This is a genomic window from Fimbriimonas sp. LA-C6 (genome assembly GCF_055398105.1).
Genome location: NZ_AP038796.1, coordinates 4,246,567 through 4,304,237, shown reverse-complemented (window position 1 = coordinate 4,304,237; position 57,671 = coordinate 4,246,567). Strand labels below are relative to the sequence as shown.

At 53.2% G+C, this 57,671-nt stretch carries 47 protein-coding genes, 1 tRNA gene, 2 rRNA genes and 1 pseudogene (2 of these 51 only partly in view); 27 read left to right on the top strand and 24 right to left on the bottom strand.

Annotation, left to right across the window (positions count from 1 at the left end; genetic code table 11):
* Both ACZ51B_RS19830 and ACZ51B_RS19825 read right to left on the bottom strand, forming a co-directional pair.
* Positions 1 to 818, bottom strand: partial view of a hypothetical protein gene (locus ACZ51B_RS19830; RefSeq protein WP_464295077.1) — the 5' portion only. Its footprint begins 184 nt before the window's first position; the window shows 818 of its 1,002 coding nt (coding positions 1-818); its start codon is at positions 816 to 818; its stop codon lies off the left edge, out of view.
* A 47-nt stretch (positions 819 to 865) separates the two neighbouring features.
* Positions 866 to 1,984, bottom strand: a complete 1,119-nt coding sequence (locus tag ACZ51B_RS19825; RefSeq protein ID WP_464295076.1) for an acyl-CoA dehydrogenase family protein — start codon at positions 1,982 to 1,984, stop codon at positions 866 to 868.
* A gap of 138 nt (positions 1,985 to 2,122) precedes the next feature.
* Between ACZ51B_RS19825 and ACZ51B_RS19820 the strand changes: the two genes are divergently transcribed.
* Positions 2,123 to 3,034, top strand: a complete 912-nt coding sequence (locus ACZ51B_RS19820; protein ID WP_464295075.1) for a metalloregulator ArsR/SmtB family transcription factor — start codon at positions 2,123 to 2,125, stop codon at positions 3,032 to 3,034.
* Between the two features lie 57 nt (positions 3,035 to 3,091).
* Here the strand turns inward: ACZ51B_RS19820 and rplT are convergent, their stop codons facing one another.
* The 3 genes and pseudogenes from rplT to infC form a co-directional block, all read right to left on the bottom strand.
* Positions 3,092 to 3,445, bottom strand: coding sequence for a 50S ribosomal protein L20 (rplT, locus tag ACZ51B_RS19815; protein ID WP_464295074.1), 354 nt, complete (start codon positions 3,443 to 3,445; stop codon positions 3,092 to 3,094).
* A 127-nt stretch (positions 3,446 to 3,572) separates the two neighbouring features.
* Entirely contained in the window at positions 3,573 to 3,767 is a 195-nt protein-coding gene (rpmI, locus tag ACZ51B_RS19810) for a 50S ribosomal protein L35 (protein WP_464295073.1), read from the bottom strand.
* Positions 3,768 to 3,801: 34 nt separating this feature from the next.
* Positions 3,802 to 4,272: pseudogene (infC, locus tag ACZ51B_RS19805) on the bottom strand (translation initiation factor IF-3); the annotation flags it as partial.
* Positions 4,273 to 4,458: 186 nt separating this feature from the next.
* Between infC and ACZ51B_RS19800 the strand changes: the two are divergent.
* The 11 genes from ACZ51B_RS19800 to ACZ51B_RS19750 all read left to right on the top strand — a co-directional run bounded on the left by ACZ51B_RS19800 (position 4,459) and on the right by ACZ51B_RS19750 (position 16,054).
* Positions 4,459 to 6,630, top strand: coding sequence for a 3-hydroxyacyl-CoA dehydrogenase/enoyl-CoA hydratase family protein (locus tag ACZ51B_RS19800; RefSeq protein WP_464295072.1), 2,172 nt, complete (start codon positions 4,459 to 4,461; stop codon positions 6,628 to 6,630).
* Between the two features lie 71 nt (positions 6,631 to 6,701).
* The gene (locus ACZ51B_RS19795; protein WP_464295071.1) at positions 6,702 to 7,439 is read left to right on the top strand and encodes an electron transfer flavoprotein subunit beta/FixA family protein; all 738 of its coding nucleotides are present in this window, start codon (positions 6,702 to 6,704) and stop codon (positions 7,437 to 7,439) included.
* On the top strand, positions 7,439 to 8,329 hold the full coding sequence (locus tag ACZ51B_RS19790; protein ID WP_464295070.1) for an electron transfer flavoprotein subunit alpha/FixB family protein: 891 nt from the start codon (positions 7,439 to 7,441) through the stop codon (positions 8,327 to 8,329). The genes ACZ51B_RS19795 and ACZ51B_RS19790 overlap by 1 nt, the downstream gene beginning before the upstream one ends.
* A 44-nt stretch (positions 8,330 to 8,373) precedes the next feature.
* Entirely contained in the window at positions 8,374 to 9,348 is a 975-nt protein-coding gene (locus ACZ51B_RS19785) for a peptidyl-prolyl cis-trans isomerase (protein WP_464295069.1), read from the top strand.
* A 3-nt stretch (positions 9,349 to 9,351) separates the two neighbouring features.
* Entirely contained in the window at positions 9,352 to 10,311 is a 960-nt protein-coding gene (gene mazG, locus ACZ51B_RS19780) for a nucleoside triphosphate pyrophosphohydrolase (RefSeq protein ID WP_464295068.1), read from the top strand.
* Positions 10,312 to 10,340: 29 nt separating this feature from the next.
* Positions 10,341 to 11,207 carry a S1/P1 nuclease gene (locus tag ACZ51B_RS19775; RefSeq protein WP_464295067.1) on the top strand — a complete coding sequence of 289 codons (867 nt, stop codon included), beginning with the start codon at positions 10,341 to 10,343 and terminating at the stop codon, positions 11,205 to 11,207.
* Positions 11,208 to 11,327: 120 nt separating this feature from the next.
* Positions 11,328 to 12,809 (top strand): flagellin N-terminal helical domain-containing protein, encoded by a 1,482-nt coding sequence (locus ACZ51B_RS19770; protein ID WP_464295066.1) that lies wholly within the window; start codon positions 11,328 to 11,330, stop codon positions 12,807 to 12,809.
* Positions 12,810 to 12,916: 107 nt separating this feature from the next.
* The gene (locus ACZ51B_RS19765; RefSeq protein WP_464295065.1) at positions 12,917 to 13,702 is read left to right on the top strand and encodes a ParA family protein; all 786 of its coding nucleotides are present in this window, start codon (positions 12,917 to 12,919) and stop codon (positions 13,700 to 13,702) included.
* Complete coding sequence (locus ACZ51B_RS19760) at positions 13,687 to 14,526, top strand: ParB/RepB/Spo0J family partition protein (RefSeq protein WP_464295064.1); 840 nt, start codon at positions 13,687 to 13,689, stop codon at positions 14,524 to 14,526. Before ACZ51B_RS19765 ends, ACZ51B_RS19760 begins: the two co-directional genes overlap by 16 nt.
* Before the next feature lie 14 nt (positions 14,527 to 14,540).
* On the top strand, positions 14,541 to 15,137 hold the full coding sequence (locus tag ACZ51B_RS19755) for a GNAT family N-acetyltransferase (RefSeq protein ID WP_464295063.1): 597 nt from the start codon (positions 14,541 to 14,543) through the stop codon (positions 15,135 to 15,137).
* A complete protein-coding gene (locus ACZ51B_RS19750; protein WP_464295062.1) occupies positions 15,134 to 16,054 on the top strand; it encodes a nitrilase-related carbon-nitrogen hydrolase in 921 nt (306 codons plus the stop codon). The genes ACZ51B_RS19755 and ACZ51B_RS19750 overlap by 4 nt, the downstream gene beginning before the upstream one ends.
* Positions 16,055 to 16,061: 7 nt before the next feature.
* Here ACZ51B_RS19750 and secD read toward each other — a convergent pair whose 3' ends face one another.
* The 3 genes from secD to ACZ51B_RS19735 form a co-directional block, all read right to left on the bottom strand.
* A complete protein-coding gene (gene secD / locus ACZ51B_RS19745) occupies positions 16,062 to 18,554 on the bottom strand; it encodes a protein translocase subunit SecD (protein WP_464295061.1) in 2,493 nt (830 codons plus the stop codon).
* A 177-nt stretch (positions 18,555 to 18,731) separates the two neighbouring features.
* Positions 18,732 to 19,721 (bottom strand): sugar phosphate isomerase/epimerase family protein, encoded by a 990-nt coding sequence (locus tag ACZ51B_RS19740; protein ID WP_464295060.1) that lies wholly within the window; start codon positions 19,719 to 19,721, stop codon positions 18,732 to 18,734.
* A 104-nt stretch (positions 19,722 to 19,825) separates the two neighbouring features.
* On the bottom strand, positions 19,826 to 20,296 hold the full coding sequence (locus tag ACZ51B_RS19735) for a redoxin domain-containing protein (protein ID WP_464295059.1): 471 nt from the start codon (positions 20,294 to 20,296) through the stop codon (positions 19,826 to 19,828).
* A gap of 18 nt (positions 20,297 to 20,314) precedes the next feature.
* Between ACZ51B_RS19735 and ACZ51B_RS19730 the strand changes: the two genes are divergently transcribed.
* Both ACZ51B_RS19730 and ACZ51B_RS19725 read left to right on the top strand, forming a co-directional pair.
* Entirely contained in the window at positions 20,315 to 20,788 is a 474-nt protein-coding gene (locus tag ACZ51B_RS19730) for an SRPBCC family protein (protein ID WP_464295058.1), read from the top strand.
* A gap of 9 nt (positions 20,789 to 20,797) precedes the next feature.
* Positions 20,798 to 21,682, top strand: coding sequence for an ROK family protein (locus ACZ51B_RS19725; RefSeq protein WP_464295057.1), 885 nt, complete (start codon positions 20,798 to 20,800; stop codon positions 21,680 to 21,682).
* Between the two features lie 101 nt (positions 21,683 to 21,783).
* Here the strand turns inward: ACZ51B_RS19725 and rrf are convergent.
* The 4 genes from rrf to ACZ51B_RS19705 form a co-directional block, all read right to left on the bottom strand.
* Positions 21,784 to 21,900: ribosomal RNA gene (gene rrf / locus ACZ51B_RS19720) — 5S ribosomal RNA — on the bottom strand.
* Positions 21,901 to 21,979: 79 nt separating this feature from the next.
* Positions 21,980 to 24,924, bottom strand: a 23S ribosomal RNA gene (locus ACZ51B_RS19715).
* Positions 24,925 to 25,259: 335 nt separating this feature from the next.
* Entirely contained in the window at positions 25,260 to 25,736 is a 477-nt protein-coding gene (locus tag ACZ51B_RS19710; protein ID WP_464295056.1) for a DinB family protein, read from the bottom strand.
* A 4-nt stretch (positions 25,737 to 25,740) separates the two neighbouring features.
* Positions 25,741 to 26,670: a hypothetical protein gene (locus tag ACZ51B_RS19705; protein ID WP_464295055.1), complete on the bottom strand. Its 930-nt coding sequence runs from the start codon at positions 26,668 to 26,670 to the stop codon at positions 25,741 to 25,743.
* A 100-nt stretch (positions 26,671 to 26,770) separates the two neighbouring features.
* Between ACZ51B_RS19705 and mnmE the strand changes: the two genes are divergently transcribed.
* From mnmE to ACZ51B_RS19675, 6 genes are all read left to right on the top strand, one after another.
* The gene (mnmE, locus tag ACZ51B_RS19700) at positions 26,771 to 28,075 is read left to right on the top strand and encodes a tRNA uridine-5-carboxymethylaminomethyl(34) synthesis GTPase MnmE (RefSeq protein ID WP_464295054.1); all 1,305 of its coding nucleotides are present in this window, start codon (positions 26,771 to 26,773) and stop codon (positions 28,073 to 28,075) included.
* An 88-nt stretch (positions 28,076 to 28,163) separates the two neighbouring features.
* Positions 28,164 to 30,764, top strand: coding sequence for an ATP-dependent chaperone ClpB (gene clpB / locus ACZ51B_RS19695; RefSeq protein ID WP_464295053.1), 2,601 nt, complete (start codon positions 28,164 to 28,166; stop codon positions 30,762 to 30,764).
* Positions 30,765 to 31,045: 281 nt separating this feature from the next.
* Complete coding sequence (locus tag ACZ51B_RS19690) at positions 31,046 to 33,751, top strand: zinc-dependent metalloprotease (protein ID WP_464295052.1); 2,706 nt, start codon at positions 31,046 to 31,048, stop codon at positions 33,749 to 33,751.
* A 39-nt stretch (positions 33,752 to 33,790) separates the two neighbouring features.
* A complete protein-coding gene (locus ACZ51B_RS19685) occupies positions 33,791 to 34,789 on the top strand; it encodes a hypothetical protein (RefSeq protein ID WP_464295051.1) in 999 nt (332 codons plus the stop codon).
* 9 nt (positions 34,790 to 34,798) lie between these two features.
* Positions 34,799 to 36,091 carry a D-alanyl-D-alanine carboxypeptidase/D-alanyl-D-alanine endopeptidase gene (gene dacB / locus ACZ51B_RS19680; RefSeq protein WP_464295050.1) on the top strand — a complete coding sequence of 431 codons (1,293 nt, stop codon included), beginning with the start codon at positions 34,799 to 34,801 and terminating at the stop codon, positions 36,089 to 36,091.
* 56 nt (positions 36,092 to 36,147) lie between these two features.
* On the top strand, positions 36,148 to 36,426 hold the full coding sequence (locus ACZ51B_RS19675) for a DUF5658 family protein (protein WP_464295049.1): 279 nt from the start codon (positions 36,148 to 36,150) through the stop codon (positions 36,424 to 36,426).
* 20 nt (positions 36,427 to 36,446) lie between these two features.
* Here the strand turns inward: ACZ51B_RS19675 and ACZ51B_RS19670 are convergent, their stop codons facing one another.
* Positions 36,447 to 37,487, bottom strand: a complete 1,041-nt coding sequence (locus ACZ51B_RS19670; protein ID WP_464295048.1) for a DUF1385 domain-containing protein — start codon at positions 37,485 to 37,487, stop codon at positions 36,447 to 36,449.
* Between the two features lie 371 nt (positions 37,488 to 37,858).
* On the opposite strand from ACZ51B_RS19670, the gene ACZ51B_RS19665 reads away from it, so the two are divergent.
* Entirely contained in the window at positions 37,859 to 38,890 is a 1,032-nt protein-coding gene (locus tag ACZ51B_RS19665) for a Nif3-like dinuclear metal center hexameric protein (RefSeq protein WP_464295047.1), read from the top strand.
* 3 nt (positions 38,891 to 38,893) lie between these two features.
* Here the strand turns inward: ACZ51B_RS19665 and ACZ51B_RS19660 are convergent, their stop codons facing one another.
* From ACZ51B_RS19660 to ACZ51B_RS19650, 3 genes are all read right to left on the bottom strand, one after another.
* Positions 38,894 to 39,277 (bottom strand): hypothetical protein, encoded by a 384-nt coding sequence (locus ACZ51B_RS19660; RefSeq protein ID WP_464295046.1) that lies wholly within the window; start codon positions 39,275 to 39,277, stop codon positions 38,894 to 38,896.
* Positions 39,278 to 39,338: 61 nt separating this feature from the next.
* Positions 39,339 to 39,414 (bottom strand) — tRNA-Glu (locus tag ACZ51B_RS19655).
* Between the two features lie 75 nt (positions 39,415 to 39,489).
* Positions 39,490 to 40,809, bottom strand: coding sequence for an NlpC/P60 family protein (locus ACZ51B_RS19650; RefSeq protein WP_464295045.1), 1,320 nt, complete (start codon positions 40,807 to 40,809; stop codon positions 39,490 to 39,492).
* Positions 40,810 to 41,047: 238 nt separating this feature from the next.
* Between ACZ51B_RS19650 and ACZ51B_RS19645 the strand changes: the two genes are divergently transcribed.
* From ACZ51B_RS19645 to ACZ51B_RS19635, 3 genes are read left to right on the top strand one after another with little or no spacing between them, the layout of a single operon-like run.
* Positions 41,048 to 41,905, top strand: coding sequence for a glycosyltransferase family 2 protein (locus ACZ51B_RS19645; RefSeq protein ID WP_464295044.1), 858 nt, complete (start codon positions 41,048 to 41,050; stop codon positions 41,903 to 41,905).
* Entirely contained in the window at positions 41,886 to 42,785 is a 900-nt protein-coding gene (locus tag ACZ51B_RS19640; protein WP_464295043.1) for a glycosyltransferase family 2 protein, read from the top strand. Before ACZ51B_RS19645 ends, ACZ51B_RS19640 begins: the two co-directional genes overlap by 20 nt.
* The gene (locus ACZ51B_RS19635) at positions 42,782 to 45,064 is read left to right on the top strand and encodes an O-antigen ligase family protein (protein WP_464295042.1); all 2,283 of its coding nucleotides are present in this window, start codon (positions 42,782 to 42,784) and stop codon (positions 45,062 to 45,064) included. The genes ACZ51B_RS19640 and ACZ51B_RS19635 overlap by 4 nt, the downstream gene beginning before the upstream one ends.
* On the opposite strand, the gene mrdA is transcribed toward ACZ51B_RS19635, so the two are convergent.
* The 7 genes from mrdA to ACZ51B_RS19600 form a co-directional block, all read right to left on the bottom strand.
* The gene (gene mrdA, locus ACZ51B_RS19630) at positions 45,061 to 46,917 is read right to left on the bottom strand and encodes a penicillin-binding protein 2 (protein WP_464295041.1); all 1,857 of its coding nucleotides are present in this window, start codon (positions 46,915 to 46,917) and stop codon (positions 45,061 to 45,063) included. The two genes, ACZ51B_RS19635 and mrdA, sit on opposite strands and share 4 nt — an antisense overlap.
* Positions 46,918 to 46,920: 3 nt before the next feature.
* Positions 46,921 to 49,203 (bottom strand): transglycosylase domain-containing protein, encoded by a 2,283-nt coding sequence (locus ACZ51B_RS19625; RefSeq protein ID WP_464295040.1) that lies wholly within the window; start codon positions 49,201 to 49,203, stop codon positions 46,921 to 46,923.
* Between the two features lie 24 nt (positions 49,204 to 49,227).
* The gene (locus ACZ51B_RS19620; protein ID WP_464295039.1) at positions 49,228 to 50,205 is read right to left on the bottom strand and encodes an anti-sigma factor; all 978 of its coding nucleotides are present in this window, start codon (positions 50,203 to 50,205) and stop codon (positions 49,228 to 49,230) included.
* Entirely contained in the window at positions 50,202 to 50,633 is a 432-nt protein-coding gene (locus tag ACZ51B_RS19615; protein WP_464295038.1) for a hypothetical protein, read from the bottom strand. The genes ACZ51B_RS19620 and ACZ51B_RS19615 overlap by 4 nt, the downstream gene beginning before the upstream one ends.
* The gene (locus ACZ51B_RS19610; RefSeq protein WP_464295037.1) at positions 50,630 to 51,256 is read right to left on the bottom strand and encodes a sigma-70 family RNA polymerase sigma factor; all 627 of its coding nucleotides are present in this window, start codon (positions 51,254 to 51,256) and stop codon (positions 50,630 to 50,632) included. The genes ACZ51B_RS19615 and ACZ51B_RS19610 overlap by 4 nt, the downstream gene beginning before the upstream one ends.
* A 92-nt stretch (positions 51,257 to 51,348) precedes the next feature.
* Positions 51,349 to 51,861: a hypothetical protein gene (locus ACZ51B_RS19605; protein WP_464295036.1), complete on the bottom strand. Its 513-nt coding sequence runs from the start codon at positions 51,859 to 51,861 to the stop codon at positions 51,349 to 51,351.
* A 48-nt stretch (positions 51,862 to 51,909) separates the two neighbouring features.
* Positions 51,910 to 53,046, bottom strand: a complete 1,137-nt coding sequence (locus ACZ51B_RS19600) for a M20/M25/M40 family metallo-hydrolase (protein WP_464295035.1) — start codon at positions 53,044 to 53,046, stop codon at positions 51,910 to 51,912.
* Between the two features lie 48 nt (positions 53,047 to 53,094).
* Between ACZ51B_RS19600 and ACZ51B_RS19595 the strand changes: the two genes are divergently transcribed.
* The 3 genes from ACZ51B_RS19595 to ACZ51B_RS19585 all read left to right on the top strand — a co-directional run bounded on the left by ACZ51B_RS19595 (position 53,095) and on the right by ACZ51B_RS19585 (position 57,205).
* A complete protein-coding gene (locus ACZ51B_RS19595) occupies positions 53,095 to 53,910 on the top strand; it encodes a sugar phosphate isomerase/epimerase family protein (RefSeq protein WP_464295034.1) in 816 nt (271 codons plus the stop codon).
* 126 nt (positions 53,911 to 54,036) lie between these two features.
* A complete protein-coding gene (locus ACZ51B_RS19590; protein WP_464295033.1) occupies positions 54,037 to 56,118 on the top strand; it encodes an alpha-galactosidase in 2,082 nt (693 codons plus the stop codon).
* A 52-nt stretch (positions 56,119 to 56,170) separates the two neighbouring features.
* Positions 56,171 to 57,205 carry a hypothetical protein gene (locus ACZ51B_RS19585; protein WP_464295032.1) on the top strand — a complete coding sequence of 345 codons (1,035 nt, stop codon included), beginning with the start codon at positions 56,171 to 56,173 and terminating at the stop codon, positions 57,203 to 57,205.
* Here the strand turns inward: ACZ51B_RS19585 and ACZ51B_RS19580 are convergent.
* A protein-coding gene (locus ACZ51B_RS19580; protein WP_464295031.1) for a WD40/YVTN/BNR-like repeat-containing protein crosses the window boundary here: on the bottom strand, positions 57,202 to 57,671 show its final stretch. Its footprint extends 2,191 nt past the window's final position; the window shows 470 of its 2,661 coding nt (coding positions 2,192-2,661); its start codon lies off the right edge, out of view; the stop codon is at positions 57,202 to 57,204. The two genes, ACZ51B_RS19585 and ACZ51B_RS19580, sit on opposite strands and share 4 nt — an antisense overlap.

Here is a 57,671-nt window from a genome sequence, read left to right as displayed (position 1 = left end):
GGGAATTTCTTCAGCCCAGTCTCAATATCTTCGCCAGCGTCCTTAATCAGCTGTTTCAAGAAGTCGCCGAGGTCGGTCTTGAAATCAAGCTTCGCCTCAACTCGGTACACCTTCTTACCGTTAGACTCTTTGATCCCAACGTAAGTGTAGGTGTAGTCCAATCGCTGAACCGCAGTCTTACCGTCTTTCCCTTTCAGCTTTTGAGGCTGATAGCCCACAGTGGTCTTCCAGGTGTCTCCAACCTTCACATCATCAAGAGAAAGCTTCGGCGAGAAATCCAGCGCACTGTCAGGGCCACCCACACACAACGCCAACCGGTGGACTTCCTGAATGAACTGCCCAAAGAGAGCACCCTGCGCACCCTTCACACCAAATACTCGTAACACGTCGTCCGATGTCGACTTGGGCTTCGGCTTCGTGCCAGCCTTCTTAGGTTTCGCACTCTTCGCTTCCAAAATCTGGTTGATCGGGGAAACGGTCAAAAACTCGTCCAAATCCACCTTGTCAATTTTGGTTTTGGACGGAGCATTAAAGGTCTCACCCTCAATCTCGGTCATCGTCGGTCGTTGATACCGCACAACCGCGATGCCATCCGCCTTCATCTCCTTCACCTGCGTGGTGAAGTTATAGTTGAGGTCGAAATCCTCCGGGATCCAGGTGAGAAGACCCTTCTGGCGATTTTCCGCCGTGATATGAGCCTTCACCTGAAACGCGAGCTTCTCGCCCATCGTGAACTTTCGACCAAGAGAAATCGGCGTGTCTGCCGCAGATGTCGCCGACAAAGCTGCGGCGAGAATTGGAATGAGGATAAGTGCCATTGTTCTTCAGTAAGTAGAACGCTCCAGTTGACTGGAGCGTTGCTAGATTACTTCAGAACTTGCTTAGCAATAACCATTCGTTGGATTTCCGAACAGCCCTCACCTATCTCAGTAAGTTTCGCATCTCTCCAAAGCTTCTCCACGAGAAACTCTTGAGTCATGCCACGACCACCATGAATCTGGATGGCTCGATTCGTCACGCGGTTCGCAGTCTCACTGGCATACAGCTTCGCAAAGGAACTTTCCTTGATGATCGGCTTGCCTTCGTCGAAGAGCCGAGCACCCTTGTAGAGAAGTAGCTTGGAAGCTTCCACTTCCATCGCAGAGTCCGCAATCATGTTTTGAACCGACTGCATATCAGCAAGCCGTCGGTTGAACTGCTCCCGCTGCTTGGAGTAATCACATGCAAGTTCAAACGCCTTCTCCGCTATTCCAACGGCCATGCCAGCAATCGCAAGTCGCCCTCGATACAGCAGCCCGATCGCATCCTCAAACCGACAGGGCGTATGCCAGGCCTCGGCATTCTCAAGCGCAAACTGAACTGTATTAGAGGCGCTCACACCAACGGTATGAATCCTCTTCTCAAACTTAAATCCGGGCTGGTTCGTCTCAAGAAGAAACGCGGTCAGCTCCGTTTCAGATACTCGGGCGATGATCACAATCAGATCGGCTTTGCCGCCGTTCGTAATGAACATCTTCCGCCCATTCAGCTTGTAAAAGCCTTCCTTCCCTTCAATGGGAACAGCGTGGGTCTTAACACGACGAGCATCCGAACCAGCATCTGGCTCCGTAAGTCCCCATGCCAACTTGATCTCACCTTTGAGAATCCCCGGCATGTACTTATCAAACTGCGCCTGCGTAGCAAATCGATCAAAGTGGGCAATCACCAGCGCATTGATGGCCGCCACATTCATAGCCAGCGCAGGATCACCCTTGGCCAGCTCCATGCAAGCGTAGCAATACGCCACGCAAGATAGCCCTGTGCCACCCTTCGCCTTGGGCAATGTCATGGCCAACAAGCCCTCAGAAGCGAGCTTGGGCCAGATCTCATCTGGGAAAGCAGTGTTCTTCTCCCATTCGCGAGTATTGGGGAGAACTTCTTTTGAGACAAAGTCTCGTACACGATCTAAAAACGCTTGTTCGTCAGGGTGAATTTCTTCGTACATCGTTGTGAACCTTGGCGGACGCCGCGATATGGCTCCGTTGCCTTGCACGCTAGTTTACTTTTCCACATCGGATGGACTTCGCGGGCTTCAGGCGATAAATTTAAAGAAGGCGTAAAATACAGAGGCAAGCAGCCTCCAATGATAAACATCTACGAAGAGTTAGGCGAAACCTCTCGCAGGCAGATCCTGGCGGAACTCCGGATTGGACGACGATCAGTAAACGAACTCGTCCAAGCAACCGATCTCAAACAACCCAACGTCTCAAACCATCTTGCGCGGATGAAGTCCAAAGGGATAGTACGTAGCGAAAAGGTTGGAAGGCAGGTCTTCTACGCCCTGGCTAATACAGAAGTGGAAGCTGTGGTCCAGGCAGTTCTCAATGTCGGCTCAGCCTCTCACCTCGAACTCGACTTGGAAGTGCTCGCACACCAATACTGTCGGTCTGCAATAGCTGGCGACGAGCAGTCTTGCTCCGAAATCATTGATGCCGCTTTTCGGGCGAAAGCAACCATGCTGGACATCTACCAGCAGCTCATCACCCCCACCATGGTGACCATCGGAACATGGTATGCAAATGGCGACATCGATGAAGCCCAAGAACACATGGCATCAGCCATCACCGAACGCATGCTCGCCAAAACCATGCAGGTCACCGGCCCAGCCAGACAAAACGGAATGTCCTGCCTCCTGGGGTGCGCGCCAAACAACCACCATGTGATCGGACTCCGAATGATTTCGGACTACCTCCGCAATCTAGGTTGGCGAACCTACTTCATGGGAGCCAATGTTCCCACAGCTAGCTTCGTGAATGCAGTAAAGAGCTTCAAGCCAGACCTCGTGCTAGTGAGTTGCGCAGCGAGCGAAGGCATTCCCGATACCTTAGCCTTGATCGCAGAACTTGTAACGCTCAAGAGTACGGGGGGATACAAAATTGGAGTCGGCGGCGTGGCTGCCATCTCAGAAAAATCCAACTTCCTAGACGCAGGCGTAGACTTTTTGCCTGAAAACCTCAAAGAGTTCGTCTTGAACTGCCTTCCTGAGGTCCACTAATCCGACAAACAAAAAGGGCTGCCCGGCATAAAGCCGAGCAGCCCTCAAAATCGGATCTTAGAGACCTTTCTTAGCCTGTGCAACGATCGCCTGGAATGCTGGCATGTCCGCAATCGCGAGCTCGCTGAGCATCTTTCGGTTGACCTGGATGCCCTGAACAGTCAATCCATGGATCAATTCGTTGTACTTGATGTCGCTCTCGCTGCAAGCAGCGCTGATTCGAGCGATCCAAAGGCGGCGAAAATCTCTCTTCTTTGCACGTCGGTCACGGAAGGCATACTGCCCCGACTTCATGACCTGTTCGTGTGCTCTCGAGAAAACGTTGCCCTTACGGCCCCAATAGCCGGATGCCTTCTCGATAATCTTCTTGTGGCGCTTGTGGCGCATTAAGCCACGTTTGACGCGTGCCATATGTTTTGTACTCCTTATTTGTCGTGTTACCGGTTCCCAGCCCAAAGGGCGGTAGTGGTAAAGGATGTTAGAGATGTTGCACAGACAATAACACGGCCCGAGCCTAAGGCCCTGGCCGTGCGACCGACTACATTACGAGCAGACGCTTAATTCGCTTCTGCTCGCCCTGGAATACTGTCGGCTCCTGCTCCAGTCGTCTCTTCTGAGACGCCTTCTTGTGCAGGAACTGGTGATTGTTGTGCGACTTCCGACGGGTGATCTTCCCCGTCCCGGTTATCTTGAACCGCTTTGCTGCCGTCTTGTTTGTTCTGATCTTTGGCATCTTTCTTCTTGCCTGTATTTGGCTTGGGGACGAGCACCATAATCATGAGCCGTCCGTCCAAGGTTGGTGATCGCTCGACCACTGCAAGATCCTCACACGCCTTAGCAAAGATCTCTAATTTCTTTCGACCTAGCTCTGGGTGCGTGATCTCACGGGCCTTAAACATGCAGGTGACCTTCACCTTGTCGGTTTCTTCTAAGAATCGCCGAGCTTTCGTGATGTTGGTCTGCAGGTCGTGTTCCGCAATCCGGGGACTAATCTTTATACCCTTTACTTCTTGCTGCTTGCTCTTTTTGTCCTTTCCGGACTTGCCTTCCAGGTATTTATGCTTGCCGTAGTCGATAATTCGACACACCGGCGGCTGTGCTGTAGGGCTAACCAGAACAAGGTCAAGACCTTCATCTCTGGCTAAGTTAAGAGCCTGTCGGCTCTGCATAATGCCGAGCTGATCTCCCTCTGGTCCGATGACTCGGATGTCACGGAAACGCAATACGCGCTGATTAATCTCTGGGCCCGGTTCCGGGCGCGGCGGCCTTCTAAATCCTGCTATGTTCGTTCACCTCAATCATGCTGTTTCTTCAGCAGACGCTCCAGTATATCTTGGGTGAGTTGCTGCCGTAAAAAGAGTATGAAGGATATTCTATGTTTCGATCCAGAATAGGTCATTCAGACGTCCAGTTAACATAAGTCTATGAGCGAACAGCAAATTAAGAAGGTGTGCGTCGTCGGATCTGGCACCATGGGAAGCGGTATCGCGGCGCATTTAGCCAATCTTGGGTTCAATGTGACGCTCTTGTCCCTCACTACACCCCTCGCAACCGAGGGTTTGGAACGTGCAAAACATGCCCGTCCGCCCCATTTTCTCACTCCGGAAAAGGCAAATAACATTCGTGTTGGCAACACCACAGACAATCTCGACTGGGCCGCAGAGAGCGATTGGGTGTGCGAAGCAATTTTTGAAAATCTTGAAGAAAAGCGCGCACTGTTCACAAAACTAGATGAAATCCTCCCCCTGAGCACCTGGCTAACAACCAATACAAGCGGATTAGAGATCTCACTGCTCAGCGAAGGACTCCGCCCAGAGCGCCAAATTCGCTTCATGGGAACTCACTTCTTTAACCCTCCCCGCTACCTGAAACTCCTAGAACTCATCCCCACCGCCCAAACGGAACCCGCCTTTGTAAAGTTCATGGCCCACTTCTTCGAAGACCATGTAGCCAGAAGAACCATCATTGCCAAAGACACCCCCGGCTTCATCGCAAACCGCTACGGCATGTGGTCCATGCTCAAGGCAACCCAAGTAGCTGAGATGCTTCGACTCAGAATCGAAGACGTCGATGCGATCACCGGCCAATTCCTTGGTCGACCACGCAGTGGGACCTTCCGCCTCAACGATCTCGTCGGAATCGACGTCATGCGAGACATCGCGAGCAATCTCAAAGAGCGCTGTCAGCACGATCCCCGTGTCCACGGTCTAGAACTCCCAGACTCCACCATGAACCTCCTCGCCCGGGGTTGGATCGGCGAAAAGGCAGGCCAAGGCTACTACCGACGCGAAGGAAAAGAGCTATTAGCCTTCGACCTCACCACCCACGCCTACCGCCAACAACGCGAGACCGAACTAGAATCGCTCAAAGCACTCGCAAAACTTCCTCTCGGAGAGCGCATCAAACAAGCCCTCAAACAACGAGATGAAGTCGGCGAATACCTCCGCGAGTACCTCATCCCCACCCTCCAATACGCAAACGAGATCAAAGAAGAGATCTCCCACAACATTCTCGATTTCGACCGCGTGATGATGTGGGGCTTCGGATGGGAACTCGGGCCGTTCGGCTTGATCGACGCCATCGGAGGCGAAAACCTAGGCATCCAATCCGAACCGTTCTACTCCTTCGGAACCATGCAGTCGTTCGAACGCACCTATCTAGCCCTGCCGGATGAGCCCCAATACGCGAAGATAACCGACTTCAAAGAACTTGATCGTGGAGAGACCTACTCAGTAAGGGACATGGGCGATGGTGTTTGCGCCCTTTCTCTCACCACTAAGATGGGAGTGATCACCCCGCGAGTCGTCGAAGAACTAACTCACCTTCTCCAAACCAAAAACCTCGGTCGCTTCGTCTTGACAAGCGAAGCAAGATCGTTCTCTGCCGGCTACGATCTCAACTTCTTCTTGCAAGCCATTGATGCTGGAGATCTAGACGGAATCGACACGAAGCTCAAAGCACTTCAAGATCTGAGCGAACTCTTCGAATCTCAACAGTGCGTCGCAGCCATTTACGGCCACTGTCTCGGAGCAGGTCTAGAACTCGCACTAGGCTGCAACAAAATCGTCGCCCACGTGGAGACCTCCATCGGCCTCCCCGAAGTGAAAGTCGGCCTGCTACCCGGCGGTCGAGGCACCACGCTCATGAGGCTCAACAACCAGTTCACCGCGAAACGGCTGAGCGAAATAGCTCTCACCCTCACCCAAGGCACCGTGGCCAACAACACAGAGGAGGCTCACAACCTCGGTTACCTCCGAAACACAGACATCACGGTCTACCACCCAGACCGACTGCTATTTGAAGCCAAGAAACACGCACTCGAAGCGATCCAGTCTCAAAGACCAGCGTGGATAACCACCGAAGGCCCACTTACAGGAATGATCGATCGAGGTCAGGAAACCCTGAAAACCCAAGGGCTCATCTCAGACCACGACATCCTCATCGGCAACAAAATCAAAATGGTGGTCTCAAAAACCAATAGCTACGAACAAGCCCTAGATCGGGAGCGGTCCGAGTTCATCGAGCTGTGCGGAAAAGCGCTAACCCATGCGCGCATTAAACACATGCTGGAAACCAACAAGCCCCTTCGCAACTAAGTTCTGTATTAAGACGCCTGGGTGCTGGATAGATCGGTAAAATCTACCAGCACACCGAAGTGCATCCCACTATGAAAATACTAGTGCCTATCAAGCGCGTTGTAGACCCGTATGCCAAGGTTCGCCCCTTGTCAGATGGAAGCGACATCGACACCACAGGAATCAAGTTCGAGATCAATCCGTTTGACGAAATCGCTGTCGAAGAGGCAGTCCGCCAAAAGGAAAAGAACCCAGCTATCGAGATCACGGTCATTTCCATCGGCAAATCAGAGTGCGAAGAACAGCTCCGAAAAGCCTTAGCAATGGGTGCCGACAAAGCAATCCTCGTCGAAACAGACTTGGCATTCGACCCACCATCCGTAGCAAAAGAACTAGAAGCTCAAATCCGAGCGGAAAATCCCAACTTGGTCCTCATGGGCAAGCAAGCAACAGATGACGACTCCAACCAAGTTGGACAAATGCTCGCGGGACGCCTCGACTGGCCACAAGCAACATTCGCGGCGAAGCTCGAACTGACCGACTCAATCGGCAAAGTAACCAGAGAGACCGACTCAGGCGAGGAAACGGTCGAAGTAGACCTCCCCGCCGTCATCACCACAGACCTTCGCCTCAATGAACCACGCTACATCGCACTCCCTGGCATCATCAAGGCTCGAAGCAAACCTCTAGAAAAACGAGCACCACTCACCACCCCAAGTCCAAAGACCAAGCTTTTGTCAGTGGCTTCACCAGCACCGCGCGCGGCTGGAAGAAAAGTCGGTTCGGTAGACGAACTCATCGCAGCACTCAAGAGCGGAGGTGTTATCTAATGTCAAAGCTGCTCCTCATCGCATTCCAAGCCCACGAAGCAACCCAAGCAGCAGGCTTTGCCCAGGCTCTGGCTCTTCCCTTCGACATCCTGTGCCTCAGTGGCAACGCAGCCCCAGATCTAGGCGCTGAGAAGATCTTTGCCGCTGGCCTTGAAACAATCCCAACAGCAGACAGCATCAGCAAGTCACTCGCTGAGATCGCAAAGCCATACACCCACGTCGCAGCCGTCTCCTCAATGCAGTCCAAAGACGTGTTGGCAAGAGTGTGTGCACTCCTCGATGGCGCCATGGTCACAGACGTAATCGCCGTAGACTCCCCAACCGTCTACAGACGCCCAATCGTGGCAGGCGCAGTCATCGCAACCGTGGAAGTCCTCAGCACCCCAATCGTTCTCACCGTAAGACCCGCAGGATTCTCCAACCCGACACCAGCCGGCAACAGCAGCACCGAGTCCATCACACTCAACCTGGAAACCAAGAGCCGAGTCGTCTCGCGCAGCGCCAGAAGCGGCGGAAGACCCGATCTAACCCAAGCAAAAGTGATCGTCAGCGGCGGCCGCCCGCTCAAAGACGCTGAAACCTTCGAGAAGGTAATCGGCGGTCTCGCCGACGCACTCGGTGGTGCCGTAGGAGCAACCCGTGCAGCAGTCGATTCCGGAATCGCCGCCAACGAACTTCAAGTAGGCCAAACTGGGAAGATCGTCGCACCAAATCTCTACATCGCTGCCGGAATATCTGGATCCACCCAACACATGGCGGGAATTAAGGATAGCAAAGTGATCGTAGCTATTAACAAAGATGCAGACGCCCCTATCTTCGAATCCGCAGACCTCGGTCTAGTCGCAGACCTGTTCGAAGCCCTCCCCGAACTCCAGGCAAAACTCAAATAGCCACATTCGCAACACCTCAAACCACTCCTGACCGTAGAAATAATATGACTCCCAAACTCTCACTCCGCAAAATCCTGGTAGGGACCGCAATGTTCGCCATGGCGACAGTTTCACTCGCTCAAGTCGATCCAAACCGAGTGATCGCCACCGTCAACGGCGAAGAGATCAAGGGAGCCGAGTATTACCGACGCATGGAGTGGTACCGAGTGGACGCCCAGAGTCCTACAGCGGTCTTCCCTGTCGGGTTCCTCACCATCAAGCAGCTCATCACCGAAAAGCTCGTGTTCCAAATGGCAAAAGAGAAAGGCGTATTCCCCTCTGAGCCAGAAGTCCAGGACCGCTTCAAGGAAACCAAGCCCGAAGTGATCGACATGATCACAAAACAGGGCCGGACCACCGACGAACTCATGTACCAACTGAAATTTGAAATCGCTCAGTTCAAGTTGCGCACTATGGGAATCACGATCACCGACCAAGAAGTCGACAGCCACTACAAATCGAATCCCGATGAGTTCAAAGAACCCAAAAAGTTCAAACTCCGAATCATAGTAGTCACAGCAGATGAGGACAAGAAAGCGGTAGACGCCGATCTAGCAGCAGGCAAAGCCTTCGCAGACGTAGCCAAAGCACGAAGTAAAGATGCAAGCAGCGTCATCGGTGGAGCGTTTGGAGATCTTCCCGCAACTCAATTTGCACCCGCAACCCTGAAGGTCCTAGAAGCCGCCAAGGTAGGCCAGGTGACCGACTGGGTGGACGGCGGGCAAGGCAGCGCAGCAAAGGTCAAATTCCTCGTGGAGAACATCGTCCCAGAAAAGACCCTCCAACTTGATGCCGCCCTGCGCAAGCAAATCCGCACACGATTGATGTCCGACAAAGGCAATATCAAGAACCACGTGATGGAAGACCTCCGAGACGTTAGCCTAAAGGCGAAAATCGTCATCAACCAACCTGAATTCCAGCGAATCTATGACGACTTGCTACAAAGCCTGCGCCAGAATGCCGCAAACAAGGGCAAATAAGCCTTGCCCACCGTCTTCACTTTCGGCGCGAAAGAGTTAATCAAAGGTCTCCCGGCTCACATAGGGCCGGGTCCCTTCTACCACTCAGACTCAAAACACCCTTCCTATCAGCGCCTTAAATCAAAAGGACTAGAAGTTCTTCCCCTCGAAGACGGACAACTGCCCAACGACTCCATACTCCTCATCCCCGACTCTACAACGACGCCTCTCAACGAGTTAGCCTACATCGTGGACCGCCTCCTCGGACCAGGCGGCTGCCCCTGGGACCAAGAGCAAACCCACGAATCCCTCAAAAAATACCTACTTGAAGAAGCCTATGAAGTGCTCGATGCCATCGACCAGAACGACATGGCCCTCCTGCGCGAAGAGCTAGGCGACCTCCTCCTCCAACCCGTACTCCACGCGCAAATGGAGAAGCTGGCCGGCAACTTCGATATCGACGACGTTGCGCGAGAAATAGTCGACAAGCTAGTCCGTCGTCACCCTCACGTGTTCGGAGATGTCGAGGCTAATGACACCGAAACCGTCCTCAAAAACTGGGACGCAATCAAGAAGACAGAAAAGGGTGAGGCTCCCCGCTCCATTCTTGCAGGTGTTCCTAAAGGAATGGCCTCGCTCCTCAGAGCCCACGAAGTCAGCAAACGAGCCGCAAGAATCGGCTTTGAATGGCCCACCATCCAAGCCGTCTTCGAGAAAATGGATGAAGAGGTCATGGAGCTCCTCGAAGCCCTGGAATCAGAAAACCAGACGAACATCGAAGCAGAACTCGGCGATCTACTCTTCACCATCGTCAACATAGCCCGCTGGGCCAAAGTCGAGCCCGAAGAGGCCCTCCGGAAGATGCTCAATCGATTCACAGCCCGTTTTGGCGAGATGGAAGCTCTGAGCTCCAAACCACTCACCGAGCTGAGCGCAGATGAGTGGGACTCACTTTGGAACCAAGCGAAAAATAATGTCGGTTAACGAATTATTAAGCTAGGTAGGCTTCCAATATGTTCCGTTACGCAAAATCGATGGTGTGCGCGGGAGCGCTTATCCTCTCTGGCATGGCGTCCGCATGGGTCGATACCGGACACATGGTAGTCGCCGCCATAGCCAAAAGCAATCTCAAACCCGAAGTGCTTGCAGAAGCCGAAAGGCTCCTTAAAATAGGCGGCACCGCAAAGACCTCCGATTTTATTACCGCTGCATGTTGGGCAGACGATATCCGAAGCGAACGTAAAGAAACCGGCCCATGGCACTACATCGATTACCACTTCCGAAGCGACGGTAAACCAACCTCCAACGGACCCGATGCCGAAAACGCCGTAGTCGCCATCAACAAAATGAAGGCGATTCTTGGAGACAAAACCAAACCAGACGCAGAACGGGCGGACGCATTACGATTCCTCCTCCACTTCGTTGGCGATATCCATCAACCTCTCCACGGCACCGCTCGTGACACTGACGAGTTTCCAGATGGCGATAAGGGAGGCAACCTATTCAAAATCCTCCCCCCAGAAGAGCTTAAAGAGAGCGCTCGTCCACCAAAAAATCTCCATGCACTTTGGGACCTAGGCGGCGGACTGTTCCCTTATCATAAGCGACCTCTCGACGAAGAAAATCTTAAAGCAGTGCTCAACCAAGCCAAAGAGATCGCAACGGCAAATCCACGCTCCAGCTTTGCTACTGTTCAAAACGACTCACCAGATGCCTGGGCAAAGGAGAGTTTTGAAATCAGCAAATCGCTTGTATACAACCTAAAAGAGCAAACTGTACCGAGCACAGACTACATAGCAAAGACAAAAGCGGCTTGCCAGAAGCGAGTGGCGATGGCTGGTTATCGGCTCGCAGACCTCCTAAATCAGGTCATAAAGTAAAAATATTGTGAGAATCGTAGGCCTAACCTAAAGTTGTTCCATAGGGAACCGACACTTTTCACATGGAATTGAATAGTTTTTGAAAAAACTTTTTGATCCAATGGAAACGGAGCTAACAAGGTGAGCTTGCGAATTAACACAAATCTGCCGGCAATGACGGCTTTAAGAAATCTGGGAAACACGAGCAACAGTCTTTCCCAGAGTATCCAACGCCTCAGTACGGGGCTTAGGATTAACTCCGCAGCGGATGATCCTGCGGGCCTTATCATCAGCGAGGGCATGCGCTCTCAGCTGAAAGGTATCGGCCAGGCAATCTCCAACTCTCAGGACGCCATCAACATGTCGAAGACGGCTGAAGGCGCCCTAAACGAGGCTCAAACGCTACTCACGAACATGCGAGCAATCGCTGTTCACGCAGCGAACACCGCGGTGGTGGATTCGGCACAGCTTCAAGCTGACCAGAACACCATCTCATCCTCAATTCAGTCGATCAACCGAATCGCGACAACGACATCCTGGGGTTCCAGAAAACTCCTAGATGGTACAGCAGGCGTAACAGCGAATTTGACGGATGCGACCGACCTTTCAGGTGCCTACTTCGGCAGCACCTTTGCAGGTCTGCAAATCGCAAACGGTCCGATCACAATCGCTCGAACAACCGCCGCGACTCAAACCAGTCTCACAACCAACCGGAACTTTACGGCAACTTCAAGCACAGTTCCTGCGGGTTCTGTCGTGATCAACGGCTACACTTTCAACTCAGATGGTGTGAGCACCACGGTTCAAAGTCTGGTCGACCAAATCAACCAACAATCGGCGAACACCGGCGTCTCAGCAACGACTGTTACAAGTGGAAGCAACGTCAACATCAAGTTGACGGCAAATGAGTTCGGCTCCCAGTTCCCGGTCAACTTCTTCGACGCAGGCAACGTACTGAACAGCGTCCCGAACCCTGCACCAACAGTGGCAGGAGTTGATGCGGTGGCTTCCATCACGGCAACGGTAAACGCAGCCGGCGGAGGTACAACCACCGCAACAGTCAACTTCACAGGCGGTCAAGGTCCAAAGACTTCAGGCCTCAAGTTGACGGACACAAGCGGCAACGTAATCACGCTCACCCCCCCAGGCAACGCTAGCACAGGTCTAGCCAGTGCCACAGGTGTCGGTGTAATCACAGCAGGGAATGTACGGTTCCAAATCGGCGCAAACTCCGATCAGTCCGTCACCTACGCCATGCCAGACACACGAGCATCTAGCCTCGGTACGGCAGCCATCGTTGGACAGAACCTCTCAACCATCGACGTCACCACGCTCACAGGAGCTCAGCATGCGATCGATATCATCGATAATGCGATCCAACAGCTCAGCACTCTTCGTGGAAACCTAGGTTCCTTCCAATCGAACTTCCTTGAGTCAAACGTGCGGTCCCTCGGAGTTGCTAACGAGAACCTCACTGCCTCAGAAAGCCAAATCCGCGACGTCGATGTCGCCGAAGAAATGACGAAGTACAGTAAGACGCAAATCCTACAACAGAGCGGCATGGCAGTCCTTGCACAAGCAAACCAGTTGCCACAGCAAGTTCTGCAACTTCTCAAAGGCTAATTAGACACCACCTTGTAAGCACGGCCGTTCAACAAAGTTGAACGGCCGTTTCTTTGTTAAGAGCCAATCTGCATCATCACCGAGCCTCCATGCTCCATAATGATTGGGTGCCAATCTGGGGTGTCGTGAACCAAAAAGGGGGCGTTGGGAAAACGACCACCGCTGTCAATCTAGCCGCCGGGCTAGCTTTGAGGGGACAGCGCACGTTAGTCATAGACTGCGACCCACAAGGCAACGCCACAACCGGCCTGGGGGTAGATAAACACGCCGCCGAATCCACTCTCTACGAAGTCCTAGTAGACGCTGTAGACAACCCAGAGAATCCTAGCGCTATCCACAAAGCCATCGTGGAAGTGGCCCCAAACCTCTTCGCAGTACCAGCCACGTTAGACCTAGCTGGTGCCGAGCCAATCCTCCTCAACGCAGTCGGCAAAGAACTGATTCTCCGAGACGCACTCCAGCCCATCGCGGATCAATTCGACTGGATCATCTTGGATGCCCCACCCTCCCTGGGCCTCCTCACCATCAATATCCTAGCCGCCGCCGATGGCGTACTCGTTCCGATGCAGTGCGAATTTTACGCACTCGAAGGACTCAGCCAACTCCTCAAAACTGTCGAGGTAGTCCGACGTCGTATCAACCCAAGTATCAAGATCGCCAAAGTGCTTCTCACCATGTTCGACTCGCGCAACCGCCTCACACAGCAGGTCACCGAAGAAGTCATGGACTACTTCGGCGACAAAGTTTCAAAAGTCGTCATTCCGCGCAACGTCCGCCTCAGCGAGGCACCAAGCTTCGGAGAAGCCGCAGTTGTCCGCTTCCCCTCCTCCAAAGGGGCCAGCGCATACACAGAATTTGTAGATGAGGTTATGAACCAATGCGTCGCGCTCTAGGAAAAGGTCTCTCACAACTCATTGCCGAGCAGTTTGACGCAAGCCCCACAGAGGCGTCGGTGAACGACATCGTTCCCAACCAACGCCAACCTAGAACCGTCTTCGATGACACAACACTCAGAGAACTGGCCGCAAGCATCACCGAGTTCGGCGTGCTCCAGCCACTCATCGTTCGCCCAATATCCGAGGGCAAATACGAGCTCATCGCAGGCGAGCGACGTCTCCGTGCATCCAAGTTGGCCGGCCTAGATAAAGTCCCGATCATCCTCCGCTCCTCAGACAACCAGAGCTCTTTAGAGCTCGCCCTGATCGAGAACATCCAGCGCGAAGACATCAACGCCATGGAATGCGCAAGGGCCTACCGCAAACTCATCGACGAGTTCGACATGACCCAAGAACAGGTCGCAGATAGGGTTGGAAAAAGCCGCACATCCATCGCCAACACAATCCGCCTCCTCCGCCTCCCGAAACGCATTCAAGAGGGAATCGACGCCGGTCGCATCACCGAGGGTCACGCAAGAGCGCTCCTCGCTTTCGACAACGAAGCTCAGCAGCTCGCGATGTACGACCAGATCTTAGACAAGGGACTTACCGTCCGCGAGATCGAAAAGATCTCAAAGCCAAGCCACAAAGCCCAACCCAAACCCGCCAAGACCCACACCCACTCCGATCCAAACATGGGAGCCCTCGAAGAAGCGCTCAGCACCTTCCTCGGCACCCCAGTAAAGATCCAACCCGGCGAAGTGGGTGGTAAGCTGAACATCGAATACTACTCAGACGAAGACCTACAACGAATCCTTGAGGTGCTAGGTTTCAGCCTGTGATCTCGATAAGGTTGATGCAGTCCGAAGATCTGGATGCGGCCGTCGCCCTACAGTCGTTGGCCTTCCCCCCACCGTTTTCGCCTGACCTGCTGTGGGACCGCAGCCACCTGCAAACCCACATCACAAAATTCCCCAAGGGACAACTGGTCGCCGTCAAGGACAACGAAATCGTGGGAACTTGCAGCAACACGCTCATCTCGGAAGAGCGTTGGCAAGCACATCAAAACTGGGTCCAAACGGTCGGCGGCCCCAACATCGAATCCTTTGACCCAAACGGTACAACACTCTACGGACTCGATATCACAGTCCACCCAAATGCACGCAAGCAGGGCATCGGAAGGATGTTCTACAACGCAAGGTACAAACTCGTGACCGAATTGAATCTAACCCGATACGGCACCGGCTGCCGACTTCCAGGTTATCGAAGTTGGACAGAACGAACACGTGGTTCAGCCGACGACTACGCCAAGGCCGTAGCTTCCCAACGCGAGCAAGATAGAGTCCTCACACCACTTTTACGCTACTCACTTTCCCTTTTGGAAGTAATCCCAAACTATATGGAAGACGAAGAGTCACTCGACAACGCCGCCCTCCTGGAGTGGCGCCCATGAGCGTGATCCGCGTAGCCTCAGTCGCCTGGAAACTCCGGCACGTGAGGGGAGACAGCGACTATTTCGGTCACTTCTACGACCTCGTCAATGAGGCCTATCACGAAGGTGCCAAGGTCGTCGTATTTCCAGAACTCCACGTTCTAGAACTCCTTCCACTAGCCTCAGATCTCTATGCAGAAGACGCCGCCAAATTCCTGGTCCAGTTCAGCGATGCCATCGAAGATTGGATCCAGCGAATCAGCACGTCCAGCGACATGATCATCATCGGCGGCAGCCACTTCCGTTACGACGGCGAAGAAATCAAGAACGTGTGCACCATCGGGATACCTGGAGCAGACGTGGTCTTCGCAGAGAAAAACAATCTCACGGTGTACGAACGGGACGTCTGGAAACTCGCGAACGGCCAGGGTCTATCTCTACTCCCCAAACACCTCGGCGTAACCATCTGTTACGACAGCGAATTCCCACCAGCAGGCAAGGCACTCGCCGAAGCCGGAATGCAAATCCAATGCGTCCCTAGCTGGACCGAGACACAGCGTGGATTCCAACGAGTTCGGTGGAGTTGCCTAGCCCGCGCCATTGAACACCAACACTACGTGGTACACGCCGCCCTAGTGGGAGACCTCGGCCGAGAGCCAGTCCCCAGCACCTACGGTAGCAGCGCAATCATCGCCCCCAGCGTAGAACCCTTCCCCGTCCACTCAATTCTCAGAGAAACGCCACTCAACGAGGAAGGAGTAATCGTAGCCGATCTCGACCTAGAACTCCTCCGCGAAGCCCGCACAGTAGGCGAAGTCCAGAACTGGCTAGACCGAGACAGCGGCGATTGGGAAGTAAGAGACCACTCAAAGATCGTAAAACGAGAAAGTCCCGCCTCAGACGAGGACGGGACCAACTCAAACGGCGAACTCAACTAGACGACGGTCAGTCGTCTAGGTTGATTCCCTTCTTAGGATCATTCGCTCGTCGTCTCACCTGACCGTAGGTTCTGCCAGAGGCACCAACCACAGTCGGCTCCGCAGCCTGCGTCCCAATGATGCGACTTCGCTCAAGCTCCGCTCGAGCCATGCCCACCAACGTAGCCCCTTCACCCTGTTTCTCGCCAATCTTCTTATCCCACAGATAAAGAATCGGGGAAGCATTGTAGATAGAGGAGTAGGTTCCCGAGAGGATACCAATCAACATCGCAACAACGAAGAACGTGAGATCAGGGGTGGCCGTTCCAAAGAACGCCAGAATCGCCAGAGTCACGATAACCGTAGCCGAAGTGTTGATCGATCGAGCAAACGACTGAGTGATCGATCGGTTGACAAGGTTTCCAAAATCCTCACCCTTATTAGGCTTATGCAGGTTCTCACGGATACGGTCAAAGATAACAATCGTATCGTGAACCGAGAAACCAATGATGGTGAGCATCGCGGTGAGGAACAAGGCACTCACTTCCCAACCTCGAAGGAAACCAACGATCGCAGCGCTTCCGAACACCACAAGCACGTCGTGCAAAAGCGCACCTACAGCCGAAACTCCAAACCGCAAACCAGCTTTGAATCCACCGACGCCGATACCAAACCGGAACGCCAGATAGATAACAATCATGGCCGAGCTTCCCAAAACACCGTACAAGGCGTTTCGCTGAGTCTCCGCCTGCACAGCAGGTCCAATCTGCGTGAAGCCTCGACTATCCGCAGCGTTCAGACCAGCGGCCTTAGCAATCAGGGCGGTGCTTTCAGAATCGGTCTTACCCTTAAGCTCTGGAAGAGGAGGAAGCGTGATGTACGCTACCTTCTGCCCGTTAGACTGGGCAAGCTTAACGTTTCCACCCTTCAGTCCGTTCTTCTCAAGCGCAGCCGTTAGATCCGGACCCGACACGGTTGAAGACCCAATAGAATAAACAGCCTCATACCCACCCTGGAACTCAACGTTCAGCTTAAAGCCCTTCAAAGGTGGCAAGAAGAATGGAATCGAAACAACCATCGAAATGATGGAGATCAAGAACCACTTCTTAGAGTTGTTAACGATCTGGAGTGGCTTCGTATCGGCGCTGGCTTCCAAGTTCTTTCCGAACCAGTTTCGATCCAAGGCGTACCACTTCGGATCAGTAACCATCCCGGAGCCAATAAAGAACATCAACAGCGAGCGAGTAACCACAACCGCGGTAAAGAGCGAAATCAACACGCCGATGATCAGCGTTGTGGCAAAGCCCTTAACAGGTCCAGTTCCGAAGTTCGCCAACACCAAAGAAGTGATAATCGTACAGGCGTTGGAGTCAACAATAGCCGGAAGCGCACGCTTAAAGCCAAGCTCGATGGCAGTCGCCAAAGACTTGCCGCTCTTAACCTCTTCCTTGAACCGTTCGAACACAAGAATATTCGCGTCGACAGCCATACCCACGGACAAGATAAAGCCTGCGATACCGGCAAGAGAGAACGTGGCTTTGCTCAGCTTCAACATCGTAAGCGCAAACAGCACGTACAACATCAAAGCGAGGAAGGCAATAAATCCTGGGAAGGCGTAGTAAACGATCAGGAACAGCGAAATGATGCCGAAGCTAGCGATGCCAGCCACGATCATCTTCTGGAAAGCTTCCCCACCAATCGTAGCGTCAACCTTCTCACTGCTGAGCAGCTTCAAGTTAACCGGCAAGGAACCTGACTTTAAGGTGCTCGTCAGGTCAGCAACATAACCGTCTGGGAAGGTTCCTGTAATCTGAGCGTTGTCGCTCAAGACCTGACCATCCTGCACGCGGGCAATACTCAGAACTTTGCCATCGAGAACGGAAGCCAAGTACTCACCCTGGTTGTAATGGGTCGTACTCCATCGCTTCATCTTCTCAGCACCCTCAGGTGAGAACTTCAGAAGGGGAATAAAGCCAGTGGCTGAGTTATAAGGCTGAGCATCGACAAGCTCCTCACCAGCAAGAATCGGTTCGCCCCACGCCTTGATAATAGACGCATATTCCGGGTCTCCGAACTTAATGGGTTTGCTGTCGCCAAATCGCTTCCTAAACTCAACTGCAACTACTTTGGAAGACTTCGAATCAGACGGAAGATAAGGCCGATTCTGATCCTTGTCCGTGGCAACATTGCTAGCCCAGTAGAACTCAACACGGGCGCTGGTTCCCATTGTTTCAAGCGCTTTGTCTACGTCTTGGAAACCTGGCAGCTCCACATTTATTTCGTCGTCACCTTTTGCTGTGATGACCGGCTCAGCAACGCCAAGCGGTCCACTTGCACGTTCAGTAAGAACGGTGACAAGTCGACCTTGAATCTCCTTCATCCGCTCAAGAGTGAATGTCTTCGCCTTGACCGGATCCTCAGGCTTCTGCATTTGGTAGGTAAACCGAATGCCACCGCTGATGTCCAAGCCCTTACGAATAGGGAGCTTTTGATAGCCGATGCCTGAAAGCACACCGAGCACTATTACTACGATAAGAAAAAGGTAACTCTTTGATCGCAACGTCGCAACGCCTCCTGACACTGACGGTCAGATCAAAGGAGTATACCGACACATCCTCTGTTAAGGTGCTCACCAGCACAAACACGAAGGCCCCTGAGTTCAAAATGAACCCAAGGGCCTTCGTATTCAGGTGTCAAATCACTCTTTTGCCCAGAACATCGTGCCAGCTTCCTCGCTGATGACAGACTCCTTAAGCACACTCAGCGCCTTTCGAAGCCCCTCAAGGCTGTTCATCAACCCATCTTCGTGCTCAATACTCAACACGTAGTCGTACCCAACCATGCGCAAGTTACTGCAGAAGTCCTTCCACCAGTCCAGCCCATGACCGTAACCCACAGACCTGAACACCCACGATCGCGCGTTAATGTCGCCGTACGACTTGGTATCGAGATTTCCGTTCTTACCACTGTTCTCAGCATCAATCCGAGTGTCCTTCGCATGGACGTGATACAGAGCGCCTTCTTTGCCAAGCTCTCGCACAGCTGCGATTGGATCAATTCCCTGCCACCAAAGATGTGAAGGATCAAAGTTCGCACCAATGGTGTCTCCCACCGCGTTCCTCAACTTCAACAGAGTATCGTTCGAATAGCAAACAAAGCCCGGATGCATCTCAATGGCAAACTTGACGTTGTTCTCTTTAAGAAGCTTCGACTGCTCTTTCCAGTAAGGAATTACAATCTCATTCCACTGATAAGTGAGAATGTCCCGATACTCATCAGGCCAAGCACAAGTCACCCAGTTCGGCTGAACCGCATTCGGATTGTCGCCAGGGCATCCACTGAAGCCATTTACGCAAGGAATCCCAAGCGCGCCCGCCAACTTAACACTATTCACAAAAGCGCGATGATGGTCCTCCGCGATCTTTTTATCTGGGTGAATGGGGTTACCATGGCAAGAAATCGCTGAGATCATAAGACCGCGGCTCTCCACGTCCTTCATCAACTTATCCCTGGCTTCCTTGCTACCAATCAGCTTCTCAACTTCTTCATGAGAGCCACCGAGGTGGGAAGAACCTGGATAGGCACCAGCGCCGAACTCAACAGCCTGAATACCCTCTGCCTTAATGATGTCAAGCGCTTCCTCGCGCGACTTATCGCCGAACAACGCTGTAAAGATGCCAATTTTCATCCTGTTATTACCTGTGCTCCGAGTGTTTACGGACGCATTATAGTTCAACTGCGAACAACAAAAAAGGAGTGGCGCCGCATTCCAACGGCGCCACGCTCAAAGACTTAGTTAAGACCAGCGATCGCTTCTGAGATAGCAGCGAAATTAGGCTGCTCAAGCGTCGGAGCAACTTCGGAATAGCGGATCACGCCTTCCTTGTCAATCACAAAAGAAGCTCGTGCTGGCGCAGGACCAAGGCCAACCAGGTCAGGGAGTACAGCCTCGTAGCTCGTCGCCACTTCGTGCTTGTAGTCGCTAAGCAATGGAACGCTGATCCCACTAGCTTTCGCCCACGCATCGAGCGCAAATGGAGTGTCGAAAGAAACGCCATAAACCTTGGCACCTTTCAAATCATGGACTCCGTTGCTTGTGTCACAGAGCTCGGCAGTGCAAACGTGCGTAAAAGCGGCTGGGAAGAAAAGAAGCACAACGTTATCTTTTCCGGCGTGCTGAGACAGCGAGATGTCAACGAGTCCGTCGGCGGACATGGACTTCAAGGTGAAGTCAGGAGCTTTAGTTCCTACAGCTAATGGCATTGCACATGAGTTTTACCTGTGGTAGCGTGCATTGTGCCAACCATCACCATTCACACACTTATCGAAGCCAGTCCCGAAATCTGCTTCGACCTCGCACGTGATGTGGATGCACATACACGCTCCGCATCGAAAACAAAAGAGCGAGTGATATCCGTCTCCAACCTCCGACTTCTCGAATTAGGCGACGAGGTCACCTTCGAAGCCAACCACTTTGGACTCAAGCTCCGCCTCACTTCGAAGATCACCGAATACGAACGCCCAACCATGTTTGTAGACCGAATGATAAAAGGCACCTTCCAAAGTCTCATTCATCACCATGCGTTCCAAGCTACAGAGACGGGCACACTCATGGTCGACACCTTCACCTTCACTTCCCCATTCGGCTTCATCGGAACACTTGTGAACCACCTGATTCTCACACGATATATGGAGACCTTCTTAAAGAACCGTGCGCAAGAATTGAAACGCATGGCTGAAGAACATTCACAATAGAAGGTCGTAATGAAACCACTTTGGGGAATTGACCTTGGGGGAACGAAGATCGAAGGAGTCATCCTTCCAGACGCAACTTCAACCCAACCGATCTGCCGCCTCCGCGTCCCGACCGGTGCTGCCAATGGATACGATCACATCATCGGCCAGATCTCCGCTCTCCTCGATGAAATGACCCAAGAAACCGGCCTCAAACCCGAGACGGTCGGAATGGGAACTCCAGGAACGCTCGATCCAGCACATGGTGTGATGAAAAACTCCAACACCACAGCACTCAACGGCCGAAAATTCCAGGAAGACCTAGAGAAAAGCCTCGGGATCAAATTCAAGTTAGCCAATGATGCCAACTGCTTCGCACTCGCGGAAGCAACCCTAGGAAGCGCGAAAGGCTTCCCCACCGTCTTCGGCGTCATCATGGGTACCGGCGTAGGTGGCGGCCTGGTTGTCGAGGGCAAGGTTCTCAACGGCGGACAGGGAATCGCAGGAGAATGGGGACACAACCTCCTAGACCCAAATGGCGTCCAGTGCTACTGTGGCAAGATAGGCTGCGTCGAAACCGTCCTCAGCGGACCATCCATCGAGCGATACTATCTCAACCTAACAGGCACCAAACTCAGCCTCAAAGAGATCGTTGCCAAGCAAGATGAAGCAACAGCTACAACGCTCTCCTACGTGACCCAACAGTTCGGACAAGCCTTAAGTGTTGTCATTAACATCTTCGATCCACACGCAGTAGTAATCGGTGGAGGGGTCGGCAACTTGGATGTACTCTATTCGACAGGAGTAGACGAACTCAAGAAATACGTATTCAATACTGGCCTAACTACCCCAATACTTCAACCAATTTTAGGGGATAGCGCAGGCGTCTTCGGCGCAACCATGCTCACGGCCTAGCGGTTTGTTCCTCCCACTTGACCAGGGAGGAACCCCAAAACCGACCCATTTAAAACAAGAAAAGCTCCAATTTCTTGGAGCTTTCACTTGTATAAATATTAACCGGGCAACGTACATATCTGGCGGGACCCTGCGGACCAACTACTTCCGTCGCTGAAGAGCTTAACTGCCGTGTTCGGGATGGGAACGGGTGTGACCTCTTCGCTAATGTCACCCGGAAACCTTCAAGCGCTTTGAGCGCTTTGAAAGTTGCACTTTGTCTAACTAGAATCTTGCATCTGCACTTGATAAAACGAGAGTTTTAAGCCGCTCGACCAATTAGTATCGCTCACCTTAATGTATTGCTACACTCACAGCTGCGACCTATCAAACCGGTAGTCTTCCGGGGGTCTTACTCTTTCGAAGGGAAATCTAATCTTGAGGTGTGCTTGGCGCTTAGATGCTTTCAGCGCTTATCACGGCCCGACGTGGCTACCCAGCGTATGCTCCTGGCGGAACAACTGGTACACCGGAGGTCGGTTCGCTCCGGTCCTCTCGTACTAAGAGCGACTCCTCTCAAATTTCCTACGTGCGCAGTGGATAGGGACCGAACTGGCTCACGCCGTTCTGAACCCAGCTCGCGTGCCGCTTTAATCCGTGAACTCCGGAACCCTTGGGACCGTGTACAGCCCCAGGATGCGACGAGCCGACATCGAGGTGCCAAACCATGCCGTCGCTGTGAGCGCTCGGGCAAGATCAGCCTGTTATCCCCGGGGTAGCTTATATCCGATGAACCCTGGCGTGCCCACGCACCACCAGAGGGTCACTTAGCTCGACTTTCGTCCCTGCTCGACCTGTGTGTCTCGCAGTCAATCGCACTGTATACCTATACGCTCAACGGCTGATTTCCAACCAGCCTGAGTGCAACTTTAGGCGCCTCCGTTACATTTTGGGAGGCGACCGCCCCAGTCAAACTACCCGCCTGTAAATGTCTCGTTTCCCGATCAGGGAAACGGTTAGTATCCCAGATGTAGAAGGGTGGTGTTCCATTGGTGCCGAAGCTCCCACCTACGCTCTACATCCACACCCGAAATACAATCACAAGGTGTAGTAAAGCTCCACGGGGTCTTTCCGTCCTACTGCGCATAACCCGCATCTTCACGGGTGCTACAATTTCACCGAGCTTCTCGTTGAGACAGTTCCCAAGTCGTTACGCCTTTCATGCGGGTCGGTATTTAGCCGACAAGGAATTTCGCTACCTTAGGACCGTTAGAGTTACGGCCGCCATTCACCAGGGCTTAACTTCAATGCTTCACTTGCGCTGACATCTCCGCGTAACCTACTGGCATTGGGCAGGCGTCAGCCCCTATACCTCGGCTTTCGCCTTAGCAGAGACCTGTGTTTTTGGTAAACAGTCGCCTGGGATGCTTCGCTGCGGCCCCTTGCGGGGCGCCCCTTATCCCGAAGTTACGGGGCCCATTTGCCTAGTTCCTTAACGAGAGTTCTCTCGAACCCCTTAGTCTCCTCGACTCACCTACCTGTGTCGGTTTGCAGTACGGTCAGATATATGGTATTGCTGTGGGGCTTTTCTCGACCCTTGTCAGTCCAAGTTCAGTTGCTCCGAAGAGCGTCTTTCCCCGTCTTCAACCTTTATGCTTCCCTCTCAGGAAGCCCAGTCTAAGACTAGCCCGGAACTACCAACAGTCCGGGATTGGACATTCAAAAGCGTCCTCCCATTGCCCATACACTGGGTCCAGAATTTCGACTGGATATCCATCGGCTACGCCTTCTGGCCTCACCTTAGGGACCGCCTAACCTCCGTCTGACGAACATAGCCGGAGAAACCTTAGGTTTTCGGGGCACAGGATTCTCACCTGTGTAATCGCTACTCATGCCTGCATTCTCACTTGTGTGCGCTCCACCTGTGCTTCCGCTCAAGCTTCACTGCTGCACACAACGCTCCCCTACCCATTGTATAAATACAATGCCGGAGCTTCGGGGGTGGACTTTAGCCCCCTTACATTATCCGCGCAAGATCACATTCGGCCAGTAAGCTGTTACGCACTTTTTAAAGGGTGGCTGCTTCCAAGCCAACCTCCTGGCTGTTTACGCGATCTCACATCGTTTCACACTTAGTCCACGCTTAGGGCCCTTAGCTGTCGGTCTGGGTTATTTCCCTTTTGACGACGGATCTTATCACTCGCCGTCTCACTGCCTCGCTTATTCAATGGTATTCGGAGTTTGGTTGGGTTCGGTAAGCCGGTAAGCCCCCTAGCCCATTCAGTGCTCTACCCCCAAAGAACAACGCGAAACGCTGCACCTAAATGCATTTCGGGGAGAACCAGCTATCTCTGCGTTCGATTGGCATTTCACCGGACTAACCACAGTTCATCCCGAGACTTTTCAACGTCAATGAGTTCGGGCCTCCATGGTGTGTTACCACCACTTCACCCTGACCATGGCTAGATCACGCAGTTTCGGGTCTGCTAATGCTGACTTGACGCCCTATTCGGACTCGGTTTCCCTCCGCCTCCGTGGCTAAACCACTTAAGCTTGCCAACACTAACAACTCGCAGGCTCATTCTGCAAAAGGTACGCCATCACACTTGATCAGATTACTCTGAACATGGTGCTCTGACTGTTTGTGGGCGACGCGGTTTCAGGTTCTATTTCACTCCCTTAACCAGGGTTCTTTTCACCTTTCCCTCACGGTACTGGATGCACTATCGGTGATAAGTTGTGTTTAGCCTTATCCAGTGGTCTGGACAGATTCACACGGGGTTCCTCGTGCTCCGTGCTACTCGGGTACCACTTGAATCTGATGGATGTTTACATGTACGGGGCTATCACCCTCTATGGCTGGACTTTCCAATCCTATTCCATTAACTCCATCAGTACCCGTTTCTACCAACCTCGAACAGAATCTCAAGGACTCTATTCGAGGGGGATGGTAGTAGTGGCCCCACAACCCTGACTGGCAAGCCAATCAGTTTAGGCTCTTCCGATTTCGCTCGCCGCTACTTACGGAATCTCATTCGATTTCTTTTCCTCTGGTTACTTAGATGTTTCAGTTCACCAGGTTCCCTCCACACCCACTATGTATTCATGGATGGGTGACTAAGCATTACCCTAGCCGGGTTTCCCCATTCGGACATCTCAGGATCAACACTTCTGTGCAGCTCCCCTGAGCATTTCGCTGCTTACGCGTCCTTCTTCGGCAACTTATCCCTAGGCATTCACCACGCGCCCTCTTAAGCTTAAAACTTCTCGCTTTATCGAGTGCTCGATGCAATTTTCTAGTTAAACTCTATGCAACTGTCAAAGTTCTCACTTCGCTGGCCAACACCGCTTTTCTTCAGTTCGTCTGTCTTTCTTTCGAACCGCTCTTCAGCGCTGCCGACCTCAATATGATACCGCCAGAGGACCTACATGTCAACCCTGCGTTAAGTTTTTCCTCAAAACAGGCCGAGAACGGCTTCTTTGAAGCAAATAACCTCAATGCAACGTCTTTCTATATCCCCAGGCTCCTGAAGCAACACCCCGAGTTCCAGGCGGCGAAGACTTCCTCGAAGTAATCCCGCCCTTCCCCGTGTTGTGATCAATGCATTTCTCGGTCACCCAGCATCAACTGAATCTGGTTGATCTGGCCCAAGTGATAGGTCATGTTCCACGCATGCATGCTTAAAACATCTGCCATTGTTGCTGTCATTCCACCACCAAACGGTAGATACAGCTCCCGCTCCAGCATCTCATCACTCACCGCAGAGATCGCTTGGCACAAGTCCGATGTCGATGTTCGGGCGGCCTCAATGCACTTTTCAACCGTGTCATAGCTCTTCCGCAACTGCTCAGCCTCGCGCCGAGCGTGCTGGTCAAAGTCAGGAACCTTCCCCTCTCTCACCATAGGCAAAAACCACCGACCGCCGCTAGCGATCTCCTGCATCTGGCTCAAAGTGGAGCGAACATCCCCCATCGGGGACCATTCAACTTTGTCACTCGGCACAGCCTGAGCAGCGCGGCATATGTCTTCAAGCGCCTTTTGCGTTTGCCGAACTACTTGATCTTGATATCGCATTGCGCTAGTTTAGCGAGGATTTCTCCGCTTTGCGCTTGATCTCCCCAAGAACACTTTCATGAACTTCATGAACAATCTTATCAGTCCACAAATTCCAGTACCACGCGGGCCCCATCCGGTAGTGATAACACGAGGTTCCACGCAACAAAGTCCACCCTCCCGGTTGAGGAATAAACTCAAACTGACCCCATTCACATTCATAGTTCCCATTCAAGTGGTTTGCCTTAACATCGTGAAATGGGTTCATTTCCTTCATGCTTGCAGGCGTATTCAACACCGCAAACCTGAACAATCGAGGAGACTCATCAACCGTAACCGTCTCAAACATGTCACCCGTAGTGAGCCGGCAAACACGGGCTGAGGGCCCCAACATCTCCGCTCGATACGGGTGAGCGACACCCAGCCGAAAGAGCCAAAACCCACTCTCCGGAATGGCCCTCAGCTCACGAACCATCGGCCAAATCCTAGCCGAATCAGCATGGATCAACACTTCCGTAGACACAATACGCGTCTCTTGCGGCACCGGAGTCACTCGCTGAAAAGAGAGAAAAGCGACAGGGACAATCCACACAAAACCGAAAGCCCCACCTCCGCCCCTTGAGCGCAGGGTATGTCCAATATAGGCGCCGCCGATGGCAAGAGGCACCACAAGAGGGATTGCCATAACGATGCAAACAACACCCTCCGCTCCGAAACACAAGAGCCCCAACCCACTCATCCCAACACTCAAAATGCTTGTCGTGATGTAATGCCTACCCTGGTGAAGTGGTTCTGGCTTTAGAAAAATTGAAGCGAGATAACCCTGGAAGAGCGGCAAACCCAAAAACAGCAAATAGCCATAGGCAAACCGCCCGCTCTTGTCAAATACGACAAGACCAAGAAGAACACCAATTCCAGCGGTGATAATCGCAGCAGCCAATGCGGCACCGAGCATGCGCCAAACTGATATCGTCGAACTCTCAGAAGCTTCCTCCCACCTGTAATTCACAAACCAATCTTATCATTGTTTCAGAACAATCTGAAAGTTAAATAACATGATTTCTTCGCAAACGGACACAATCGTCGCACCCATTAGCGGTACGCCGCCCAGCGGGGTGGCCGTCGTGAGGCTAAGCGGACCAGATGCCTATCGCATTGCCAGCTCAGTGTTCACGCCCTGGCCAGCGCAAGTTGAACCTAGAAAGGCAATCTACGGAAACTTCTCCCACGGTGACGATGGCCTACTGCTCCCCTTCCCTAGCGGCCAAAGCTTCACCGGAGACGAAACCGTCGAAATGTCCATCCATGGCTCTCAAGCATCCATCCAAGGACTCCTAACAGCCTGCCTAAAGGAAGGTGCCCGCATGGCCAAAGCAGGAGAGTTCACGCAGCGCGCCTTTCTAAACGGTCGCCTCGACCTCACCCAAGCGGAAGCCGTCGCCGATCTGATCGACGCCCAAACCGAACTTCAGTTAAAAGCCGCAACCCGCATTCGGGAAGGCGCCCTGGGACTAAAAATCCGCGACCTCATCGAGCAAACCCTCAAACTGATGGCCTACGTAGACGCCCATACAGACTTCAGTGAGGAACTAGGCGATCTCGACCACACCTGGCTCGAATCCGAATCCCAGCGGCTCCACCAAGAAACCTCTTCCCTTCTCAAAAATGGCCGATCCGCCGCCATCAACCGCAAAGGACTACGCATCGCAATCATTGGTCAACCCAATGCAGGCAAATCCTCTCTGCTTAACGCACTGCTAGGTTCAGATAGAGCAATCGTCACAGAAATCCCAGGCACAACACGCGACTACGTCGAAGAGTCAGCAGACTTCGACGGAGTCAAAGTAGTCCTCATAGACACAGCCGGACTCAGAGAAACCTCAGACCCCATCGAGTCCATCGGTGTCCAAAGAAGTCGAGCCATCGCCGCCAACGCTGATCGAATTTGGTACGTGTACGACGCCACAATAGGCTGGACCAACCTCGATCAACAGATCCTAGAGACTTTCAACTCACCCGTCCAAATACTCGCAAACAAAGCAGAGCTCTCCGCCCCCACAGCCGGAACGCCCGTCTCAGCCAAAACAGGTGCAGGCCTCAAGGAACTGGTTTCAGAGATCGCGCGTCACGCACGTAACAGTCTAGAGACCCCATATCTCAACGACCGCCAAGACCCACTCGTGGAACGAGCGGCAAACACATTCGCAGATTTAAACCTCCAATGCAAAGCCCTCGCACCCGAAGACCTACTGGCAGTCCTATTGCAAGATGCTCTCTTTTCCCTGCGCGAAGTAATCGGCGAGGAACCTGGAGAAGACATGATCACTGAAATTTTCAGCCGATTCTGTATCGGCAAATAAAATCTCAAATCAATTGAAACCAAATAGATGGATAATGCGTTGATATAACCATACGCACTTCACTTGAGCGTGAAGGACTCACATCAATATGAGATTCGAAAAACTAACCGTTAAGGCACAAGAAGTATTCCAAGAAGCCCAAGGGCTGGCGGTTAAATACCACCACTCCAGCGTCGAAGTTGAGCATCTGCTGTTCGCGGCTCTCATCCAAAACGAAGGCGTCGTTCGACCTCTTCTCCAAAAAATCGGCACAGATCCTGCACTCCTCGAAGCACAAATCCGCAAGGAGCTCGATCAAGCACCCAAGGTAGAGGGAGCCGCTTCCTACGGTTCAACCATCTCCGGACGACTTCAGAAAGTCTTCAACGAGTCGTTCTCAATCGCAGACAAGATGCAGGATGAGTACGTCTCCAACGAGCACTTCCTCATCGCCCTCACCGAAGACCAAGGCCCAGCCGGAAAGATCCTTCGCTCAATGGGTGTCAGTAAGTCAAGCGTGGAAGCAGCCATCGAATCAGTCCGGGGCGGTCGAAAAATCACCGACCCTAACGCTGAAGATCGCTACCAAGCCCTCGAAAAATACGGCATCGACCTAACCGCAAAGGCACGCGAAGGCAAACTCGACCCCGTCATCGGTCGAGACGAAGAAATCCGCCGAATCATCCAAGTCCTAAACCGACGCACCAAAAACAACCCCGTTCTCATCGGCGAACCCGGCGTCGGAAAGACCGCCGTAGTAGAAGGACTTGCCCAAAGAATCGTAAGCGGCGACGTGCCAGACAGCCTCCGAGATAAATCGGTCATCTCATTAGATCTCGGCTCACTCGTTGCTGGAGCCAAGTTCCGAGGTGACTTTGAAGAGCGACTAAAAGCCGTCCTCGACGAAATCAAGAAGTCCGACGGACGAATCATCCTCTTCATCGATGAACTCCATACACTAGTCGGTGCCGGACGAGCAGAAGGCTCCATGGACGCCGCCAACATGTTGAAACCCATGCTGGCACGCGGCGAACTCCGCTGCGTGGGAGCCACCACACTCAACGAATATCGAAAGTACATCGAGAAAGATGCTGCCCTAGAGCGCCGATTCCAAACCGTGCTCGTGGATGAACCAAGCGTCGAAGAAGCCATCTCAATTCTCCGCGGTCTCAAAAGACGCTATGAAATCCACCACGGCGTCCGAATAACAGACTCCGCCATCGTTGCCGCAGCCACGCTCTCCTCACGCTACATCACAGATCGATTCCTTCCCGACAAGGCCATCGACCTCATGGACGAAGCAGCCTCGCGCCTCAAGATAGAAATCGACAGCGTCCCTGCCGAGATCGACGAAGTCGAACGCCAAATGGTCCAACTAGAGATCGATCGCGAGGCTCTCAAGAAAGAAACCGACGCCGCAAGCATCGAGCGTCTCAACGCAACCGAACGCAAGCTGGCCGAACTCAGCGAGGAATCCAGCGGACTAAGAGCCATCTGGCAGCGAGAAAAAGACCAGATCGAGCGAGTCCGGGCTCACAAGTCGGAACTCGACTCCCTCGCAGCACAGCTAGAAACAGCCCAACGCGAAGCAGACTGGGCGAGAGCCGCCGAGATCCAGCACGGCAAAATGCCGCTCATCAAGAAAGCTCTGGAAGCTGAAACCAAGGAACTAGAAGAGATCCAACAAACCAGCAAGATGCTGAAAGAAGAGGTCGATAGCGAGGACATCGCTGAGGTCGTCGCCAAGTGGACAGGAATCCCCGTAAGCAGACTGCTACAAGGCGAACTCCAAAAACTCCTCGCCATGGAAGAGTATCTGGAAGCCCGAGTCGTCGGCCAGTCAGAAGCGCTCCAACATGTATCCGACGCAGTCCGCCGCTCCCGTTCCGGCCTCAGCGATCCAAACCGCCCCATGGGCTCCTTCATGTTCCTCGGCCCAACAGGTGTTGGAAAGACGGAGACGGCGAAGGCACTCGCAGAGTTCTTGTTCAACGACGAGAAAGCCCTCATCCGAATCGACATGAGTGAGTACAGCGAAAAGCACTCAGTCGCCCGCCTCATCGGAGCGCCTCCAGGATATGTAGGCTACGACGAGGGTGGTCAGCTGACGGAAGCCGTGCGGCGCAAGCCATACAGCGTCATCCTCCTAGACGAAGTCGAAAAAGCCCACAACGAGATCTTCAACGTTCTCCTACAAGTGCTCGACGACGGACGCCTTACGGACGGTCAGGGACGAGTGGTCGACTTCCGAAACACCATTATCATCCTCACTTCAAACCTAGGTTCCCACCACTATGGCGACCCAGTCACAGAAACCAACTTCGAAAACACAAAGAAGCTTGTGCTCGATGAGGTCCGGATGGCCTTCCGCCCCGAGTTCATCAACCGTCTGGATGACCTAATCGTCTTCCATTCGCTCGGCGTAAACGAGATCAAACGCATCGTACAGATCCAGGTCCAACAGCTAACAGCACGACTAGCCGAACGGCGAATTGAGCTCACCCTGACCGAGGAAGCCATGCGCGAGGTTGCAACTGTCGGATTCGACCCTGTCTACGGGGCACGCCCCCTCAAGCGCGCCATCCAGTCAGAGATCATGAATCCGCTTGCCCAATCCATTCTCCGAGGCGACGTCCGAGACGGACAAAAGGTCGTCGTGGACTACCGAGAAGGCAGCTTCGTGTTCAGCCCATCCGAAGTCAATGCCTAAACCAACCCATGAGGACGTAGCATCTGCTACGTCCTCATGCTATTTTCACCTGACTGTTGTGAACTAACTGACGAGTTGATTCGTCGCTCCCTTAACAGTACATTCCTTCTCATAGGGCAGTTTTTTTGTGGTGAACTGCCTGGGAAAAAGTCCATCCAAACCGATTCGGAAAGAATGACCTAGTGCAACTCTAAAAACTAGGCGACAATTGGAACTGTGGCCAATTTCTTAACGAAGAAAGAGCGTACCAAGCCTTGAGAAACAGGAGATCCAACAGCCCAATGCTTCGCACCATTTCAGCCGTAGCGCTCGCGCTCGCATTCATTAACTCACCCAATCAGGCTTTTGCATCGCCAGATCAAGGGCAGAAGAAAACTCCTGCCAAAAAGGACGAGCGAACGGTCGACTACGAAAAGTTCGTGAAGGACCTGAAACGCATAGACGGCAACATGCCGCTCTATCAAAAGGGCAAAAAGATCTACCTAGAGATGCCCGAAGACAAAGTTGGGAAGCTGTTCCTCATCCAAGCGGCATTCAACACCGGCCTCAACTCCATGATGCTGCATCCAGGAATGCCGATCGGCGGTCAAGCAGTAGACGCATTTAGGTTCGACAAAGGCGAAGATTCCCTCACACTCACACGCCCCAACATCAATAACCGCTGGGACCAAGACGACGTATTCAAAATCGGCGCCGAGCGCATGTTCCCCGAGGCCTATCTCGGGACCTACCCAATCGAGCAGCAAGATCCAGAGAAAAAGCTGATCCTCGTCAACATCACGCAACTCTTTTCGGGCGAATTTCTCCACCTAAACGAGATGATCGCAGGCGGACTCGGTGGGATGTATGCACTCGACACCAGCCGCTCAGGTCCAGAAAAGGTAAAAGGTTTCCCAGATAACACCACGGTGCAAATGAAACTGCACTACTTCACGCCAAGAGGCGGTGGTGAACAAAACCCAATCCTCCAAGCACTCGGAATCAGCTCGGCAAACAGCTTAGAAGATGACCGTAGCGCACCCGTCAAAGTGACCTACACCATGTCATGGCGCAAGGACACGGGATACATTCCCAGATTTGCGGACCCTCGCGTGGGTTACTTCACCACGGACTATTTCTCGGTGGGCAGGTTCCTCAGCGCAGACAAAAACGAAAAGCTGATCAACCGCCACCAACTGGTCAAGAAAGATCCCAAAGCAGCCACTTCAGAGCCAGTCAAACCCATCGTCTTCACGCTCGATCCATCCATCCCGCCGGTCTACCGACCTGCAATCAAGGAAGGAGTCCTCTACTGGAACCGAGCCTTTGAAAAGATCGGCTTCAAGAACGCAATCCAAGTTCAAGACGCTCCCAAAGACCCCGACTACGATCACGCAGATGGACGCTACAACGTCATCCGCATGCTGGTTGGCCCAGAAGCTCCCTTCGCCGCCATTTCCCTATTAAGAACTGATCCCATCTCCGGGCAAATTCTCAACGCCAGCATCACCATCGATGGAAACCTGCTGCAAACGGTGATGGATGAGAAGCAGCGAATGCTCCCGGCCCCGCCGGAGAACGCAAAGGAACTTGCTAAAAAAGTTCTCCTGCTCGACCCCAGCCGAAAGGAGTCAGACACCCAGCTTCTATTCGAGTCCAACAAGCTCACTGAGCAAGTAGCTCAACGAGAAAAGAAATACGGCTGGACTCAAAACATCTGTGACTACGCAAACGAGAAAGCCCAACAGTCCGTCCTAGATTGGCTCGCACTCGAAGCCACCCCCGCAGGTAATCGAATCAGCCGCGAAGAATACGTGAAGCGATATCTCGCAGAGTGTGTATGCCACGAAGTAGGCCACTGCCTCGGCCTTCGCCACAACTTTGCAGGTTCAACAAATCTCACCACTGCCGAGCTAGCCGACGACAAGGTGACCAGTGATAAAGGCGTTTCCGCCAGCGTCATGGACTACACCCCGCCCAACGTCCAAGCCATTCTCAAAGGCTCCGGCAACATCTACATGAACACGGTTGGCCCCTACGATATCTGGGCCATCCAATACGGTTACACACCAAGCGAGGCAAAGACATCCATCGGCGAGAAGTACATGCTCAGCCAAATAGCGAGCCAATCCAGCGTCAGCGGTCATGCCTACATGACGGACGAAGACGCAGATAACTTCAACCCCGACGCCGTCAGATTCGACTGTGCACGAGATCCGCTAGAGTTCTCGGCCAAGCAGATCCAAGCCTTCCAACGCGCACGTCAGTACGCCATCAAGAATCTCCCCCGCAAAGGCGAGAGCTACAGCGAACGAACCGTCGCGATCCTAAACTCGATCTTAAGATCGTTCCGGGAAGGACAAATCGCCGCCCGATTCCTTGGCGGAACCTACTACAACCGGAACTTCAAAGGCGACACAAACGAGAAGCCAACGCTGCAACCCGTGAGTCCCCAAACTCAGCGAGAAGCCATGCGACTCATCGTTCAGAGCTTCTTCAGCCCAGGCGCCTTCGATCTCCCGCCAAATGTCCTGAACACCCTCTCGCTTAACGACGAAGGAGGCGGATGGACAGCCCCAATTCGGACGATCATCGGCAACAGCCAGTCAAGCCTGTTGGCACTCTCCATGAGCGCCAGCACAACGAACAAGATCGTTGAAAACGCATTCAAGACGCCCACCGGTGCCTACTCCATCGAAGAACACTACGGAACCATTCTCGGAAACATCTTTACCGAGGTTGGACAAAACAAGCCCATCAAACCCTTGCGTCGAGATCTCCAGCTCTTCGCCCTCAACGGCCTGATCATTCAAGCCGGAGCACCGGGCAATGCCATTTCTGAGGAAGTTCGAGTGGTATGCAACGACTCACTCAAGCGACTGAATCAACGTTTTGTCTCTCAACTCAAGAGCGGCTCGAACCTTGATTCCATCACCAAGCTACATTTACAGGAAATGCACGACCAAATTGGGCGTTTCATGAACCGACAACTCAGCATCTCTCGGTAAGATGTTATAGGTGGGAGCCACAATCTCCCACCTTGAAACATGAGCGGACAACCTACGATTGACGACACTGGTGAATTGCTCGCATCTGAATTGCGAGACTATCTAGACCGCTGTGTCGCCAAAGCTTCCGGAAACACAACAGCCGCTAAGCCCAGCCACAGAGTCAAATTCCAGTGGCCCCCGCACCCAATCAGCTACAGTTTCCACGTCATCGCGTCCGATTGGACCGCACACTCGCATTTCGAGGCACACGGCGAGACCTTCAAAGTCAAAATCGCACGTACCCCGAACGGCGTCTTTGGACGATGCGACGAGATCTGGTACGAAGCCCGTGGCGGTACGGAAGAAGAGATGCTCGCGAACCTCAGAGCCGGCGCCGAACCGCTCTTCCACCGACAGCTCCGAATCAACCGCACCTTGGAAGAGGAAGGCCGGTTTAAGCGACACTTCCGCGAGCTCTCCCCCATCGAACTGTTCAAGCTTCTCTACTGCGAAGATAGAGATGTCGCAAACGACGCGCGTATCGAAATCGAAACCCACGCCAGCTCCTACCGCTTCCTCCCTGCTCTGCTTTCAGTCCTAGACGATCGCACCCACCGACACAGACGGTCTGCCCAATGGTGCGTTCTGGACCTCTTCGAAGACCTCCCTACCTACTGCAAAGCACCAGGCGACGAACACAAAGCCATCGAGAGCATCAAAAACCTCATCTGGGATGCAGAAGACGACTACGCACGCACCGTCTACAAAGCCGGAGTCGTACTGGGCGGCCACATCCCCCACACCATCGGCGGTCCAACCCTTTTGGAATGCCTCAAGGCCCCAAGCAAAATCGGACGTCGTTCAGCAATCCATGGCCTGTTTCATGTTGTCGAATGGCTGCCCGAGATGAGAATCCCCGTGGTAGAAGCTCTTTACGAAGCAGTCGATCGCGAACCGCACCCAGTCCTTCAAGAATACGCACGCCACATGGCACGAGACATCGCTGCCGGCGAAACCGACCACGTCCCAGATCCCATCTTTGATGAAGAACGGTAAAACAGCAAAATGCTCGCATGTATCGCGTTCTGGCAAGCAACGGGTCAAATCGACCAAGCCCTGAACGACTGGCATCTGCAAGGCGCAACTGTCTCTGTATCCATCTGCGACACCGAAGGACACGTCATCTTCGAGCGAAACCCACAAACCCACCTGGTCCCTGCAAGTAACCAAAAACTGCTCTCCTGCGCCTTTGCGCTTTGGTCTCTCGGCCCAGACTTTCGACCAACCACCCAAATCTGGCAGGAACCCGATCGAACAGTTGTAGAGACCAGCGGCGACCCGCTCCTAACCTTCGCCCAACTCCAGCAAGTCGCGAAGAAGCTCAATCATCGCCTTCCAATCTACGTCAAAGAGCCCTACGCACCAGGCATCCCGCCAGGCTGGGACTACGACGATCTCCCCAACAAATACGCAGCACCAATTTCAGCCTTCACCGTGGACCGAGGCTCATACGAACTCTGGGCAGACAAAGGACGCCCCGTGCTCTTACCAAACAATTACGGCCAAAAAATCGAATACCGCCGGTCGAATCAGCCCCTGGTGATCCGTTACGATCCCATCAAAAAGAAACTCAAAGTAACCGGCACACTCCCAAGAACCCGAACCCGACTAGACACATTAGCCCTGCACAAACCCGACGCCGCAGCCGCTTCCCTGTTAGGTTCAAAGTTTCACCGAACCGCCCAAGTCCCCACTCGAAAGCCCGATTTCACTATCCAAGGCTCATCCATCGCCCAAACCCTACAAGCGTGCCTCCCACTAAGTGACAACAATCTCGCCGAACAGCTCCTGCTCTTAGGAGCGCTAAGGCAAGGCGACCTAGGTGCAAAGCCCTACGAAGTAGCAACGCAGCGACTCAAAAATTTCCTCACGCGCGAAGTAGGCATCCAGCCCACCGATGTGTCCCCCGCAGACGGCTCTGGCCTAGGACGCCAGAACCTCGTGACCACCAAGGCCATCACCACCTTGCTCCTCTGGTCCCAAAAGCAACCCACGTATCCACTCTGGAAATCGACCCTCGCTCAGCCAGGCCTCAGCACCCTCAAAACACGGCTGAACGGCATCAAATTCCAAGGCAAAACCGGGACCCTGAAGCACGTCGCTTCCCTTTCTGGCTACTTGCAAACAGACTCTGGCAAAGAGCTCGTTGTGAGCGTAATTCTCAACAATTTCACATGCTCAGAATCCGTAGCCAAGGCCCAAATCGACACCTTCTTAACCACCCTTGCCCACAGCAAATTTGACCATTCTCAGGTTCAAGAAAAAATATTGCAAAAGAATTTCATAACAAAACACTGAAAGGCATACCGTTTGCATCAGTGTCTTACATGAGTGCATTATTCCCAACTAAAAGCTTGTTGCTCTTAATTCTGATTGGACTCATCGATCTCGTGAGTACCGCAGTGTTGCACGCTCAAGGTCTTATCGTCGAAATGAATCCTCTCATGAGGGTCTTCCTAGAAAAAAGCGAATGGGGATTCGCAATCGTCAAAGGAGCTACCCTCGTTGCAGCCTGGATCGTCATGCGAAACTACGCAAAGCACAACCGAGCTTTCGTCAGAACCGTCTGCATCTGGGGCAGCGTGGCATACGTAACCATCTGGGTCAGCTGGTTCTTCGGCGGACATGCCTGAAAGAACCAGCAAAGAATGACTTAAGCAGTCGTAGCCGTAACAAGTGTCGTGGCATCTTCTTCAGCCACAAAACCCCGCTCCTCAGCATCAATACACGCCTGCAGAGCCAAAACCGCCACCTCAACATGCCGCTCCTCAGGCTCCCGAGTCGTCAAATACTGACTCATCAACCCAGGCGCAAACAAAACATTCACCAGCGCTGCATTGCGGAACTTGCCAGCCATACGAAGCAGCTCATACGAGATGCCAGCAATCGGCATCAACAACACGATCTCCATCGCCACCCGAATCGTGATGTTTGCAAACTTCGCGTGCTCCCCAAACAGATATCGAGGCAAGAAAGTGAACACCACAAAACTGACGATCAACACAATAATAGCGAAGCTCGTACCACAGCGAGGATGAAGCCGCGTCTGCTTCAAGCTATTCTCCATGTTCAGTTCCTGATCAGCTTCCATCACATTGATCGCCTTATGCTCAGCCCCGTGATACTTGAACACTTCCCGAATATCCGGAAGCTGCCCGATAAGCGCGATATAACCAAAGAAGAACACGATCTTCACGATCTCAGTGATCATGTTCGTGACAGTAGGCGACGCCTTTAAAGGGCCACGAGAAAACTCGGCAACCACGTTCGGCAGGTATTGGAATATGAAAAGCCCGAGTCCGAGACTCAAAATCATCGTAGCGCCAACAGCCACTTCCTGAATCCGTGCGTTGCGAACCACCACCACCCCATCCACAGGCGCTACCTGTGCTGCCGTGCCGGGTGCTACCACAACCTCAGGAACCGCATACTTAGGATCCATCTGAATGTTCGTCGCAAACCGCATCGCGCGGATGCCCAATGCCATGCTGTCAAGCAAAGCCAAAGAGCCTCTCAAAAATGGCAACTTCAACCACTTCTGACGCCCAATCCAAGTCTTCTCTATGGCCTCTGTTCGAACAATGATCTCTCCGTTTGGCGCGCGGCACGCCACCGAAAAGAATCGAGGCGAGCGCATCATAACGCCTTCAACAATCGCTTGGCCGCCGTACTGTAGATACTCGCCTTTAGGCATTGAGCAAGTATACAGCCGAGGTTTGCCTAGAAGTTTGTTAAGAAATTCAAGAAAGGTCGCACAAAACCCGAACATGTTGCGTCATAACTATGTAGCTTGATAGCACTAAGGAGGGCTCAATGCCAACAGGAAACAATCCTGAAGGACTGAAGCTCACCGAAGAAGAAGCATTCGCGCTCCTAGGCTTGTGTCTCACAAGTCCAACAGGGTTAGATGCAACTTCCGAGAAAGCGTTAAGAAAACTGGCGGATTATTGTACGAACAGCACTTGTAATTCATTTCAGCACGCCGGATACCACTTAACGCGTGAGCTAGGCAAAGCAGGGGCATAATAGCCCCTGTTTCCTATTTAAGCCTGGCAAAATGGAGATATGCCCCGAGTCTCCGACATTCTCCAATCTCTAGAGCAGATCGCTCCAACCCGCTACACGTTCGAATTCGATAAGGTTGGCCTCCAAGTAGGCGACCCACATCAGACAGTAACACACGCCGTAGTAGCATTGGATCGCTCCCTCGGCGCAGTCCGTTTCGCACAAGAACTGGGTGCTCAATTGTTATTGACACACCATCCGTTAATCTTCTCCCCACTCAACACCGTCGACACGCGAAGCCACGTCGGCCGTACAGTCTTCGAACTGGTCCAGTCGGGCATCAGTTTCATAGCCGCCCACACCAACTGGGACTCCGCGCAAGGCGGCATCAACGATACTCTTGCTCAAATCCTCGGCCTCAAATCAGTCAAGGCCTTCGGGTCCGGAGCAATGGTCGCCCAACGCAAACTCACCTTCCTCTGCCCCCAAGAGAACGCTCTAACCATCATCGATGCCCTCTCATCAGCCGGTGCCGAAATCGTCGGAACCTATCAAACCCACCCTCTTCAAACAGAAACTCTCCAACAACTCAAAGTAGAAATGGTCCTCCGTGAAGACCAGGTCAAACAGGTCGTAAAGGCCCTAGAACGCGCACACCCTGCCGAACAGCCGCCATACGACATTCTCACCGCCCAAACCGTCTGCGAGCAGCCAGCGGGCCGTATAGGCGACATAGATCCTCTCACCTTCCGAGATTTCGTCAGCACGGTAAGTGAACGCCTCGACGTAAACGCCTGGGCATGGGGCGATCCCGAAAAGAAGGTCCGAAAAGTCGCAGTCGTAGGCGGAGCGGCAGACGGAGAATGGATCCACGCACAGCGTGCAGGAGCCGATGTCCTCGTGACCGGAGAAGTAAAACAACACGTAGCCCTAGAAGCTGCCGAAAGCGGACTCCTCATCATCGCCGCGGGCCACTACCAAACCGAGCATCCCGGCTGCGAAACCCTACGCAACCGACTGGCCGAACTCCAGCCAGACATCGAGTGGACCCTCTACGCCCCCAAACCAGGCTTCTCCGGCCGCCCTCTCTAACATCTACTTAGGAGAACTGGGGCAATCGAGACTAAACTCGCTCATTGCCTCTTCCCCATTCGCACTCAACACCGGCTTCACCAAAAGCCGAACCCGCCCGTGCTCCACCACCTCAGAACGGAACGAGTATCCACTCGCAATCCCCTTCGGATACCGTGTGCTCAATTCGGCCCCACTCCCCATCACACTACCAAAAGCTGAGTAATCCACAGGGACCCGATGACGCGAGCAATAAACCTTGATGAAGTAGCTCTGCGTGTCTTGAAGAGCAAAACTCAACTGCAGATGCTCTTTATATCGCTCAAGCTTGCCAGCCAGCCATACAAAGCCTACAATGAGTAACAACACAAAACCTAAGCAACCAAACCGATACACATTAGGATTCATGACCGTTGAGATGAGAAGCGGTCCAATTCCTTCTGAAGACTGAAGGAATTGTTAAGAAGAGTGGTAGCCCGGACGGGACTCGAACCCGCGACCTCCGCCGTGAAAGGGCGGCATCCTAACCACTAGACGACCGGGCCAGACGAGAAAGATTATGCGTTAAAAAGGGCGCTGAACTCAAGCCCAGCGCCCTATCTTTCAAAGAAACCTCGACTTTATTCGCCGGATTCAACTGACGAAGTCTTCGATTCCGTTGGTTTACTAGCTAACTCTTCCTTAACCTCAACCTTCGGCTTAGGCTTGGAAGCAACTTGAGTCTTTGCCTTCTTCGACACAACCCGTCGAGCCTTCGAGTAGTGGTTGGCATAAAATCCGTCGTTCAACGAATTGACCTGAACCTTACCGCCGCCGCTGCTCGCGTGGATAAACTTGCCGTTCCCCATGTAGATGCCCACATGGTTGATTCGGCGACCGCGTCCAGTATGGAAGAACACCAAATCTCCAGGCTTCAAGTGGCTGCGATCAACGCCTTGACCAATCGAAGACTGCTCACCGCTGGTTCGTGGAAGCTTAACGCCCTGGCTTCGGAAAACCTGTGTAGTAAAGCCGCTGCAGTCCGTACCCGAACGAGACGCCTGTCCCCAGCGGTATCGAACGCCCGCATAAGTCTTGGCCTTCTCCAGCAATCCGCTACCGTCTCCCAAACCTGCCATCGCATAAGTCTGAGAGTGCCGAGTCCCGCGTCTAGCCGTTGAAGCAACACGCTCCGTTCGTCGCCGTCGTGGTGCGGCTGGCTCTTCTTCCCGTGCAACTCGCACGTTCTTGCTAGCCTTAAGAAAATCTCCGCGCATCCAGCCAACCGTTCCCTTAGGGAAGCGAAGCTTGTACCAGCCGTCCTCATGGTCCAAAATGACCACACGGGTGCCAGAATCGACAGTCGTGATACTGTCCTCGTCGCGACCAGGACCGCGCCGGATCGTCACATCATCCGATGTAACCACCGCATAGTGAGATCGAATTCGTGATTTCTTGGAAGAACCGCTGCTCGCGACTTCACTGTGACTCGAAGATCCAGGAATATTGATCTTCTTGCCAGGTCGCAAGCGATTCCAATTCACGCCAGGGTTCAGCTGCTTAATGACCGATACGGTCACGCCTGCCTTGCGTGCAATGGTCCAATCGTTGTCATCTTCCGAGACAACATAGGTCTGAGGCTTTGAGGCCTTCTTACCCTTGGAAGATTTGGCTACATGAACAGAAGAGGATGAATGTGAGGAACCTGGGACGGTAAGTCGAAGTCCAATCTTTAGGTTCTCCCACTTGACACCTGGGTTCAGCGCCTTGAGTTGTGGGGTGTAAAGGTGAAATTTGTGCGCAATGGTGAAATCAGAATCACCGTTCTGGACGATATAAACGCCCTTCGAACTATGCGGTTTTTTGGAATGAGACGCGTGGTCTTTGTGGGTCTTTGTCGATGCTGCTGCAGTGCTAGCTGCGAGCAGGGTTAATCCTAAGGTTAGATTCTTGATTGGCAAGCTTTCCTCCTCCCACACCTACGATCGGTGTTTGCCCTTCTCCCGCGAAGGGACTCCCCCGGGCTTCTGCTAGCAGTGTAGCGGGGAAAAAGGGATGTTGTCAACAGCACTTGATGTACATGTCACTATGGCTACTATCTGATTCTCGGACGTAGACCGCAATTTCCACAGGGTACCCGTCCCACAAGCACAGTTTTGAACTTGCAACACGGGCTCCGAGAGTACAATTTGCCTGCCCATGATCAGCATCTTAATCGTGAATTGGAACACCCGCGAGCTGCTTCGATCATGCCTCCATTCGATGCTAAACTTCCCTCCAAACGAGCCATTTGAGGTCGTTGTTGTGGACAATGCCTCCACAGACGGAAGCGCTGAGATGGTCCTAGAAAACTTTCCCAACGTTAAATTAATCGCAAGTCAGCAAAATACGGGCTACGCAAAGGGAAATAATCTTGCATTTGCAAATTCCGAGGGGGACTTAATGCTCACTTTGAACCCCGACACGGAACTGACAGACAATTCTCTCGACAAAGCAGCCGCGATTCTCAGGAAACATCCCAAAGTCGGCTGCCTGGGTGTCAAACAAATAGGCCTCGATGGAAACATCCAAAGATCGGTACGCGGATTCCCCTCCATCATCGGAATCCTTGGCGCACTGTTCAAAATCCGAAAAGGTCCATTCGACTCCTACAGCCTCACACACTTCGATTACCAATCAGAAAGTCTCGCCCCTCAACCCATGGGCACCTTCCTCATGTTCAAACGCGAAGCGATCGCATCAGTGGGAGATCCTCACAAGCCCTTCGACGAAGGCTTCCCCATCTTCTTCAACGAGGTTGATCTTCTCTACCGACTAAAAACTGCTGGATGGGACTGCCTATACACACCAGAGGCACAGATATTGCACCATGGAGGAGAAAGCACCAAGCAAGTCCGTAAAAGCATGATATGGGAGTCCCACCGAAGTCTCATGCGCTATTTACGAAAGCATCACGGAACCGGAGTTCGCTCTTTGGGGTTGATGCTGGTAGCAGGCGTCGTCTATGCGGCCGCCTTTGTGCGTGCGAAAGGTTACGATGCCGGATTTAGAGCTTAGCGTTACGATCTGCAGTTGGAACACCCAGGGAGACCTGCGAGACTGCCTCAACAGCCTTCAGGCAGTTCGAGGCGAAGCAGAGTTTGAAGTTCTCGTGTGCGACAACAACTCAGAAGACAACTCCGCCGAAATGGTCGCAAACGAGTTCCCCTGGGTCCGACTCTTTGCAAAGTCCACCAATCTCGGATTCACAGGCGGTCACAACTTCCTCCTCGCAGAGCGCCTAGCACCCCACGCACTCCTACTCAACTCCGACACAATCGTCCACCCAGGAGCCCTGCGCATACTCCTCGACTACCTCCGAGACTTTCCCGAAGCAGGAATCATCGGCCCCAAACTGCTCAATCCAGACGGCTCACTCCAATTCAGCTGCCGAAGGTTCCCAAACCCATTGGCCGCCCTCTTCAGAAACACCCCACTCGGCAAACTCTTTCCCAACAATCGCTTCACCCGCGATTACCTGATGCAAGACTGGAACCACGACGAAACCCGCGAGGTCGACTGGCTCTCTGGCGCAGCCATCCTCGGACGTAAAGAACTCATCGATAAAATCGGCTTCCTCGACCCAGAATATTTCATGTTCTGCGAAGACGTAGACTGGTGCTTCCGCTGCTGGAAGGCAGGCTTCAAAGTAGTCTACGTCCCCCACGGCCAGATCACCCACGCCATCGGACGCAGCACCGATAAAGCCCCCAACCGAATGATTGGCGGCTTCCACAAATCCATGCTGCTCTTCTATAAAAAGAACATGCTGCCGCAGATTGCACTGCCCCTACGTCCTTTTGCATACTTAGGTGCCGCAGCAGCACTCTTCCTCAGAGCCGGGCTCTTTATCACTAAGAACAGGATCGACAACATAAAGCGACGTAGAAGCCGATGAAGACTCGACTTGAAACCAGAACAATCCTACTGATCCTCACGGCTCTCATCGCCCCCATCTTCGGGGGCTACATCATCACGGACCAGACCACACTTGGAACCGGCCTCGGAGAACTACTCTCAGCGGCACTAGGCGGCTCGGACGCACCCATCACGTCCCACCTTCTAATCGCCCTACCAGCCCTCATCGCATTCTTGATGCTCTTCGTCAAGAGAAAAATCGTCCAAGTCCCAAATCAGAACCTCATGGCCGCAGTCCTGATGTTCTTCTTCTTTCTCCTCGCCTCCATCCCAGTCAGCAGCTACCGCGTTCTTTCAGCATCGACCGTAGCCGAGTGGCTGATGTACGGCTTCGCATTCTTTGCCGTAGTCGGAGGTGCCGGTCGTCTCGCAGGCCCGCAAGCAATCCTCGCCGCAACCGGCGGTGGCTCCGGCATCGTCGCCATGAAATGCATCCTGGAATACGCCAGCATGCGTGCCTCAGACCCATCTTGGCGAGTCTTCGGCGGCTGGGTGAACCCCAATGCAACTGCAGCAATGCTCCTCATCGGCTTCTTCTGCTGCGCAGCCATCGGAGTCCAGCGAGAACGACTAGAACGCCTCCTAGCCTTCGCCGGAGCGTCCCTCATCCTCTTCGCAATGGTTCTGACAGGTTCCAAGGGCGCCGTCTCCCTAGCCCTACCAACCGGCACCCTCATCTTCTGCCTAGGCCTAGCCGCAAACAAAGAATCCAAACGATTAGCCCTCTCGTTTGTCCTCAGCTTCTTAACGCTTCTCGTAATTGCCTACTGCTTCCTCAAGAACATCGGCTACGTAGGACTCGTGCTCAGTCTCATCGTCGGTAGCTTCTCCCTCGTCGCCTCCGGCAATAAGGCAAACCTACCAAAAGTTCTCTCCCCATTCGTCGCCGGAGCACTCCTGCTCGCACTTCTCACCGTCTCCGCACCCAAAACATCCGGCGACACCTCCACACCCATCGGACGTGTAGCCAGCGGTGGCGCCACAACACAAGATCAGTCAGCAACCTTCCGGCTCAATCTCTGGAAAAGCGCAGGCTCTCTCATCAAAGATCGCCCCATCCTTGGCTACGGAATGGGTACCTACCGGTACGAGTCCGGACGCCCTGGCCTGACCACCCTCACCATCTTCGCCCACAATGTCTATCTCCAACTCTGGGCAGAAGCCGGTTTCGGAGCCTTCGCAAGCTTTATCGTAATCCTGGCTCTCTGGCTGGGCCTCGTCCTCAAGAACTTCCGATCCCTCTCTCCAACACAGAGAACGGTCCTCTCAGGCGTCCTAGCCGCCGTATTCAGCCTGCTCGCCCACGCCCTGGTAGATAGCGACCTCTTCTACTTCGGCATCGGCATCAGCTTCTTCATGCTCCTAGGCGTAGGACTTCTCGTAAGCAACGACTCCGTAGCCCCCGAGTTCGTCCCCAAAACCCTCCGGTACACCGCAATCACTGGAACAGCCCTCGCCACTCTGCTACTGCTTTTCTTCAGCCAGCTGGACAACACCAAAGCCAACTTCAGATCCTTGCTCCGAGGCGGTGACACACAAGGCGCAATTGCCGTTGCCGAATCGCTCAACTCCTTCGCCTCCTTCGACGGTGACGCAGCATTCTACGTCGCAAAAACAAAGCAGGGTCAGGACCGAACGACTTACCTAAAACAGGCATTCGAGCTACAACCAACCGGAAGGATCGCCCGAGAGTTCGCATCCGACCTCGCAAGAAACAACCAACTTTCGGCAGCCACAGCAACCTTGAGAGAAGCCCTCCAGCGAGACCCAAACAACCTAATCACACTCATGCGGCTTCTCGAACTCCAAGTAAACGCAAACCTGACCGAAGACGCGGTCAAAACTGCCAAACAAATGGTCGGAATCGAATCACTTCCCTACTTCAAAATTCGCAGCCTTGCCGATCTCGTCCCAACGGAGACCTACATGGCACGCTTCATGGTCCTAGTTGGCGCAGAGAGCGACACAACGAAAAAGGCAGGAATTTTGAGAGACGGAGTCCTGGGAATGCTCTCTTACACAACCACCACGGTCCCAATCGTCATCAGCGAAACCAAGAAGGACCCAGCATTCGTCTACGCAGGCACCGAAGACGTCCGAGTAGTCTTAACCAAGCTCAAAACGGCAAAAGAAGCCGCCGACAAAGCCGCTGCCCTCTACCATCAACTTGGAGATACCGAGCACGAGAAAGAGATGCAGAAAGCGTCGGAGACATTCTCCCAAGCAGTACCGGCTGAAATGCAACCCAAGCAGCCTTAAGGCTTTCGCACAGCAGCAGACACCGATGGAGATCCCGTCGGTGTCTTCCCAGCAACACTCTTGTTAAGCCCGTCAAGATAGGCCTTCACAACCTCACGAGCAATTGGGGCGGCAACTTCTCCACCATGCCCCGCGTCCTCAATCAGAACGCAGATCGCAATCTTCGGGTTGTCATAAGGTGCGTAACCCACAAACCAGGCGTGAGTCTTCTTCTCTTTCTGGCCGGCCACCTTCACGCCGTGTTCGGTACTTCCCGTCTTACCAGCCCACTTCACTCCAGGAATCATCGCCGACTGCCCGGTGCCACCCTTATCGATAACTCCCGCAAGAGCATTCTGCACAGCGTCCCAAAAACTCTCAGGAGCATTGACCTTCCGGAGCACCTGACCAGTGATAACCTTCGACTCACTCAGCCCGTCAGCAGCGCGAATCTCCTTCACGACGTGCGGCTTATAACAAGTTCCCTTGTTCGCAACCGTAGCAACCAGATTCGCCATCTGGAGCGGAGTGCAGCTGATATCACCCTGACCAATCGAAAAGTTGATCGTGTCGCCACCATACCAACCACGCTTATAGTGGCGCTTAAACCACTCAGCAGTCGGCACAATGCCCCGAGACTCACCGTTCACATCAAAGTCAGATCGCTGCCCCAGCCCTAGCTCAAGCGCGGCCGTCCGAAGCTCATTCTCACCCACGTGCCTGCCCATCTCGGCAAAATACACGTTGCAAGACTTCTGCATCGCTCGGTCATAGCTAATCGTCCCGTGATTGCCCAAACACTTGACCCAGCGCTTGCCCACATACAAGCCACCCGCACAGTAAGCCGTAGAATGCGGATCAAACTTGCCCTGATTCTGAGCAGCCAAACTCGTAACAATCTTAAAAGTCGAACCAGGAGAGTAACTGCTCACCAATGCACGGTTGATCATCGGGTGCCGGGGATCATCGCTAAGCTTTGCGTAATCCTCTTTGCTAATTCCCGCCTCAAACAGACTCTGGTTAAAGGTAGGCGCACTCACCATGCAAAGGATCTCCCCGTTGTTAGGGTCCAGCGCCACCACCGCACCAATAAACTTCTTCTCTTCCATCAAGTGCGAAGCCAACTTCTGCAGTTTGCTGTCCACACTCAAAATCAGCTGACTGCCAGGCACCGGGTTATCGCGACCGACAACACGTAGAGGATGCCCCTTGGCATCAACCTCCATCCGCTCAGCCCCCGCTTCACCCATCAAATCGGCTTCGTAGGCCTTCTCAAGTCCGGCCTTACCCACGTATTCCGCAGGCGTCCGCCCCTTCTCTGCAATCTTCTTCTTGTCAGCATCATTCGGCAAACGAACGTAGCCCAACAAGTGCGTATAGGAAGTCGTATCGGGGTAATACCGCATGGGCGCAGTCTCCACCCCAATCCCCGGCAAGTCATCCCCCGCCTCCGCAATCCGAGTACCCGTCTTAATGTCCGCCCCAATGTAAATAGGAACCGGAATCTCGGGAGTCCGCCGGGCATCCAACAACTTCTGCTTCAACTTCTTGGGGTCGATTCCAAGCATCGCAGCAAGCTTCTCCTGAACACCAGGGTTCTTACTAATCGTCTTATAAACCCCCGTGATCACAATCTGCGGTCGAACGCCAGCAATCACACTCCCATTGCGATCAAACACCAGCCCTCTAGGCGCAGGCTTCAAAACCCGCTGCTCCCTCGAAGCTGATGCTCGCTCGGTCAGTTCCTGAGACTTAACAACCTGGAAATACCAGAGCCGAAAGAACAACACCCCCAGCAAAGAAAACGTAACTGCTGGAAACACCACCAGACGAAGATCTAGCTCAGGCTTCTTGGGTGTGTGAATAACTGACAAAGACTAACCACCCCCACTTTGGTGCAACTTACAACGAGACTTAGGCTGCTGACCCCGCTTATAAGTCCTTGTCACCGTCTCCGGACAATACCGACTTGCCAACAAACCAGTATCTGCACAAACCTCAACTTCAACCGTATCTTCCGGATCAGCCGCAGGCTTTTTCACAGGAGGGTCATCAGGAGATTTTACAGGCGGCGTGGCTTTCGGTACCGTCGGATCATCATCCCCAGAAGGAGACGCCGGCGCACCGTCAGGCACAGTCGGACCAGGTGTAGGCACAATGTCCGGCATCATGTCCGGATCATTAGCAGCCGCATCACTAGGCAAGTCGGCAGGCTTGTCTTTCGCCACAGCCGGCTTCTCTTCCTCAAACGTCTTTCCATTCAACGCCTTCAGATGCTGAGCACGAGCAGCGGCCATCACACGCGCCCAAATATGCACACTGATAGTGCCGCCATAGGCTCCATGAGCCATCTGAAAATAACGCTCTTTGCCCTTTACAATCCGAGTGTTACCAACCCAGGCAACACCAAGCAAGTTATCCGTGTAGCCGTTAAACCAAGCATCCTTATAGTCGTTGGTGGTGCCTGTCTTCCCACGTGCATTGGGGACTCCTCGCGCACCGGTACCCGTGCCACTCGTCACAACGGCCTCAAGAAGCCCATCCATCTGTTCGCAAACCGACGGATCAAAGGCGTTCCGGGTGATCTCAGGCGAAAACTCCTTCAGGACTTCTCCGCCAGGTCCCTCGATCTTGGTGATTGGGTGAGGTCGCACACGATCCCCACGGAGCATAAACACCGAATAAGCCTCCGCCATCTCAAGCGGCGTGACGTCACTCGTGCCCAGCGCCAAGGAGTCAAACGGACGCAGCTCGCTGGTGAAGCCAAAAGACTCCTTCGCGTACTTAACAACAGTCCTAACCCCAACAGCTTGCAGGGTATGGATCGCCGGTCGGTTCACAGAAAGCGCCAGTGCTGTTCTTAGCGAATAACTCGGAGCCGACTCTTTAGGACTCGCATTAGATGGATCCCATGGCCGCCCGTCAGAAGTAAACGGAATCCGCGCATTGGACAGCATGTCCCCCATATGGATCGCGCCCTCTTTCAGAGCAACCGCGTACACAATAGGCTTGAACCCAGATCCAGGCTGCCGACCGCCCTGAGTGACCTTGTTAAACTGGCTCTTCGTGTAGTCAACGCCACCCACCTCGGCCAAGATCTTCCCTTCAGCGTCCATCGCAATGAACGCCCCATCACTCACCTTGTACTGCTTGTGATACTCCTTAATAACATCCCGCACGGACTCAACCGCCACGTTCTGGAGCCTGTAGTCCAAGGTTGTGTAAATCTTGTATCCACCAGTAGCCAAGTTGACGCCTGGATAAAGGTGTTGAAACTCGTCAAGCACATGCCGCACAAAGTGCGCCGCGTTCTTCTTGATAAACACTTTTCCCTTCAAAGGATTCGGGTTAATCTTCGGAACTTCGGCTACAGCTGCCTGATACTCAGGCTCCGTAATCCAGTGCTCATCGCGCATCACCCCGAGCACATAATTGCGCTGATCAATGCTCGTCTCAAGGTTCTTGATCGGGTTATCTCGACTAGGAGTACGAACACACCGAGCCAACATCGCAGCTTCCGCAATAGTCAGATCCTTCGCACTCTTGTTAAAGTAAGTCCGAGCACCCGACTCGATCCCAGCGGCACCCTCGCCGAAATACGCCATATTCGCGTACAAATTGAGAATCTCGTCCTTCGACTTCAGGTTAGAGATCTGCTGAGCAGTCGCAATGTCCCGTAACTTTCGAGTAAACGTACGCTCCCGGCCATTGATCAAGTTCTTGGCAAGCTGCATCTCAATGGTGCTTCCACCCTGCGACTTGCGATCAACCACCGTCGTCATCAGCGCGCGACTAAGCCCCCGCGCATCAACTCCACCGTGGTCATAAAATCGACGATCCTCAGCTGCCACAATCGCGTAGCGAACGTACTTAGGAAGATCCTTAAGGTTAACGACAGTCCGACGCTCCGATGCTGTCGAATATAAAACCACACCATCCGCGGAGTAGATTGCAGAAGGTTTGGAATCTTTGACGCTCAGCAGGTTTTCAATATTGGCTGCGTCGTCAGCTGCTTCTTTCTGAATAGGAATATAAATGGCAAGACCCGCAGCTAATGCGAGTCCTCCAACAATGCCAAAAGCAATGAGTGCCCGTTTAACCGGCCTAACCCACTTCGATTTGGAACTGCGAGAGCCCTTCTTTGCGCGCTTTGAGGCCACGTTAGATTATAACTCCGACGGGGCTTACCAGGTTCCCACGCCGACTTGTTTGGCCAAACGTCCTAGTTCGTCCTGGCTGAAGTTGCCCACAAGAACATACGTTTTGTCATTCTCTTCCCAGCTATAGGCCTCAAGTGATCGCTTGGACAGCTCTCGAATTCGATCAGCCCGAACCTTGCCTTTCACTTGGAACAGAGTCACAGACCCCTTGCTCGATCGATAAAATTGAGCAAACACCTTCCGACCAGCGACATCCATCACTCGACCGCCATCCAAGACGTAGCCAGAAGACTTGGATAGAAACGCCGCCGCAAATCCACCCTTCTCAGCAGCCTCTTTCACCTGATCTCGAATCGAGATGATCTTCGCACCCCTTCGCTCCAGCCGAAACAGACCAGGATCAATCGGACCAGGATTCAAATTAACCTGCTCAAACTCAAACGCACCAATCTGGTGTCCAAAGTCATCAAACAACTGCCGCTTCAACAAAGCCCCAGTTCGAGGCTCAATGTGAAGCCGTTGGATAATGTTCCCCGCAGGGTCAGACACCACCACCTGATCCGTCGCATAGCCACAAACCGTATCGCCGCGAACTACGGTGTAGACCGCATTCTTCTTGCGCGGCCCAGGTCCCAGAATCCGCTGCAGAGCCTCTTCCCGACGCGGAGGCAACACGCGTATCTCATTCTTCTCAGGGAAATAGTGGCGCCGCTCAGAAGCGTTCTCGACGATCACCTGCCCAGCAAATTTGCTGTCAGAAGGAAACTCAATCCGAATAAGAGCCCCGTCCTTCGTGACGATCTCCACGTGATTGATCGCTCGATCACCACGGTTGAACTGAACAGTGCGTCTCCCTATGTAGCGCATGTCCTTGGCGTTGTTCATCGCCTTACGAAGAACGTAAGGCAGCGATTCAAGATGAGATCTTGGGCGCTTCTGCTTATTCTGAGCAGGACACGAAGCAACGGCTAAGGCAACGACTAAAAGGGAGACTATTTTCATACGCTGTCTGTGTCTTCTTCACTCCAATCGCTACTGACTGACTCAACATTAACGTCAAATCGGGCCTCATTCGCCGTGATTCCACTCGCCGTAATGTCCCTAGAAGCAGCAGCCTCTTTGTGAATATCCAATAGATTCAATTCAATTCCTGCACTCTTGCCGGAATCCTCTCGAACAACCTGAGTCGGTCGGAAAGTAAAACTAATCACCAGCAAAGCGGCCAGCCCAAGCCCAACAGTAGGCCTCATCACCCACATCAACCGGTTCCGCTTCTTCTGAACAGTAGCCTGAGCCAAAATCTTCTCGTTCAACTGGCTCCGCCAAGCTAAGTTCACCGTATCTTCAGGCAGCGAGCCCACAAGCCCAGAAACAGCCTGCTGAGAAGGTGACTCCAACTTTTTGTCCATTTCAAATTCGTTAATCTTCACTTAGAACCTCCGGTTTCCCAGTAAGCCTTCAGGGTCGCATGCAGATGGTTGCGAGCCAAGAACAGCCGGCTCTTCACCGTACCGACTGGAACGTCCAACATCGTCGCGATCTCTTCATACTGCATTTCTTCGCGATCATGCAACAGCAGCACGCTACGAAGCTTCTCGCTCATAGACATAATGCCCGCTTCCACCACTTCCATCAGCTCGCCGTCCATCACCAACTGATCAGGCTGCCACCGTGAATCTGGAACATCAATCGACTCCCCATCTTCATGGTCCACCAGGCCAACTTCCATAGGAGACCGATCCTGCTTTCGAGATCGATCCACGCAAAGGTTGTAAGCAATGCGGAACAGCCAAGTTCTGACGGATGAACGACCGTCGAATTTCGCGAAATTCTGGAACGCCTTGATGAAAACTTCCTGCGCAATATCCGCAGCCTCATCAGGATTAGGAACCATGCGGCGGACAAAGCCAAACACACGGTTTTGATAGGCGTCTACGAGTCGCCCGAAAGCTTCAACATCCTGCTTCCTACAGCGATCTACTAGTGCACTCTCTGAGGCAAAGTCAGAATTTTTGCTCAACGCCAATCGACCCGGTCCAAAGCACAACTCCATGATTGCAAGTAAGGACGCACCCTACGCGGAGTTGTTCAGTAATCAAAACGAAGGCACCGAATTTCAACAAATTCGGTGCCTTAAATGGGGCTTTAGAACTTTACGCCGACGTAAACGCCGAAGCCGTTGAACTCTTTGTGATCGCTGCCGAAGAACTTCGCTTCAACAAACACAGGAGTGGTTCCGCTGCTCTTGAAGTTGTATCCAAGTCCAACCTGGTAAGCAAATCGAGCCTTGTCCTCAGATGGCATGCTCGTGAAGCTGATACCAGCACCCGCAGTGTAATAAATCGAATCATCGATGTGGCCGATGTAGTTCAAAAGAATAGGCACGCTTCGGAAATCGCCCTTCGATTGATAATCGATGGAAAGTCCGAGATCAGCCTTGTACTTCTCTCCGCCAATGCTCAGCTCGCGAAGCTTGTAGTCCACGCCAAAAGCAACCCAGCTAGTACCCGCATCGCGAGAAGCGGAGTCGATCGGGAGGAACAATCCACCACGTACCGAAAGACCTACTGGCTTGGTATCCACTTCAGCATTTGCTGCTGCAGACATGCCGACCAAGGCGACGAGAGTGAGAGCGCTATTGAGAATCGTTCGTTTCATTAACTTTTCCTCCGTGATATTGCGGATGAGTTCCGCACAAACTATAGCTCATAATTCCGAACGTTTCAACGTAGCGGCTTTTACGATCAATTCCACAGCCAACCGAGCGGTGTCCACAAGGTCCTTTCGAGAGATCTGCTCAGCATGCGTGTGAATGAATTCCATCCCCGTCGCAACCACAATACTGGGCACCCCGCGCGCATTATAAATATTCGCATCACTGCCACCCAAAGTCGTCCGCAAAACCGGATCAAACCCTAAACTGCGGCTCGCTTCCTGAGCTACCTTAACAACAGGAGAATCATCCGAGACGTTGTAGCTTCGATAATGCCGATCGTGGTGAATCTCAACCGTGGCACCCCACTTCGTCGCAGCCTCTTCAAACCGCTGGATCATATGCGCAATCTGAGCATCCAGCTCAGGAACACTGGTGCTCCTCGCCTCTCCACGAATCCGAACCTCAGGGCAAACCACGTTCGCCCCAGTCCCGCCTTCAATAATCCCCAAATTCGCAGTGGTCTCTGGCCCAATCCGACCCAACTTCATCCCCTGAATCGCATCCGCAGCAACTTGAATCGCGTTGATCCCCTTCTCAGGATCCTTACCCGAATGAGCAGCACGACCCCGAATCGTAACCTCAAGCTTGTCATGAGTCGCCGTGCGCGTCACAAACGTGCCAACAGGAGGCCCCGTGTCGAGAACGTATCCAAAGTCAAGATCAAGCTCCTCAATCTTCACCGCAGCAGCACCCTTAAGGCCAATCTCCTCCGCCACAGTCAGCAAAAGACAAACGTCGCCGTGAGGAAGGTTCAGCTCCTTAACAATCCGAACAGCCTCAATCGCAGGAGCCATACCGCCCTTGTCATCCGCACCCAAAATGGTGCGGCCATCAGATTTGAAGACCCCGTCTTCTTCCGTGACAACAAGACCAGCAGTCGGCTCAACCGTGTCAAAATGAGCACTCAAATAGATTCGCGGAGCATCAGGAACATTTCCCCTTAACCAAACAATCAGGTTATTCGCATTCCCCCCAATCTCGGCTCCGGCATTATCCTCAGTAACTTCAAGCCCGATGTCTTCCAGGTACTTCTTGGTCCAAGCAACCGATTCTCGCTCAGCCAAAGAAGGAGCGTCAATCTTGATCAAATCAAGAAATAAGTTGACCAATCTACTGTCGTCGATCACTTCCTGATCGTACCGTGTTTAACTTCCCGAAACACGGTAAAACAAGCAATGCTAAGCATCGCCGCTTCAACCTGGGCACTCCATCGCACCATAGGCACGTCCCACCCAGACTCGCCCCACCAAGGAGCCCAACCCCCGGTAAAACACAGCGGCTCAACGTATACCCTTCTCGACATCCCCCAACTCCTATCAGACCACCAGTTCCGCCGCATGGAGTTGTGCCACTTCCACGTAGACCAACACCGAACCGCAATCGATCACCTAAACAACGCAATCCTCGACGCCGGCATCACCCTCCAAACACTTCTCATCGATGACGGCGACATCACCCACCCAGACTTCGCAGACCGAGACACCGCCTGGATCGAAAAATGGATCAAAATCGCAGCCAACCTCGGTGCCGAGCGCGTAAGAGTCATCGCAGGCAAACAACCAGCAACACCCGAAACAATCGACCGCAGCATCCAAAATCTTAAAAAACTCTGCGACTGCAGCACCGAAAACGGCCTCCGCCTCTCCATCGAAAACTGGTTCTCCCTCACCGATTCACCCGAGGTAGTCCTACAAATCCTCGATGCCCTCAAAGACTCACTCGGTCTCTGCGCAGACTTCGGCAACTGGCCCACACCCTACAAATTCGAAGCCCTTCCCAAAATCCTGCTGAAAGCCGAAACCATCCACGCCAAATGCGAATTTCTAAAAGATTTAGAAATCGACATGACCGACTACACCCACTGCCTAAAACTAGCACGCGATGCCAACTTCAACGGCACCTTTGTGCTCGTAAACGGCGGCCCAGATAACGAATGGGATGCCCTCAACACCTCGCGATCAGCCATCGAACAATACTGGAGAAGCCAATAATTGTCATCCTATCCATGTATTTCAACCCAATCACTTAGCCAAACTCACAAAGCAATGCAAATCATAAGAGCATGGGGTGTCGGTTTGCTCCTTACACTCCCAATGGTGGGACTGGCACAAACTTCAATGAAGAAAATCGCGATCAAAGCAGGCGCTACCTGCATCGAATACAGCGTCACCAAAGAAGGTGTGCTAACACAGGCTCCCATGCCCGTGCTTGGCAACGAGTCCACCAAGCCGGAAGACTACAGAGAAGCCTATCCCGCATTCGGTGGCCCCTTCCAAAACGAACCAGCCCTAAGAGCAATCCACTTCGACGGCAACACTTCCACCGATCTTCGATATGTCTCGCACGAAGTCACCAAGATCGACTCAAACCGCTCGGAAACAAGAATTCACCTCAAAGACAGCCACTACTCTTTTTTTGTGGACCTGATTGTACGCGCGTACAATCAAGAAGGCATCGTCGAGCAGTGGACAGAAATCCGACACGAAGAACCCAAACCAGTCAAGCTCACAAACTTTGCATCCACAAGCCTCACCTTCCCTTCCGACACCTACACGCTCACGCACTACCACGGTGACTGGGCCAACGAAATGATCCCAGCAGAGGAACAACTCAACTCCGGAATCAAAATCCTCGACTCCAAACTCGGAGTCCGAGCAGACATCTACCGCAACCCCTGCTTCCTACTCAGCAAAAACGGCGCCCCCAAAGAAGATGAAGGCGACGTCATCGCTGGCACACTCTCATGGTCAGGCAGCTTCCAGTTCGCCTTCGAAGTCGACTACCGCAACGAACTCCGACTCAACGCAGGCATGAACCCCTTCGCATCGGAGTATCTCCTTTCAAAGAACCAACTCTTCAAAACCCCTCCACTCGTCTGGGGCGCAAGCTCCCACGGCAAAGGCGATCTCAGCCGCCGCTTCCAAACCTGGGGCCGTAACTACGGTGTTAGGGATGCAAACAAACTACGCCCCATCCTCCTCAACAACTGGGAAGCCACCTACTTCGACTTCAACGAAAAGAAGCTTGTCGAACTCTTCGACGGCGCACAAGAATTCGGAATGGAGCTCTTCCTCCTCGACGACGGCTGGTTCGGCAACAAATACCCGCGCAACAACGATAACGCAGGCCTCGGGGACTGGGAACCCAACAAAAAGAAACTCCCCAGCGGTCTCGGCTACCTCGTCAAAGAAGCCAACAAGCGCAACCTACGATTCGGCATCTGGCTAGAACCAGAAATGGTGAACCCCAAGAGCGAGCTCTTCGAAAAACACCCCGACTGGGTCATCGATCAAAAATACAGACAACCCAACTACTACCGAAACCAACTCATCCTCGACCTCACAAACCCGAAGGTCAAAGAGTTCGTGTTCAACGTGGTCGATAGAACCCTCACTGAGACCCCAGGCATCGACTACGTCAAGTGGGACTGCAACCGCTTCATCACCAACTCAGGTTCCTTCTACCTCCCAGCAAACAAGCAATCCCATCTCTGGATCGAATACGTCCGAGCACTCTACGACATCATGAAACGCGTCGCAGACAAACACAAGAACGTCGAAATGATGCTCTGCTCAGGTGGCGGCGGACGCGTAGACTACGGCGCACTCCAATACTTCCACGAGTTCTGGCCAAGCGACAACACAGACCCCCTCCAGCGAATCAAAATCCAATGGGGCTACTCCCACTTCTTCCCCTCCGTCGCGCTCGCTTCCCACGTCACCCACTGGGGAGAAAGACCGCTCAAGTTCTCCTTCGACGTCGCCATGTCCGGCCGACTAGGCATGGACATCCAGCCCAAAGGACTCTCCAAAGAAGACCAAGTCTTCTGCAAGAGCGCCATCGAAACCTACAAGCAGATCCGCCCCACCATCCTCAAAGGAGACCAGTACCGCCTCGTCTCCCCCTTCACCAACCCCTACGCCTCACTCATGTACATCAGCCCAGACAAAAACCAAGCGGTCCTCTTCGGCTGGCAACAAGAGAACCGAGACACCCAATCCCCCGCGATCCAGCTCAAAGGGCTCGATCCAAAGGCGAAATACCGCGTCACTGAAATCAACCAGCGCGCAACCAACACCACAAAACTCCAGAAAGAAGGAATGCTCCTCACTGGCGAGCAACTCATGAAGTCAGGACTCCAGCTCAACCTGAAGAACCAGTTCGACAGCAACATCGTGCTTCTCACAAAGGAAAGCTAAACCGCCTGAATCTCTTTTGCTCCGAACCATGTAATCTTGCTCGGAGCAAAAGATGAACACTGAACCCTCGCAACAGGACCGCACCTCCGTCGCAAAAATCGCGACCTGCTGCCTCCCCTTGCTCCCGGGCCCCATTCTCTTCTGGCTCGCATCACCCTTCCACGGGCTTCAACTGGAATCGTCCCTCATCACGCTGGCAGGCCTTCTCTGCACCATCTGCTTCCTCGCAGTCGGACGAATATTCAACCGCCTCGGCCCCCTCACGCGCCGCGATCCATCCGAGTGGGCAGCCCAACTGTTCGATGTCAAAGTCCACCGCCGCCCTTCCAAAGTCCTCTTCTTCCTCTGCACCGTGGTCACCCTAAGCTGGTTCGCAAACAACACCGCCAGCGTCCCCGCCATGCTCCAACAACTTTGGCAAACCCGAACCCTCACAACCGCCGAAGCTCAACAACCCGCCTGGTTCAACCTTTCCTGCGCAGCAGCCACATTCTCCACAGTCCTCTTCATCGCCACCTTCCGAGTCAGAAAAGTCACGCACCAAGACCCAACCTGCCTCCTCCTCATCCTCAGTTCCCACAAACAAAAAGGATCCCCAGCCTTTTCCAAACTGAGCAACTACGAAGAAGAACTCCAAACCGAAGACATCGAGGCGATGAAAAGCACCAACTGGGCACCCATCGTCAAAGCCATCCAACACCACCAGCCCAACCTCAAAAGGGTCTACCTACTCACAACCCCCGAATCATCCCAAGAAGTCGGACAAGCCAGAAGGCTCATCGCACACCTAACAAACGACCACGGCCTGACCACCGAGCAAATCAAGGAGCGAATCGTCCAAAACCCCGAAGTCCTCTCCGAAACCATCGCCATCGTCAACCGCATCTACAACGAGATCGTCCGAGACGGTTTCGCCGAACACGAGCTCATCGCCGACATCACCGGCGGCACCAAACCCATGAGCGCCGCAGTAGCCATCGCCACCCTCCCCTCAAGCCGCCGTGTCCAATATCTCGACCAAAAGACCCGTCAAATAGTCGAACTAGAAACCGAAATCGGCTCAGTCCCCGACGACTCCTCCAACTAACCCTTCACACGAGGATCAGCCTTCAACAGCAACGGCTGCTCATGAGCACGCCCGTCTACCGTTAACCGAACCCGATAAACTCCCGGCCCCACAACCGCCCCCCGAGGCTCCCCAGGAGTGTCGTGATAGATCGCCGAGATCGGATAGCCCTTCTCCCCATTAGGTCCAGCAGCACAAAGATCCCACACAAACCGATGCGAGCCAGCACTCGCCCCTAAAGGCTGAAACGGCCGAACCCAATAAAGCGGAATCCCAAGCTTCGCCTCGTCCACTTCTTCAGGTTTATCATCACTCGAAAATGCCTGAACAACCTTCCCAGCCGTATCTAACACTTCCAGCTTCACAACCCGCGCCCCAGAAGCGAGATAGTAATCAAAAATCGCCCCATCCGGCGGGTTCTTCCCTGCAGGCTCCTCCGGTGGCAAAGGAGTATCCGTGTTCGTATTCCTGGGCAAGATGTAAGCCG

Excerpts from the sequence above, each read along its gene's own strand:
- ACZ51B_RS19825 (WP_464295076.1), bottom strand. The coding sequence starts at position 1,984 with ATGTACGAAGAAATTCACCCTGACGAACAAGCGTTTTTAGATCGTGTA.
- ACZ51B_RS19820 (WP_464295075.1), top strand. The coding sequence starts at position 2,123 with ATGATAAACATCTACGAAGAGTTAGGCGAAACCTCTCGCAGGCAGATC.
- rplT (WP_464295074.1), bottom strand. The coding sequence starts at position 3,445 with ATGGCACGCGTCAAACGTGGCTTAATGCGCCACAAGCGCCACAAGAAG.
- rpmI (WP_464295073.1), bottom strand. The coding sequence starts at position 3,767 with ATGCCAAAGATCAGAACAAACAAGACGGCAGCAAAGCGGTTCAAGATA.
- ACZ51B_RS19800 (WP_464295072.1), top strand. The coding sequence starts at position 4,459 with ATGAGCGAACAGCAAATTAAGAAGGTGTGCGTCGTCGGATCTGGCACC.
- ACZ51B_RS19795 (WP_464295071.1), top strand. The coding sequence starts at position 6,702 with ATGAAAATACTAGTGCCTATCAAGCGCGTTGTAGACCCGTATGCCAAG.
- ACZ51B_RS19790 (WP_464295070.1), top strand. The coding sequence starts at position 7,439 with ATGTCAAAGCTGCTCCTCATCGCATTCCAAGCCCACGAAGCAACCCAA.
- ACZ51B_RS19785 (WP_464295069.1), top strand. The coding sequence starts at position 8,374 with ATGACTCCCAAACTCTCACTCCGCAAAATCCTGGTAGGGACCGCAATG.
- ACZ51B_RS19775 (WP_464295067.1), top strand. The coding sequence starts at position 10,341 with ATGTTCCGTTACGCAAAATCGATGGTGTGCGCGGGAGCGCTTATCCTC.
- ACZ51B_RS19760 (WP_464295064.1), top strand. The coding sequence starts at position 13,687 with ATGCGTCGCGCTCTAGGAAAAGGTCTCTCACAACTCATTGCCGAGCAG.
- ACZ51B_RS19755 (WP_464295063.1), top strand. The coding sequence starts at position 14,541 with ATGCAGTCCGAAGATCTGGATGCGGCCGTCGCCCTACAGTCGTTGGCC.
- ACZ51B_RS19750 (WP_464295062.1), top strand. The coding sequence starts at position 15,134 with ATGAGCGTGATCCGCGTAGCCTCAGTCGCCTGGAAACTCCGGCACGTG.
- ACZ51B_RS19740 (WP_464295060.1), bottom strand. The coding sequence starts at position 19,721 with ATGAAAATTGGCATCTTTACAGCGTTGTTCGGCGATAAGTCGCGCGAG.
- ACZ51B_RS19735 (WP_464295059.1), bottom strand. The coding sequence starts at position 20,296 with ATGCCATTAGCTGTAGGAACTAAAGCTCCTGACTTCACCTTGAAGTCC.
- ACZ51B_RS19725 (WP_464295057.1), top strand. The coding sequence starts at position 20,798 with ATGAAACCACTTTGGGGAATTGACCTTGGGGGAACGAAGATCGAAGGA.
- ACZ51B_RS19710 (WP_464295056.1), bottom strand. The coding sequence starts at position 25,736 with ATGCGATATCAAGATCAAGTAGTTCGGCAAACGCAAAAGGCGCTTGAA.
- ACZ51B_RS19705 (WP_464295055.1), bottom strand. The coding sequence starts at position 26,670 with ATGCTCGGTGCCGCATTGGCTGCTGCGATTATCACCGCTGGAATTGGT.
- mnmE (WP_464295054.1), top strand. The coding sequence starts at position 26,771 with ATGATTTCTTCGCAAACGGACACAATCGTCGCACCCATTAGCGGTACG.
- clpB (WP_464295053.1), top strand. The coding sequence starts at position 28,164 with ATGAGATTCGAAAAACTAACCGTTAAGGCACAAGAAGTATTCCAAGAA.
- ACZ51B_RS19690 (WP_464295052.1), top strand. The coding sequence starts at position 31,046 with ATGCTTCGCACCATTTCAGCCGTAGCGCTCGCGCTCGCATTCATTAAC.
- ACZ51B_RS19685 (WP_464295051.1), top strand. The coding sequence starts at position 33,791 with ATGAGCGGACAACCTACGATTGACGACACTGGTGAATTGCTCGCATCT.
- dacB (WP_464295050.1), top strand. The coding sequence starts at position 34,799 with ATGCTCGCATGTATCGCGTTCTGGCAAGCAACGGGTCAAATCGACCAA.
- ACZ51B_RS19670 (WP_464295048.1), bottom strand. The coding sequence starts at position 37,487 with ATGCCTAAAGGCGAGTATCTACAGTACGGCGGCCAAGCGATTGTTGAA.
- ACZ51B_RS19665 (WP_464295047.1), top strand. The coding sequence starts at position 37,859 with ATGCCCCGAGTCTCCGACATTCTCCAATCTCTAGAGCAGATCGCTCCA.
- ACZ51B_RS19660 (WP_464295046.1), bottom strand. The coding sequence starts at position 39,277 with ATGAATCCTAATGTGTATCGGTTTGGTTGCTTAGGTTTTGTGTTGTTA.
- ACZ51B_RS19645 (WP_464295044.1), top strand. The coding sequence starts at position 41,048 with ATGATCAGCATCTTAATCGTGAATTGGAACACCCGCGAGCTGCTTCGA.
- ACZ51B_RS19640 (WP_464295043.1), top strand. The coding sequence starts at position 41,886 with ATGCCGGATTTAGAGCTTAGCGTTACGATCTGCAGTTGGAACACCCAG.
- ACZ51B_RS19635 (WP_464295042.1), top strand. The coding sequence starts at position 42,782 with ATGAAGACTCGACTTGAAACCAGAACAATCCTACTGATCCTCACGGCT.
- ACZ51B_RS19620 (WP_464295039.1), bottom strand. The coding sequence starts at position 50,205 with ATGAAAATAGTCTCCCTTTTAGTCGTTGCCTTAGCCGTTGCTTCGTGT.
- ACZ51B_RS19610 (WP_464295037.1), bottom strand. The coding sequence starts at position 51,256 with ATGGAGTTGTGCTTTGGACCGGGTCGATTGGCGTTGAGCAAAAATTCT.
- ACZ51B_RS19605 (WP_464295036.1), bottom strand. The coding sequence starts at position 51,861 with ATGAAACGAACGATTCTCAATAGCGCTCTCACTCTCGTCGCCTTGGTC.
- ACZ51B_RS19595 (WP_464295034.1), top strand. The coding sequence starts at position 53,095 with ATGCTAAGCATCGCCGCTTCAACCTGGGCACTCCATCGCACCATAGGC.
- ACZ51B_RS19590 (WP_464295033.1), top strand. The coding sequence starts at position 54,037 with ATGAAGAAAATCGCGATCAAAGCAGGCGCTACCTGCATCGAATACAGC.
- ACZ51B_RS19585 (WP_464295032.1), top strand. The coding sequence starts at position 56,171 with ATGAACACTGAACCCTCGCAACAGGACCGCACCTCCGTCGCAAAAATC.